Raw genomic sequence first — 57,017 nt, forward strand, 5'->3', positions numbered from 1 at the left:
CTGTTTTTTCAAAAAAATTTCTTTCATCATAGACACTCTTTGACACACCAGGGTTTATGCCACCAGCCCCCGCCTAAGGCCTGGAATAATGCAGCAGTATCGCTGTAACGCACCGCTTGAGCCTGAATACGACTAATTCGCGTCTGTTGATACTGCTGTTGTGCGTTTAATAAATTGATGTAACTCACTCCGCCTAAGCGATATTGCTTTAGCGTAAGATTTAAAGCATCTCGTGCCGCATTTTCGGCCTTTATTTGTGCTTGCAATGTACGTGCATCAACTTCTAATCCTCTTAAGACATCTGCCACATTTTGGAAAGCTTGTAATACAGTTTGTTTGTATTGTGCTGCCGTCTGTTGATAGGCTGCTATTGCAGCGCGCCGTTGTGCAAATAAAGCGCCCCCATGAAACAAAGGCTGAACCACTTGTCCAGTTAAAGCCCAAACCTCGTGTCTTTTGGTAAAAAGGTTTGCAAACGAGGTATTAAGCCATCCCTCATTGGCGGTAATAGTAAATTGCGGGAATAAATTGGCTGTTGCTACCCCAATTTGAGCACATGCTTCATGAAGTAATGCCTCAGAAGCGCGTACATCAGGACGTTGGCGAACAAGGTTTGAAGGCAAACTCACAGGCAGCTCTATGGGTAATTTCAAGTGATCCAATTTAATAATGGGTAAGGGAGCTTCCGGAAAAACACCTACAAGCGTGGATAAAGCGTGCTTGGCCTGAGATAAGTTTTTTTGAAGTGGCGGTAAAGTCGCTTTGGTCTGCTCAAACAAGGTTTGTTGAGTTAATACATTTTCTTGGGAAACGGCTCCTAACCGATATTGTTTGTTTAAAATATCAAGAAGTCCTTGTTCTGCCTTGATTAAATCAAAAGTCGCATCAATTTGTGCTTGATAGGATGCAATTGCTACTGATGTAGTAACAATATTAGAAGTCAACGTCAGGTAAGCAGCAATTACTTGAAATTGTTGGTAATCAACCTGGGCTTTTAATGCTTCAATTTGACGGCGTGCTCCCCCAAAAACATCCAAGGTATAGGATAAATTAAATGAAGTATAAACGAGATTAAACGTTACACTGTCAGCTGGAATACCTATTTGCAAACCTGAATAACGTTGTCTTTGCACCATCTGACTGGCATCGATTGACGGCCACATTGAATTACCTATTTGAACTTTGAGATTTTCCTGAGCTTGACGCAAGGCTGCAGAAGCGGCAGCTAAATTAGGACTATTGGCTAAGCCCATTCGAATGAGTTGATTCAATTCCTGTGAATGATAAAGCTCCCACCACAATAAAGGAATATCTTTATTGGTTATAAAAGCTTGGGCTTGGCCACCAGAGCCAGGGGTACTTACTGTTTTTGCGGGTAGCGGTTTTTCAGTATATTTTTTGACTTTAGGTGGATTGGGCGAATGAAAATTAGGCCCAACCATACACGAAGTTTGCAGCACCGTGCCCAGCGATATAAGGATAAAAACTTTTAGATGCTGTCTCAAATCAACCACTAAACACAATCCTTTGCAAATCATTGAATGAATAATTTATCATGGATTAAAATGGGTTGACAGTTTTAGTGAAATTGAGTGCATTTCAGTTCAATATAGCTGAACAACAAATGATCATAAGGTGCAATTAGTACCAACTTACGTGTCTATGCCCATCAATTGCCCCTGGAAAAATATTCGCTGTTGCTAAAGTTTTGGAAAACCCAAACGCTACCTGAAGTTCTCAAATAACAATTCGCAGCAGAAAATTTTAAAATCATGCTTTTTTCGAAGCATGGAACAATTTACCCCTTGGGATGGATCAATCAATCCATTTGGGGCAAATCATCTACAAATCCATTGCGTTTATTCGGCAGTAAAAATGAAACTCAAAAGAATAAAGTTTCTGAGTCTTCTTTTTGTATCCCGATGTAATAAAATAACCTGAAGATTAATGCTTCATTAGTAATACTCCCCACAACCTGTGTTGTAGGGAGTTAGTAGAAACTATCGTGATGCTCTTTGAATATCTTTACCCACGGTAGATACGTCTTTCCCAAAACCGTGAACTGTGCCACAAGAGCTTAGTAAACCCAGTGTTGTAAGACAAATACTTACCATTATTATTTTTTTCAGAATGTTCATGGTTTTTTCCCCTCTTTTTTTGTTTTTAAAATCGTTCTTCCTGTAGATTATTCTAGACCATTTTTTAATAAAGTTAGAAATTAATCAATGAGTTTAACCAATAGGATGCTTAATTATAGTAAGTATCAGGAGCTCCTATTAGTTATTGTCTTTACTCTAATTTATTAAAAAATAATCCCATACAAAGTACGAAATCACACTAAAATAAAAAACCCACCTTTTAAACTGTGGTGGATAATCTGCTGTTTTAACGAAGGATTCGCACTTCAAAACAGATAGTGTTTTGACTCAGAAAGCATCATTTGCCTAAATTAAACCTAGATTCATCATCTGAAGGGATTACAACAGAGTGATTGTTTTGTATTCAATACTTCCCTATAATCGCACCAGATTTTAATAATAAAAAAGGGGCTCAGTTATGAAAAAATGGATGGTACTGGCGACAACCAGCTTGATGATGATGAATGCACACGCCGATAAATCTTGGTGTGGATATAAAGATTATTTTCGTTTAAGTGATGCATCCCATCCTGGTATCTATGTGGTCAGTGGATTTAGCGATCAGGATGTTATTCTTCAATTAATTGGTCCTCGCAGTTTTGAAATCAGAGACTCATTCGCATGTCGCAGCGGCTATGCTCATGTTACTGTCGCCTATGATGCTGAAAATTGGTGTGTTCTTGATATTAAAGATGGTCCATTGATGAACCATCCAACTGTTAGCGCTTCGTGCAATGGAATTCGCTATATTGATACGGTATACGATGGTATTGGCAGCTACTCTTATACCATTAATCTTGATTAATACAGCAAATCTTTGATGAGGATAAAGGCTTAAGGGACTACCTTTATCCATAGCTTATTTCTACCGTACCCTTAGAATAAGATGTTGCTTTAGTTTTTTTACCCATATCTAAAGACCAACCACCCCCCAAAGCTTTAATTAACTGGATACTGGCAATTTGCCTGCGAGTATGGATGTTGACTAATGAAAGCTCTGATTGTAATGCAGTATTTTCAACAACCACAACCTGCAGAAAAGTAACAAGCCCTCCTTTATACCGATACAACTCTTGATCCCAAGCCCGTTTGGCCGCGCGAGCCGCTGCTTTTTGAGTCCGATATTCTTTATCAAGCTGATGAATCGCAATCAGATTATCCTCTACTTCCTGGAATGCAGTTAATACTGTTTGCCGATACGTAGCAACGGTTTCAAAATACTGGGCTTTAGCCTGATTTAATAAACCTCGCAATCGACCGCCATCAAAAAGGGTTACTTGTGCTACAGGTTGACTTAAACTCAATAAGCTCTGAGGACCAAGTGACCAAAAAAGGCTTGGTTTTGAGATGAGATTCGCGAGGCTCCTGCTTTGAAAACCAGCACTTCCCGTTAATTCAATCACAGGAAAAAAAGCAGCTCGTGCTACGCCAATATTTGCATTTGCAGCTTGAACCCTGGATTCCGCAGCAATGAGATCAGGTCTTCTATCCAGAATAGTTGACGGTATATTTGGCGCTATTTCCAGAAAAACTCTGGGCGACTTACCAGGAGATATGGAAAAATTACTGGGTATTTCTCCAACTAATACTGCGATTGCATGCTCCAGTTGAGCTCGTTGTAACCGCACGTCTTCTGCCTGGGTTTTTGCATTCTCAAGCTGAGTTTCTGCTTCATCTACCTCAGCTATAGGCGCTGCCCCTCCTTGATAACGATTTTTCGTTAAATAAAGAGCTTTTTGGTAGGCTACAACAGTCGTATCCAAGATACGTTGCGCCTCATCACTACCTCTTAACGCAAAATAAGTATTCGCAAGCTCTGCTTGCAAACTCAACCGAATTGAAGCCATATCCGCAGCACTTGCATTCGCACTACGTTCACTGGCAATAAACGAATTGCGGATACTTCCCCATGCGTCCAGCTCATAAGAGAGAAAACCACCCAGCAAAAATTGATTAAAAACTGGCGTACTTACAGGATTTGCAACGGTTCGTGAATTTTGCTGTCTATCCGCATTGAATATTCCTTGAATCGTGGGGAAAAAATAGGATCGAGCAACTTGTACTAAAGAAACCGCCTCCTGAAAATGAGCGTAAGCCAATTTCAAATCTTGGTTTGCACTATTCAGTTGGTTTTCCAAATCATTTAATACTGGATCATGAAAAGCGCGCCACCAACCATTTGGAGTAACAATTCGTGGCGTAGATTTAATTTCCAACCATTTACCCGGTTCCTTGAAGTGTGCGGGAATAGGCATGGCAGGACGATGGTATTGGGGAGCGAAAGAACAACCGGTCAATGCAAAAACGAGTATGCCAATAGCTAAAAACTCTGTTTCATGCGGCTTAATGTATACCGTTCTACGCTCCGTTTTTCCTTGTATTTTTCGCACTGCAGGGCGTTTAGAAAAAAATCGAATCATTTTTTTCATGAAACAACTCGCACAGTTTCCCCATTTCTAATTGCATCAGGAGGATTAAGTACCACGCGATCACCCGGTAATACCCCAGTAGCAATTTCAACTGTTGAGCCAAAATCACGCCGAAGAGTAACGGACTTTAAGACAATCTTATTGTCTTTATCTAATGTAGCTACCTGTAATCCTGGTGCCTGGAAGAGCAAAGTGTTGACAGGTAAAATGACCGTTTTAGGAGGAATAGGCAAACTCAACCAAACTTCAGTATAACTGCCCGGTAACAATTCTCCATTTTTGTTCGGCGTAACAAATTGAGCGAGTAAAGTACGCGTCTTAGGATCAATCGCTTGTGCTGTTTCAAATAATTTGGCCGGAAAAACTTGCTTGGGATGCTCCGCAAAATGGAGTTTGACGGTCATATCCGGTTTAATTCGAGAAGAATAATACTGGGGAATTTTGACATAAATTCGCAAAGGCTTTGTTTGGGCAATACGAAATAAGGGTGGTGCTGTTGAACTACTCCCAGCATCAATTAAGTCACCAATATCTGTAGCTCGAGCTGTGATAACTCCATCAAAAGGGGCTATAACACGTTGAAACCCAACTAGCTCTTGCAATCGCTGCAAATTAGCTTTTGCGGCAAACATCGCTGCGTCCAAAGCTGCAGCCGTACTTACTTTTTCGTCAGTTTCCTGCTGGGAAACAGATTTCGTTTTTACTAAATTAAGCCAACGTCTTGCAGTAATTTGTGCCAATTGATTATTTGCTATTGCAGTCTTCAAATCAGCTCTTGCTTGACGCTCTTGTGCATCAAGTTCAGGCGTTTCAATAACAGCAAGCAAATCACCTTTCTTCACATGACTACCAATATCTACATACCATTTTTTTATATAACCATTAGCTCGTGCAAAAATAGGTGATTCATGCCAGGCTTGAACATTGCCTGGTAAAATAATTTTGTCCACTCCTTTCTCTTGTTCTGCCGTCATCACGCGTACTACAGGAACAGCAGCCGCAAGAGTCTCGTTACGTAAGTTGATTGCTGCAGAAATACGAAAAATAATCATCACTAAAATAATAAATAAAAAAACAGAAATAGCGATAATAAGTCGCCTATGCTTGTGACCCTTTAAATGCGATTGAATTGTTTTAAGCATGTTCCTTCCCTTGCGTCTTTTCCAATTTGCGTTGATGAATGACGTAAAAAACAGCCGGGACAAAAAAGAGTGTTGCCATCGTTGCAAAAGATAGCCCTCCAATTACAGCCCTGCCTAATGGAGCATTCTGTTCGCCTCCATCCCCTAAGCCCAATGCCATAGGAAACATACCAATTATCATGGCTAATGCGGTCATCATTACGGGTCGTAAACGGGTCTTTCCTGCTTCAAGCGCCGCTTTCATTGGATCATTTTCAGTTGCAAGATGATCTCGAGCAAAACTGATAATGAGGATGCTATTCGCTGTGGCAACCCCCATACACATAATTGCTCCTGTTAGGGCTGGCACGCTAAGTGCGGTATGGGTAATAAATAACATCCACGCAATTCCCGCAATAGCTGCAGGTAAGGCAGTGATAATAATAAAAGGATCGGTCCAGGATTGAAAGTTAATAACAATCAGCAGATAAACTAACAAAATTGAGAATGCCAATCCCCAATACAACCCATTAAATGCATGTTCTTTAGTATCAATCTGTCCCCGGATAGCTACTGAAGATCCTTTAGGCAAATCTTTTTGGGTATCCTGAATAATTCTTTGGATGTCTTTAGTCACTGCTCCTAAATTTCTATCTTGTATTGAAGCAAAAATATCAATCACTGGCTGAACGTTATAATGTGACTCAACGACTGAAGTCACAGTACGCTTCAGTTTGGCAAAAGAACCTAAAATTTGCAGTTGGCTAGGTAGTGTTACACTTCCAAACGGAATATTAAGCAAATCATTTAATGAAGTCATCACATATTGCGGTGCTTGGGTAACAATCGGATAAGAAACTCCATTTCTAGGATCCAACCAGAATGTGGGTGTAGTTTGAAAACTACCCGATAGTGTAACTAATAAATCAGTAGCAACATTGAGCTGGGTAAATCCAAGTTCTTTTGCCATGCTACGATCAACATTCACAAAAAATTCAGGATAATTATTGGATTGTCTTATACGAACATCAGTAAGACCCGGGATCCGTTTTAACTGATTCATTAGGTTATTGGCATAATGAGCATTATCTTCCTTTTTTAAGCCAATAACCTGAATGTTAATGGGGGATGGCAAACCAAAATTGATAATTTGGTTTACGATATCCGCAGGTAAAAATGCGAAAGTAACTTGTGGAAAATGATCTCTCAGAACCGATCTTAATTGATGCACATAATCCGAACTGGGTCTATGCCCAGCTTTCAAGGAAATTAAAATGTCCGCATCTTCCGGGCCGTTCGTTGCCGAGTTACTGTAAGATAAATTAATTCCACTTACAGGCAAACCGATATTATCAACAATACTTTCCAAATCCATTGGAGGGATTACTTGGCGAATTACTGTATCGATATTATCCACTATGCGTGCTGTTTCCTCTACCCGAGTTCCTGTCGGGGCACTTATATGTAATTTAATTTGTCCTGCATCTACATCAGGAAAAAAATTTGAACCAAGCCACGGCCAGAGCAACACGATTGAAATACCCACAAAACCTAAAAAGCAGGAAATAAACACTTTAGTATTATTCAATACCCAAGATAATGATTCAGAATATCGCGTACGTAATAAGGTAAATTTTTCTTCGAATGCTTCATGTACGCGAGCAAGCCGACTTTTCTTTTCTTCCTCTGCCATCAGTTCATGTTTGTGTAACCAATACTTTGCGAGGGTAGCAACAAGCGTGCGTGATAAAATATAAGACATAAGCATGGCAAAAATTACTGCCTCAGCTAAAGGCACAAATAAATATTGAGCAACGCCCCCCAAATAAAACATAGGTACAAAAACAATACAAATACATAAAGTCGATACGAGAGCGGGTATTGCAATCTGTTTTGCACCATCAAGAATAGCCTGTTCTACTTCCTTGCCTTGCTCCAAATTCCAGTTAATGTTTTCAATAGCAACCGTAGCATCATCAACTAAAATACCCACAGCAAGAGCCAAACCACCCAAGGTCATAATATTGATTGTCTCTCCTAAAGCAGAAAGAATAGTAATCGATGCAATAATAGATAAGGGAATAGACAACGTGATAATCAAAGTGCTACGCATACTGCCTAGAAAGAGTAAAATCATAAGTCCCGTTAATGCTGCAGCAATTACACCTTCAGTAATTACACCCCGGATAGCGGCAGTCACAAAGATTGATTGATCCGCAAAATAGGATAAATTAAGTCCTTGAGGAAGCATGTCTTTTACTTTTGGCATTAAAGCTTTTACCCGATTAACGATCTCTAAAGTAGATGCACTCCCCGTTTTTTGAATTGACATCATTACTGCCCGTTGTCCGTCTACTCGCACTATATTAGTTTGCGGTGCGAACCCATCACGAACATGAGCAACATCACGGACATACAAAATTCGGCCTGGGGTAGATTTAACCGGGGCGTCATTTAAATCAACCGCTGAAAGCGGACTACCATTTAATTTGACGATGTATTCATACTGACCTATTTTTTGTGTCCCTGCAGGGATAATGAGGTTTTGGGCAAGAATGGCATTATTAATCTCTTGTGCAGAAACTCCATAAGTTTGCATTGCAGGAATATCCAAATCAACCTGAATTTGACGTACTTTTCCTCCATAAGGATAGGGTAATGCGGCTCCTTGTACTGTTGCTAGTTGCGTACGAAGAAAGTTATTCCCCAAATCATTTAACTTCTGTTCTGGAATCGTCGCACTCGACAATACAAGTTGTAAAACAGGAACCGTTGAGGCTTTATAGTTTAGTATCAATGGTGGTAAAGTCCCTGGTGGCAAATTACGCAGCATCGTTTGTGCAATTGCCGTGACCTGACTCAAAGCCATATCGACATTCACATTAGGGTGGAAGAACAATTTGACCACGCTGACGCCAATGAGTGATTCGGACTCAATATGTTCAATATCATTCACTGTAGTCGTTACCGCACGTTCAAACACACTCGTAATGCGGTTACCCATTTCATCAGGAGGTAAACCCGTAAAACTCCATACAACACTTACAACGGGAATATTGATGTCAGGAAAGATATCAGTAGGAGTTCGCATTATTGCTAAAGGCCCAATAATAAGAAGCATTAGAGCCATTACAATAAACGTGTAAGGTCGCGAAAGCGCAATCCATACAATCCACATAAATATCCATATCAACGATTCTAAAGTGAGACCCATTATATCAATGAAACACATAAAACTTTAAGCAGAAACTCGAGTTTTTCTTATTTGTAATAAGGATAGGCTGTGTTTAATTTTCAAAAGATAATTTTTTCAAAGTTTTTGTTTTTTGTATTGAATTTTTTAAATGAATAATTACGTTAAGTCAGATCAAATTCCTGGCCACAACGAATAAAACCAGCAAAACCATGCGATTGGGCATCGGGTAACTCTCCATCATTGTAATGATATAACCAAAGCTTTGCTTTAATTTTTGGATCCAACGTATCTAACTGATTGAAATGGGCATGTACGCCGCTGGGGGTTTCCATAGTTTCGCAATCGTGAAAAATAAGCGTTGCATCACGATAATATTTTTCAAAACGCTCTGGAGTAAACCGCGCATCGGTAGTAATGAAGAATGTTTTTCCTTTATAGCCAATGGCTAAACCATAGCTTGGCATCAGCTTCATATTGGAATAAATATGAATGGTTTGAACTAAATTCAGTTTCACCCCTTCCCAATTAAAAATGCGCTCGTCATTGATTAAATGAACCTCAAAATAATCACTCAAAATTGCCTCTCTATCATCAAGTGTTTTCAATCCTCCACTTAAGCTATGCTCCCATAATCGATGAACTAAATCTTTATGAATAATTAACTCAGGCGATCCCTTAGAAGAAGCAAACTTACGTTGAAAGGCAAACCATTCGATCCCACCTATGTGATCGGCATGTAAATGACTAATATAAACCGCATCAATATCTCGAGGAATATAACCCGCTTTAGTTAATGAAAAACGGATATCCGTACCACAATCTATCAATAGTTTCTTACCACTATCCGTTAGAAGTAGCATATTTGATTGAAAATTTCCGAAATCCGTTCCGATACCGCTGCCCGCCCCTAAAAATAACAATTTCATTAATAATCCCTGAACTAAGTTAAGGATCAAGTCCGAGCTTGTCCTAAAAATCCCTAATAAACAGATATCTTCTTCATTAAAGAATAGCATTTAAAATTAGTTATTAGAAATAGCTCAAGTATTATAAATGAGCTATTCTCAATGTAAGTTGATAAGCCAAAACGAGAGAAACGTGCTAGGAAAACTTCATCTTAAAAACACGCGTCTTCTATACCTTTTTTTCTTCTTTCTAGCAATCACTCTTGCAGGCCTTATCTTTTGTTTGTTTTTATTAAAACACATTGCTGTACAAGAAGTTATCGATGGAAATGAACGTTATCAACTATATTCGTTAGCGAACCAACTTCGCCAGACTTCTGATGATTTAACCGAGATGTCGCGTCTTTATGTAATCACAGGTGAAAAAAAGTACTATGATCACTATAATGAAACCTTAGGAATACGCAATGGTACCGCACCTCGCCCTTTAAATTATGACGAGTTGTATTTGGATTTTGTCCTTGGCGATAAGCGCCCCCAACCTTATGGCCCAGGAAAATCATTAGTGGCAATGATGCTGGAACATCGTTTTACTCTAAAAGAATTCTCCTTGCTGACTGAAGCGGAGCATCAAAGCAAAAAACTTGCAGAAACCGAAATTAAAGCGATGAATCTTGTTAATGGAAAATATCAGGATAAGTCAGGAAATTACACGATTATTGGAAAACCAAATCAGCAACTAGCCCAACAAATGGTCTTTGGAGATGACTATTTGCAAGCAAAATTAAAAGTAATGAAGCCCTTACAGGAGTTTTTTACTCTGGTAAATACTCGAACATTCTTAATCAATGAAAAGATTGATCGCGAAATGTCAAAAATTATCGCTTTAGCACTTGGGCTCTCACTTTTATCAACACTGCTTATGCTCTTTTTTATCATTCATGCATTAAAAACATTATCTAAAGTAAATGAAGAAAATGATCTTTTATTATTGAATATTTTGCCAGAGTCGATTGCCTCACGCTTAAAAATGGGAGAGGAAGATATTGCTGATGAATATTCCCAAGCCAGTGTTATGTTTGCAGATATTATTAATTTTACTCAGTTAACTGGACACTTGGGGGCAAAAAAAACAGTAAATATTTTAAATCGATTATTTGCTGAACTCGACAAACTCACCGAAAAATATCATATAGAAAAAGTCAAAACCATTGGTGATAACTATATGGCTGTATCAGGTGTTCCTGAACAAACAACACGGCATGCAATCAATATGGCGAATTATGCTTTAGCTGTTCTTGACAAAATGCAGGCTTTCAATCAAGAAAATCAGATGCAACTCCAATTTCGTATTGGCATCACCTATGGTACTGTCATTGCGGGGATAATTGGCCATAAAAAATTTGTTTATGACATATGGGGAAACGTGGTCAACTTAGCCAGTCGACTGGAAGAAACCTCTCTTCCCAATAAAATCCAAATCTCGGAAAAAATGGCTTTTATGCTCCAAGATGAATTCATTGTTGAACCACGGGGAGTTTTGGAAATGAAGGGAATTGGTGAAGTAAAGACCTATTTTCTTGTGAAGAAAAAAGAAAAATAAAACTACAGAGTTTTATTCGCCTTTATGGCACCGAGGACATATCCCATAAATATTCAATGCATGATCTGTCATCTGGAAATGTGCATGCTCAGCTATTGTTTTTTGTCTTTGTTCAATGATTTCATCAACAAACTCTTCAACACAACCACATTTGATGCAAACAAGGTGATCATGATGAGCTCCCTGGCTCAATTCAAATACTGAGTGTCCCCCTTCAAAATTATGCCGAGTCACTAATCCTGCTGCCTCAAATTGAGTTAATACGCGATAAACTGTTGCAAGGCCAACATCCTCTCCTGTTTCTAATAGTGCCTTGTAAACGCCTTCCGCACTTAAATGATGATTGGGAGATTGCTCTAATATTTGCAATACTTTTAAACGCGGTAAAGTAATTTTCAATCCAGCATTCTTAAGCTGCTTACTTTCTTCCATTAATGCTCCAGGTGTCTTTCAGTAAATGACGTGTTATTATGGCGAAATTTTTCACGATAGGCAAAAAAAATGAGAATAATAATTTTTCTACTTGGAATCGTATGTACCCTAACTCTTACCCAATGTTCTTCTTTTGATCTATCTCGGCGCGTAGTTCAGCAGGGGAATTTATTACCACAATCAAAAATTAATCGTCTCAAAATAGGAATGAGTAAAAATGATGTTGCTATATTAATGGGAACCAGTTTATTAAGTCCCACATTTAATAATGATCGCTGGGATTATGCCTACACCTGGCGCAGAGGCCGTGGCTATATGACTATGGCAACAGCGAGCTTGTATTTTCACAACGATCGATTGACACATATAGAGCGCAGCAAACTAAAGCCAGGCGTAGCATCGCTTAATCACCCAGATGTTAATCAAGAATAACCAAAAAATGATGGGTATTATTTGCATGTGTTGCAGCCTATAACCAGGGTGATGGCTTATGTCCTCTCACTCTGGTTATAGGCTATGCGCGCCGGCGAGTGCTTGTTGCCTTTTGACGTCGTTTTTCTTTTGGATCTAAAACCAAAGGCCTGTATATTTCTACTCGATCACCTTCTTGAAGCATGTGCTCCAAAGAAACTTGTTTTGCATAAATTCCAACGGCCATGTTTCGCGTTTCAGGATGAGTATCGTATATTCCTGATACATTAAGGGCATCGAAAACTGTTGCCCCTTGTTTTAGATCTAAAGTCATATGTACTGTACTTTTATCTACAGCCACATAAACCAACTCAACCTTCACCATAAATTACCTTGGCTCTTTCACAAAAGGAATCGACCATTTTATCCGTTATTTGTTCAAACACGGGGCCAAGCAGCATGGAAAACATGCGCCCTGCAAATTCAAATTCCAAGTCAAACGAAACGTTGCATCCCTCTTCCACTTCATCAAAACGCCAAAAGCCCTCTAAATGACTGAATGGACCATCAACAAGACGAATTTCGATCATTTTATTAATTTGTAATCGATTCCGTGTAGTAAAGGATTTACTCATTCCTGCAGCACCAATAACTAAAGTGGCCTGCACTTCATCTTCATCGCGATGATGCACTAAGCTTTCTGTACAATACGGTAGAAATTCCGCATAACGCTCTACTTCATTCACCAACGAAAACATTTGCTCACAGGTATAATTGACCGTACGAGACTTTTTCACTATGGGCATTATGCTTCTCCCCGAATTTTATGTCTAAACCAAAGACTCAAATCTTTAATTTCCTCAAAACAAATTGAATGTTCCATAGGATATTTATAATAAGAAGTATGTTCATATCCCTTTTTCAGTAACCAATCTTTACTAGATTCAGTCCATTGAGGTAAAACCAGGGGATCGAATTGTCCTGCCCCCATAAAAAAAGGTGTGCTTTTATCCAGATTTGACCTGGTCTGCGCAGCTAAAGGTAAATAAGCAGACAAAGCAACAACGCCTCCCAAGCGAGCCGGTGTATGAAGAGCTGTATGCAAAGCCATAGCTCCTCCTTGTGAAAATCCTGCCAGGAAAATTTGATTGTATCTAAAACCATCATTTAATTGTTCATCTATGACTTTACGAATCAGTGATTCCGATTGTTCAATCCCTTCTTTATCTTCCCTATCAATTAATTTGACACCGATAATATCGTACCACGCAGGCATGACCATCCCACCATTTAATGTAACTGGGCGTTGGGGGGCATTAATAAATACATGGCGTATCGCTACATCTGCAATCGTTAACTGATCGACCAAACCCATCATATCGGATGCATCAGCCCCTAACCCATGCATCCAAATAACACATGCTTGTGTTTGAGCCTGTGACTCATTTATAAATACATTCAAAACAAATCCCCTCACAGACAAAAAAAGAGAAATTATCGCTAATGCATCAACACAGTGCAAGTTATATACTCTCGATATTTTATAGAAGCCTTATTTGATTAAATAAATAACAATTTGTTTCACTTAAGCCCATGAATATTTTATTTTTATTCAATATGCATTATAGTTCGCTAGTGTGAATTAATAAGCGGCATGAGATGTTTAATAAAGTAGAATCATTTACCCTTACGATGCTGGGGACCGATACAGTATATACCCCCACTCTAAAAAGCAAGAAGAAAACCAAGTCCTTAAAAAAGGGGGATACAGTACAGGAATATTACCCTAAGGGAGAAACTCTAAGTATTGTTTCTACATTAATTAAAACAGAAGAGCGCCCTCTAATTAATCACAAACAACTTGCTCCGTATCAATCTTCGGAAGTCGCTGTTGTTAATGGGCCCAAAACAGATGGAAGCGATGTTGGCGAAAAAATTGGAATTGGCCTGGGTATCGCTTTAAACGCTCTTGTCCGTGGACAAACTGAACTTAATGATATCGCACACAGCAGAGGCGGGGTTGAATCTGTTCTCATCGCGCATGAACTCGATGCGATAAAAAAAGCCATTAATTCTTGTGAAAATCTCGAACAACTAATCAAAGAGCTAACACAACAACAAACAGCCAGGAAAAGTGGCAAACCTTTTAATAACACTCCTGATATTATTAAATCTTTATTAACCCAACTACCTAAAGAAAATCAAGACCAAGGGCGATGGTTTAATGCACTAAAAACTAATATTGCCAATGCATCAATGAATCTTTTTATCATTGATCCGGTTCCTGGAGACTGTTGGCCAGTGACATGGTATGACGAACGTTTTTTTACTCTTCCATCTTTTGTGAAACATGCTGAATTCGTCTATTACGAAAATGAACGCTCTGATTGGGGCTTTACCCCAATCTACGTTGAGGCTTCAAATCCTGAACAAACAATAGTTCGACATACCCTGCCTGGACATCATGGTACAGGTTCTGCCGGAAGTAATGCATCACAACAAAATGTTGTCGTTTCCCCTGATAAAACCAAAGCGACACACGTGCAAAAATTAATGATTTTTAAATTACTTAATTTTTTAACATCACATGGAGTTGCATTTAAAGACGCACGAGAAATTTTTCATGAGCCTACCGGCTTAGGGAAAAAATATCTCGCTTTTCTTAAAGAAATGGACATTAGCGAGGGCATTGATGTAGCAGATCTTGATTTCCCAACTATTTTTCGCAAGCTCTATGACAAAATTTATGAAAACAGATCTGCATATGAAGCGTTTAATGCAACTCATTACACATTTATGGGCGTGGCTCCTCAAAGAAAAATGCTGCGCACCAGCCATAAATACGGTCTTTTAACAGAGGTTTTTCCTAAAAATATCGGGTATGTTAATGAAGAGCACAGTACCTTAATGAAAGAGTATTTTTTCAAAATACTTCAAGTTGATTCACATGAAGATCATAGCTTGCCTGCTTTGATAAAATCAGCAAAAAATGTATTATCTAAAAACATTAGAAAAATATCTAATCTTTCAGCCTCCCTTACTGAGCACTCAATTGCAGCAACAGCAATACTTGACAGTGAAAGTGCACGCCAAGATGTTTTAAGTTCTTTTGGTGCATTAATACAAAGAGTAAACCAACAATATCTTACCGATGATTGGAGTGAGGAGAAAAAGCAAAAAGAGAAAGAAGAGCTGTTTGCAGCAGTCATTGACATATTTGCCGAGTTTACTGAATTAGCAAAAATAGAAAATGAAACGATAAAAAAATTTGTATCAGACCTCACTGATTTGAGTTTAAAAGGAATAATTCAGACTGTTGGACAACAGCATGCAAATTTAGAAGAAGAATTTACGCGTTTACAAACACCAACAGATGCAAATTTAAAATACTTTTTTAATGCCTTATTAACTCAGATCAATAAAGATGAAAGGTATTCAGGCGCAGAAGTTAATCCCGAAATTATCAGGATCTTTGACAGCGAGGAGTTTGCTCGATTAGCAGATTATCCAGTCAGTATAAAAATAGCTTACATCTGCCGACAATTAGGGGAACAACTACCTAAAGATAACAGTACGGAAGAAAGTTTAGTTGAACAACTTACTGAACGATTTAAGGAGCATCATGGCAGCTCTTTTGATGAATTTGAAAAATTGTATCATCAAATAGGGGTCTTTATTAATGATACTGCGGCACTAGGCCGGTTATTTGTAACTGAGGAAGCCATTTTCAATAAACATGAACTGTCTCTTCGAAAAAAAGCCGAGGCCTTAATCGACATCGCAGCACAAAAATTTTATCGAGACCGACCCAATGCACTGCCTGCGCCTGCAGAAAAAGGAACATTCCAAGAATTAGTTGAACGCCATGCCATCAATAAATACGGTGTAGTTGATAGACTCAAACAAGAAAAAACTGTTTTAGAACATGAAAACGAAGAACTTGCTAATCGCATTAAAAAGTTGCAAGAGCAAATTACGGAAAAAGTGGAGCAAGAAAGAAGAACGAATGCTTCATTAATTGCCGAAAAAAGCAAAAAAATCAAATATCATGCAGCACTGAATGATAATAAAGAAGCTGAGTATTTACTGCTTATAAATAAAAAGCTCATTCCATTAACGGAAGAATATTTAGCGTTACTCAAGTCTCAATTATCCAATAGACCTAATGAATTGGAACAAGATGATGAAATAAAAAAAGAGGATGATAAGATTAATGTTAAGATTCAAAAGGTAACCGGACTGCTTAGAATTTTGCAAAATAAAGAACATATTCCCCACCCCCAAATGCGCTTGCGCTTATTTTACAAAAAAATGGACCTTGCTGAAGCAGAACTCAAAAAGCATCGTGATGGGGAATGGGACCGCTATTGTCAAAATGCCTTAATCGCCGCAGGAATTCTTTTAAGTTTTATCGTCCCAGGATTAATTGCACTTGCAATTTATACCCATGTGGGCTATTCATCAACCAAATCATTGCTCTTCTGGAAATCCGCTGGAGAGAATGTCATCTCTACAATGAATAAGCATAGACAAGGGCTTGATTTAGCAACTGAAGATGTGGATGAAGAAGAAATACTCATCGATGACTTATCAATATAGTTGAAACTTGGAGACCTGAGGAAATGCAAGCATGACTCGGGTTTCTTCCAGACCTACTTGAATTTTTACTTAAATAAATGGATAGTTACCCTCTAACTGTCAATTAACCTGGTGCAAATGAAACAAATTTACTTTTTATTTATGCTTTGTATCCCCATATTCTTATTAGGTTGTGGGCAAAAAGGACCTCTTTATTTGCCAGAATCAGCAAAAAATGCCACAAGTAATAAATAACTAGTGACGCAATGGGCAAAAATTATGAAAATTAAATTTACCAAAATGCATGGCTTAGGCAATGATTTCATGGTGATTGATGGGATCCATCAGAAAATCAACCTAAATCCCCAACAAATCGCCAGTATGGCTCAACGCAACACCGGTGTTGGTTTTGATCAATGCTTGCTTATTGAATCCAGTCAACAGGATGGTATCGATTTTAACTATCGAATTTTCAATGCAGATGGCCAGGAAGTTGGTCAATGTGGTAATGGAGCACGTTGCCTTGCTTTATTTGCAAAATACTACGGTTTAATTGATAAAAATCATTTAACTGTGGCGACCTCGACTACAAAGATGAATTTATATATCAATTCAGATTCAAGTGTCAGTGTCGATATGGGTATTCCACAATTAACCCCATCAGTCATCCCGCTCAGAACGAAACACCAAGCCCCCGAATATTCTTTGAAGCTTCCGCATAATCAAAAAATAAGCTTACATGCACTCAGTGTGGGTAACCCGCATGCGGTATTATTGGTAGAGGATACAGAAACAGCCCCAGTCCATACTCTGGGGAAACAAATCAGCCTGCATCCAGATTTTCCTAAGCAGGTAAATGTTGGATTCATGCAAATTGTCAATTCAAAGCAGATCAAATTACGAGTCTATGAACGGGGCTGTGGAGAAACACAAGCATGCGGAAGTGGCGCTGTGGCAGCAGCCGCTGTGGGACGTTTATACCACCAATTGGACAAACAAATCAAAGTCACGTTACCTGGGGGTGATTTATTTATTGACTGGCCAACATTGAATGAACCAATAACCTTGACTGGTCCAGCCGTCTTTGTTTATGAAGGCACGCTATTCTAAAAAAACAGATATTATCCCAAGAGCTCTATTGACTTATCTATCATAGGGACATCGCTTTCTATGCAAAATTAACACAAGTATTGAATTTTATTTACAAAGAGTTATTCTGAAAGAACGCCTCACACTTGCACCGTTCCAAAAATTTACATAAAACTTCTCTCGAAACTCGCCACGGTAAACAAATGCGAGAAGAAGCGGAGTGCAGAACCTGAGTGTACATGGAGTACATGAGATTCGAGCGCCGGCTGATACAGCAATGTGTCAGAGTAGAGTTTTGGGGGAAGTCTATTTTGGAAACTGGTGCTTGACTAAAAGGAGAGTGCCATGACAGGAAGCAAAATACAAAGTTTTGATTTATTCAAAGCCGCTATGGGAAACACAGGGTATTTAACGGAAATTAATAAGGATGTGGAAAGCCAAGCCCAATTTTTAACAACTCTTGAAGAAGGAAATTTAACACTCCCAAATATTCTTGAATCCATTCAAATAGTTAAAAATACAAAAGTAAAATCCCTTTTGATTATTTACTTATTAAGTCAAAAAGAGTTCTTGTCTTCTTTAAAAGGGGATTCATTATTAAACAGATTGACTCTTCAAGATGTCCACATTCCTTCACGTCTTAACTCCCTGATTCATCAATTAGATTTGACAACGCTCTCAACTCAATTTATTGGTAAATTGGAACTTGAAGCAGCAGTCAGTGTCCTTTGCTCAGTTCCTCATTTTCATCAGTTAACCAAGACGCAAATAGAGGCTTTAATTGAGCGATATCCACTCTATGAAAGACATAAGGTTCTCACTTATTGGATCAATCACTTTATCTCCATGCCTAATGCCCATTACATCTTGGCTCATTTAATGAACATCGCCGGACACAATATTATTGATGAATTGAGTAAAATGGATCCCAATCAGAAAGAAATCGTCATTCTCAATATTATTGAACATTTAAGACTATTTAATAACATACCTATTAAATTCCTGGATCATGCGAACAAAGAATCACATTTGATTTTGGCGATACGTTTTTATCTTAATGGACATTATAATAAAGCCTATGCGAGCTATATTAATCAATTATCTAAAAGATTATTAGATAAAAACCATTCTTTTTCACTCGAAGCAATTGAGTTACTTTTTTTCCTAAACGATAAGCTTGCATTTAAAGAGTTAGCAAAAAGAACAGCCCATTTAACAAATCGCTACTTAAGAAATAATGCACTAAAAGGAAATGTGGCATTATTTTATCAAAATAATCGAATTTACATTCAAAGAATGCTGCAAAATGTTCATTTGAATCCACTCCTTGCAGGGGGAGGAGCAAAAGAACACAAACTATCGGCTGATCCCGATGAAAATCCCTTCATAGAAGGATTAATTAAACATGACAAGTTGATTAATTGTTTTGAATATTTCTTAATACACTATAAAGGCAATTCTGAGTCAATTGGGAAACTAATTAATGACTACATGGATTTTTATGAGCAAGCTGAAAATCTCGCAACTCGAGCCAAAGCAATACACCATATTGGTTTCATGCTAGGACGATCTGAGTTAGACGGAATGATTAAGGAAGCAATCTTTACCGCCTTTTTAAATCATCCTGATTTTTTTGATGAACAAGTCAGTTACCAATTATTTTTATTTGACGCAAAGAGAATCATTCGTTATTTTGGCCTACGTGGAGGAAAAGAAAATTATCAAAGAGTTATTGAGTTGTGTACTTTGGCACTAAAAAATCTGAACTCTGAAAAAAATCAAGAAATTATTCTCATTGCTCAAAAAGCGCTTTCTGAAGCCCAGCATGAGTTACGTTTTTCTAAAGTACAAGGATTTTTTTCTGGATTGATCAAATGGATCAAACGATGTTGGACTTACGGATGGACTGGTTTTTTTAAACCTAACTCACCCGATTATGTTGTTCCAGAATCATTGGGTCTTAGGGAAAAAAATAAAAGTCCATCCAAAAATTGGGAAAAAAAATCCATATCGCACCAGGAGTCAGAAAAAGATCTTCCGGATTTATTAAACGAAATCCGTCTTCCCTTAGCACAAGAACAATTTGAAGACATCATTAAGGCATTAGATAGTTACTCTTTACAAATAATGCCTAAAGAAGAGTTAAGTACAAGACAAAAACTTCATCGTCTATATCATTATGTAATGAATCGTAAAGAAGATAATGAAGGACTTTATCGATGGTTAAAAGACAATCAAAATCCATTCATTATGAACCAATTTCGTTTATTGGAATTGATGTTAAAAGAAAGGCCTCGTAATGATGTAGATTCATTACTTGCGCAAGTCAAGGAAGATTCAGACCATCTGCACTATGTTTCCAACGAATTAGATTGTCTGTTGCCTGAACTGGTAATCAAACCCAGCACTAAGCCTTTAAAAGGTTCGGAAAGCTCTGACTTTGTAGCAAGCGCAACTAAGGTTCTTTCTGAATATACTTGCGAAGCTGCCATATATGCACAAAGTGCATTTCATTGGGCTGAGGGCTTTTTTGCGAAAATGAAGAGTCCTGCAAAAGAGGAAGAGACCTTTGAAGTAGAACATATTGATTCTTTTGAAAAAACAATCAATAGCAAAGGAGTTACGACAACTTAAGTTTCCAACGCTTATGCATCCAGTTCCATTGCTCGGGATGAGCTAAAATAATACGTTCTAAAGCTTGATTATAAGCTAATGTGTTATAATACAGTGATTCTTGAGCACTTCCATAGTCTTTCCAAGGGATTGGATCATAAAACTCTAAGACATGTTTTCCATTAGGCAATCTATAGCCCGCTGCAGGAATTACTGGGACTCCAGTATAACGAGATAAAGTCGCTAAGCTACGATAAGTTCCTGCCTTTACTCCAAAAAACTCTACAGCAATACCGTCTCGATTAACCAAAGAAGCATGTTGATCAAGAACAAAAATAACTGCATGATTTTGTTCCAAAGCAGCACAAACCTTATCTAGAGAGTTCTTTTTCGGGATAACATTTAGACCTACTTGATAGTACTGTTTAAATAAACTACGTTCAATAAATTTGATTGATAAAGTACGACGGATAAAGTGAAACTGTCCTTGAAATTCTTTAAAATTTAAAACACCACCTATTGGCGCAACTTCCCAATTACCAAAATGCCCCGTAAGAACTAACACCCCTTTTTGTTGCGCTACAACTGCCAACATGTTTTCATGACCACGAACCTCGACGTGATTACGTAAATCATCTTCAGACATAAAACGCAATTGAATTGCTTCTTTAAAGGATTTAAGTAAATGCGAGTAATATGATACAGCAAGTCGCTTTTTTTGTGCGTCATTTAATTGATTACCATAAACGCGATCAATATTTGCCATAATGACTTGCCGCTTATAGGGTAAAAATTTATATACGAATCGACCCAGCAAGCTTACTGGCAATTCATTAATTTTTCGATCTAATTCAGTCACAAGCTTTGATCACCAAACAGGCATTCATACTGGCAAACCCACGATTAATCGTCAATGCATAAGGCCCTCTTTTTAGAGCCTGATGTTCTGCACTTACAGATAAACCGTGACAACTGGATGCAATATTTTGCAAATTAGCAATACCGGGCACACACTTAGATGAAAGCGCATAGGTTGTCATTACTGCATCGATCAGCCCAGAAGCACATATAGTATGTCCCATAGACCATTTGAATGCGGTTACTGGAATTTCCTGCTGGACAAAAACATTTTGTATCGCCTGAGATTCGCTATAATCCGATTTGCTATTACCATTCCCGTGGGCAACAATAAAACCTAAATCATCCGCATTGAGTTTAACATGGTCCAGAGTACGTTGCATCAATTCGGCCAGTTGCTGTCCGCTTGTATCCAGAGAAAATAAACCTTCCGCTTCTGTGGTTGATAATCCTCCAATAATCTCTCCATAACACGCTGCTGAGCGCGCTCGCATGCTTGCTTCACTTTCCAATATCAAAGCAGCAGCACCTTCAGCTAAAATTGTACCATCATGCGCCGCATCAAAAGGTTTTAAATGTTGCCTACTTAATACACCTAATTGCTCATAGTAAAACACAGCCTGGGGTTCAGCTATATCATAGGCAACAACCACGGCTCGCTCTGCCTGGCCGCTGCTAATAGCATGATATGCCTCCAATAAAGCTTGTGTTCCACCTACTGCATGATTCGTTACATTATGATTGGGACCTTTAAATTCATAGGTGATTCCGGTGTATGCAAGAACATTATTAGGTAATATTCGCAATAACCACATCGGATGAACTGTTTCGAACAGGTGCTCTGCAAATTGCTGCATATTACCTTGAGTTTTTGCCAGCAAGGGCAAGAAGTCATACTGTTGAAAATATTTATTTCCAGGAGAACCCACAAAAACAGCAGTTTGTTCATTAAATGAATTAGGATCCTCAAGAGTATCGCGATAAGCAATCATTTGACTGTGTTCGATTGCTTGTACTGCAGCATTAATTCCCATCACATCCTGGCGTGAAATAACTTTCAGCAACTTACGGTCAGGTAACATTTTTGCAGGATTAAAATCTTTTAACTCTCCAGCCAATCCATGCGGCCAACTTGATAAATCCCAGTGGGTCATTTTAGCAATTCCGTTTTTACCAGAAAGAATCGCATCCCAAGTAGCATCAGCGGTAGTGCCTGACGCAGTTAGGGCGCTTCGCCCAGTAATGAATACTCTATTGCCCTGACTCATACACCTGCTCCTTCAAACTCAGGATGCTTAAATAACAAGCAACTATTTGAGCCGCCAAATCCAAAAGAATTAGATAAAACCACGCCTACAGATCGTTCACGCGGCCCATCAACTACATAATCTAAATCACATTCTGGATCTGGAGTCGTTAAATTGGCCGTCTTGGGTACCTGTGCATGTTCTATGGATTTAACGGATAATACCGCCTCCAGCGCCCCTGCCGCAGCAATCAAATGTCCGGTCTGACTTTTAGTCGAACTTACAGGCAAGTTCGCGATATGTTCCCCAAAAACTGCTTTAATCGCATTCGTTTCACTTAAGTCATTCATCTTGGTCGAAGTACCATGTGCATTAATATAATCCACATCGGAGGCCTGCACTCCTGCATCCTGGAGAGCGCGTTCGATTGCTTGAATGGCTCCATCACCATTGGGATGTGAATCAGTAATTCGATAAGAACTTAAGGAATTCCCTTCGCCGGCCAACTCTGCATAAATACGAGCACCACGGGCTTTTGCTTTACTCCATTCTTCCAAAATTAAAAAAGCGGCACCTTCTCCCAAGACAAAACCATTCCGCGTTGCATCAAAAGGGCGACTCGCTGTTTCAGGTGTACTGTTATAAGTAGATAAAGCGCCTAATAAGCAGAAACTGGATAATCCCAAAGGATTAATCATCGAATCAAATCCGCCAGCCAACATAAAATCAGCTTCGCCCCGACGAATGACTTGCATCGCCAACCCTAAAGCTTGTCCCCCTGAAGCACATGCTGTATGTACTGAGGAAGCATAACCTCTGATTCCGAATTGTTGTATCAATAAAGACAATCCTGAGTTTGGGGTTGTTTTACCAAAATCAGATAATTTGTAAAATTCGTGTGTATTAGCAAGCAATCGTTCCCAATCCGCTTCACCATCTTGTGCACAAATTTGTTGAAATCGAGACAGATAGTCAAATTCAGCAGTCATCATACCGCTACCCGTAACTACGCCCCAGTGTGCTGCCGTTTGTTCTGTAGGCAAAATCCCTGCATCATCAAATGCTTGTTGCGCTGCCTCAAGCGCATATCGCGTAAACGACACAGAAAAACGACTACGTTTTGTGTTTAATTTGGGATCGAGTGTAAAATTTTTTACCTCAGCTGCAATATAAGCTGGAAAAGCACTGGCATCAAATTGCTTGATTTCAGCAATTCCTGAACGGCCCTCCAATAAATTGGACCATGTGGACTGCACATCAAGTCCTAAAGGAGAAACTGCTCCTAAACCTGTAATAGCCACTCGTCTTTTTTTCACTTTATTTACCTCTGGGAATTAGTACTACATCCACGACACAAACCCGTTTGCCTGTAACCTCACTGCGAAAAGACAGGATCAACTCATCTTCTGTTTGCTTTTTGACTGTTACAGAACACTCAAGAATATCACCTGGATAAACGAAATCATTCATTTTTATTTTGCGCAATTCACTTATCTTATAGTGCACAGGATACCCTGCACGTCGAATAAATTCATTTGCCAAATTTAACTTGCACTCCAATAATACTGTCAGAGGTAATACGGGTTTCCGAGGAAAATGATCCGCAAAATAAGGAGCCGCTCGTGATATTCTTTTTTCAGCGATTAAACTAACCCCTGACTGACTGGAGCGAACTCTATCAAAAGTCATAGGCACTACAGGCAAATCCAAGCCCATAATCAGATCATCGTCCAATACTGGTGCGCTTTCCTTGCTAATAGCGGACCAATCTCCAGGGCGATTAATTTCAGCAAATTGCTGCTTTATTTCATCCAAATCAATAAAATCAGCCATAGGTAATAAAGGGCCCAGAGCGCCGTCAATGCTAAATACAAGTTCATTACCCACCTTGGCTTCGCTACGATATTGCATTACCGAATCATCTAAGCGCTCAATAAATGACTCAAGCAATAAAGTCTCACCTACATAAGCCTGTCGATGCATGGAAGCCCTGGCAACGATACCCGCAACGGGTCTACGGGTAAATCCCTGAAGTTCCATCACATTCCATGCGGCCAATTGTCCTAGTGTTTCTCCGATTAAAGAAGAGATAAAACAGGGCCGTCCCTGCTCATCAACTGTGAGAAAAGCATCATTTGAAGTAACATGTTTGACTCCCCGGATCAACTGTCCGGGAGACGACTCTACTATACGATCAACAAATAAGAATCTCATCAGTATTTATTATGCCCTATTCACTTGATTTTAAAGTAACACCAGAATTAAGCCTCAGCTCCAGTGGTTTGTTGTTCCTTAGCTGCAGCAACAACTAATTTACAAAACGTTTCAATGGTAAATAACATGGGTATTTCATTGACTTTCATATTGGGCTTGAATTGCTCTGCAGGAACTTCACTTAAATAATTTTTCAATGCCTGCAAACCTTGTTCCGTTATGAAGCCCCCTTTCTCGAATTCATCCTCTGCCAAATCACCACGCGCATTTTTTTCCAATTGACCACGAGGAATTTTAATTTTGAATTCTTTTTCCAATTGAAAAACCAAATCAAGAAAATCAATAGATTCAGCGCCCAGATCTGCTATCAATCGACTGTTAAGAGATATTTCTTCTACATCAATCACTAGCACATCAGCAACAATTTCTCTAACTTTAGGATAAACGTCTGCTACATTCATATTTTGTCCTCAGAGATCAGCTAATTTGAAAAGGCCGAAATTATACCATAGATTTTTTTAAAGACACAAAATTAAGCGTGGCGAGGTATTAACCAACCTGACTATACCCTGCATCAACAAATAAAGTATGTCCATTAATCATAGATGCTTCTGGCAAGCACAAGAGATAAACAGCATTGGCTACATCTTGTGTTGTCAGTGGCCTGTCAGCCAAACAGTGAGCTTGATATTCATCAAGTAATTGCTCTCTATTAGGAAAATGCTTTAATGCATCAGTATCAACCACTCCTGCAGAAACTGTATTTACTGTGATCCCATCAACAGCCAACTCTAGACTCAAAGACCGAACTAAAGCTTCAAGAGCTGCCTTAGATGCACCAATAAATGCATAATTTGGAATTGCCCGAGATGCACCAAGACTAGATAAGGCGATAATGCGGCTCCCTTTAGGCATTAATGAACGAGCTTCTGTAGTTAAATGATTTAATGCCAAAGCATTGGTTTCCATACACCAGCGCCAATGTTTGGTTGACATCTTAAGTGCTGGTTTTAAAACTCCACTCGCAGCATTACTAATTAAAAAATCCAGGCGCTTAAAATGTTCATGGAATTGTGTAAACATTTCTTTTACAGACTGATGATCTGCTACATTAGCCTGCAAAGCAATTGCTTTACGGCCCATGGTTTGGAGTTGTTCAACTAAAGCCTGGGCTTCATCAGAGCTGTTGTAATAAACTATGGCAATATCACTTCCTGCCTGAGCTAACTTTAATGCAGTCGCCTTACCGATGCCTCGTGCACCGCCAGTAATTAATCCAACTTTACCTGCAAAAACCAAACTCATGGAATAATCCTCATTAACTTCAACTGATTTAAGAATAAAAAGCAACTGTTGATAAAAATGGGGTCAACTTAAAAATCATAGTCCCTATTGCATGTGCCCGGGTGAATGCAAAGCAGAACCCGTAGAATTTATCCCAATAAATCCAGGTCCGCCTCATATCGCCCAGGCTGCGATTTTTGCGATTTTAAGATACCACGTGCTCGCTCGTATATCGACACCCTTGAACGAACAGTTACAAAAACTACATTTTCATTTTTATTCATCGATAAAGCAATGATTAGATCATTAAATTTTCAAATATCTTGTTTCTAGAGAGCTAACTTTGTACTATCGGCACACGATTAAGATAAATATATATTAATGAATGAAGCATTCTTGGTTTAAAACTGTATTTCCTATAGCTGCTATTTTTTCATTTCGCATGCTTGGTTTGTTTTTACTCATACCTGTATTTAGCATTTATGCAGAAAATTTGCAGGGCGCCTCACCCGCTTTAGTGGGTCTTGCTCTAGGAATTTATGGCCTTGCGCAAGGCCTTCTGCAAATGCCCTTTGGCATGCTTTCCGATAAAATAGGAAGAAAACCCATGATTACTGTGGGCTTAATTCTTTTTGCTTTTGGTAGTTTACTGGGTGCCATAACTGATTCTATTTATGGAATGATCCTTGCCAGAACCTTACAAGGCACAGGTGCAATTGGTAGCGTTTTAATCGCTTTACTTGCTGATTTGACGGCGGATGAACAACGCACTAAAGCAATGGCAGTCATTGGCATGACTATAGGCACAACATTTAGCCTGGCCATGGTAATTAGCCCGGCCATAACCCATCATTTTGGTTTGTCTGGTATTTTTTGCCTAACTACTTTATTAGCGATTATAGGGATAGGATTGCTTCATTTAGTGATTCCTAAACCTGTGAGGGAACCCTTTCATATTGATAGTGAAACAAATCCCGCTCTATTGAAACACGTTATATCTAATCTACAGTTACAACGCCTCAATATGGGTATTTTTTGTCAGCACTTTATTCTCACAGCAACATTTTTTGCTATCCCCTACATCTTAAGAAAGCAAGTGGAGCAAGGTCATTTGTCACAGCAATGGCACTTTTATCTGCCCCTTATGCTCATTTCATTTATACTTATGATCCCGTTTATTGTGATCGCTGAAAAGAAAAAGCGCATGAAAAGTGTTTTTATTTTATCCGTGCTCACAATGGTAATAGCCCAATTATTATTAGCCTATACGTTTCAAAATTGGCTTAGTCTGTGTTTTCTCATGTTAATTTATTTTATTGCTTTTAACATTCTCGAAGCCGCCTTACCCTCTTTGGTATCCAGACAGGCAAACCCTAACAGTAAAGGAACTGCCATGGGAGTTTATTCAACCAGTCAATTTTTAGGACTTTTTATTGGGGGAGCAATATCGGGTGTTTTGTATCAATGGAGTGGCAGTAAGGGAGTTTTTATTACCAATACAATCTTAAGTGTTTTATGGCTTCTTGTTTCTTTTTCAATGAAAACAAATGTTTCTATCGCAACGCTTGTTTTGCCCTGTTCCTGGACTGGAAAAAAAATAAATCTCATCAATGAATTGTTACATGTTAGAGGAGTGATTGAAGTGGCATTCGCAGAAGATGAGAAGATAATTTATTTACGTGTAAACAGAGATCACTATCTTGCAGGGAGTGCTGAAAAAATAATTCATAACGCAAATCACTAAACGATGGAATGTTTAAATGAAAATTTCTTTGAAGCATCAAACCACAGAACACAGTAATGCTGCATCCTGTAAAGTGAGGGAGTATCCTCTTAATGATCCAATGATTGATTGCGCCATAGCAAACATATCAGGCCGATATCCGGAGACACGACGATTAGTAAATTTAGAATGCAATGAATTAGATTATGTATTCCTAGGTGAAGGTAAGTAGTTGTCAATCATACATAATATAAATTATCTGCTGGTGATGCAGTATTAATTGAAGCAGGAGAAAAATATTACTGGGAAGGGAATATGCAATTGTTTATTTCGTGCCGTCCAGCATGGAACAAAGAACAATATCAATTGGTTGATTAACTTCGACATACTCCTCATAGCCTGGGGAAGCGAAGTGGAACCCGGGTTTCGGTCCTTCACCCAGGCTACTCAAGATAATCTATCTGCAATACACAATGAAACTACTGACGGACCAAGCGCAAATTTTTACCTGCAAATGAAGTCTTTTCGGTAGAGCGATATGGATTGATATCTAAGCCGCCTCGTCTTGTATAACGGCCGTATACAGTCAGTTTTTCAGGCGTGCAATAGTTCATGATATCAACAAAAATGCGCTCAATACATTGCTCATGAAACTCATTATGATTTCGATATGAAACAAGATACTTCAATAAACCTTCCCGATTTATTTTTTTCCCTCTGTAGGTGATTTGTACGCTTCCCCAATCAGGCTGGTTTGTAACCAGGCAATTTGATTTCAACAGATTGGAAAATAACGCTTCCTCCACAATCTCATCGCTTACAGAGAGAAATGAGGGCTCAACAAGATAAATAGAGCACTCTATATCAAGATCATCAAGTGACTCCCCTATTAAAGGCTGTTGTTCAGCAAACGGACCAGTTGCTTCCAAAAGGTGAACATGGACCCAGACCTCTGCACCAACGCGTTCTTGTAAGTCCTTTTTAATTGTATTTTCTAATTCACTAACGCTTTGAATTCGAGTATTGTTGAATGAATTAAAATAAAGTTTTAATGATTTCGACTCAATTAAGTTAGGCGAACTGCAGTCATAAAACAATTCAGCAATCGCAACCATAGGCTTGCCTTTGGCATTAAGCCAGGACACTTCATAGTGATTCCAGCAATCAAAGCCATAAAAAGGTAATTGAACTGGATCAACCCCAATTTCCTGTCGCTTTCCTGCTCTCGGAATAGGGTATAATCGATCAGGATTATACGTTTCATCATAGGCAGATTTTTTACCTAATTCGGATTGTTCCGCTTCGGATTGATATTTTTTCAATACATGATCGTTCATTGTATTTAACTCCAATATTTCTATAATTTTTGCAGTACTTTTCCAATTCACAGGTTGATTCATTCCCACTTGGCTGGAAATATAAGTGAGTAATGATGCCGCTTCATTAATTCGCGCCGCTTTCTCGGTTAACTCACGTGCTTGTATACCCATGGATGCCATCACATCAAAATGTGGATTTTCCATAATTTTTTTAATCGTTGATAAAGAAAAACCCAAAAACTTTAACGTGGTAATTTGTTGTAAACGTATTAAATCCGTTTCAGAATAAAGACGATAGCCGCTCATTGAGCGCTTGGTTGGTTTTAATAAGCCAATTTCATCGTAATATTGTAATGACCTAATTGTTAATGAAGTCATTTGGCTAATATCTTTAATTTGATAATATTTCATTCAACTCTCTCTTGAATGTTGATTTTAAACTATCACGTAACGTGAGAGTCAATAGGGAATGCAAAAAAAATGCACTATAGGACGACGAAACCATGTCTAAAAATGATCTCAGTTGGTTAAAATATATTACTGAAATTCAAGCAATCGCTCAAAATGGACTGAACTACTCAAATAATGAGTTTGATAAAGAACGTTATTTAAGACTTCGCGAGATTGCTTCCGAATTTATGGCGATCTACTCAGAGACTTCACTTGCTGAGATAAAACAAATCTTTTCATTGGAAAAGGGATATGCTACTCCTAAAGTAGATGTCCGTGCTTTTATCCTAAAAGATAATAAAATTTTATTGGTTAAAGAACGCTCCGATGAATTGTGGACCTTGCCTGGAGGTTGGGCAGAAACAAATGAATCAGCATCAGAATCAGTGATTAGAGAAGCAAAGGAGGAAACTGGATTTGATGTTTCAGTACTCAGATTACTTGCATTATGGGATAAACACAAACATGAGCATCCTCTGCAGTGGCCCCACACCTATAAATGCTTTTTTCATTGTGAAATTATGTCGGGAACCGCAAAAGAAAATTTAGAAATTTCTGACATTCAATTTTTTGAATTAGCTCATTTACCGCCATTATCAACCCCCAGAGTAACACAAAAACAAATTATGCGTCTGTATGAACTTGTTTCAAGTTCCGATAGAACACTTTTTGATTGACATGTGCTTGACTCTAACCTTACGTCATACATTAGCCTTGTCACCAAGGAGGAAAAACGATGAAACAATGGTATGCAAAAGAGTTTAGTCGACTGACGCAAGTTTCTGTAAGAACACTGCATCACTACGACAAAATTGGTTTACTTAAACCCAGTTTACGTCTAAGCAATCGTTATCGTCTGTACTCTGAACAAGACTTATCAAAGCTGCAACAGATTATTGCCTTAAAGTTTTTTGGTTTTGAATTAGCCCAAATCAAACAATTACTTGCTCATAATGCAAACATGTTGGAAAACCTAGGCATGCAAGCAAAATTTCTGCAAGAAAAAGCAGAAGCACTCCTGCAAGCGAGTAAGATTTTAAAGCAAGTCACTACGAATTGCGGCAAAGAAAAGTCTATTCCATGGGAACAAATAATACAGTTAATCGAGGTATATCGTATGACACAACAACTTGAGAACTCTTGGATTAAAGAAGTATTTAATCCCGAAGAATTAGAACAATATGCACAATTTGAAGCTAATTTAAAATTCCGCTTTAATGAAAAGGAAAAGCAACAATTCGAATCGAGCTGGTCTAATCTTGTCAATGAGGTTAACGATAATTTACATCATGATCCCAAATCTGCAATCGGTATTTCCCTGGCGAAACAGTGCATGGATTTAATCAATAACCTGTATGGAAAAGAAAATGCGCATCTTCGCACTACAAAATGGGAGAAAGGCTTTAAAGAAGGAAAAGGGCTGGAAGATTATGGATTGACTTTCGAAATTGTTCACTGGATCGATCAAGCGATTGATGCATATTGGTATCAACGTCTCTATGAAGTGCTTGCAAAAGTAAATGAGCTCCCATCTACTGAATTATCAGCCTCGTGGAATCAGATATTGGAGGAAATGTATGGAAATGTAAGCGAAGATAAAATTACTATTTATGAGGTGCTACTTCAAGATGAGCAGGTGAGTAAAGAAGCCAAAGAATGGCTTAAAAAAATCTCGCGTTAATCATTCTAATCAACAACAAGTATGTCAAGCCAGATATGCTTGTTGTTTTTTTCTCTTCAGCAAAATTCACTCATCAGTGCAAGGGATATATAAATTAGGATATACTCTTTCCCTAACTTTCGCATACAGGAGATCGAAAATGGCACGTGGTATAAATAAAGTCATCCTAATTGGCAATGTGGGTGTTGACCCTGATGTCCGTTATTTACCTAATGGAAATGCGGTCACTACATTGTCTATTGCTACGAGTGAAACGTGGAAAGATAAAGTAACAAGTGAAAAGCAAGAACGGACTGAATGGCATCGCGTTGTATGTTTTAACCGTTTAGGTGAAATAGCTGGTGAATATGTACGCAAAGGATCCAAGCTCTATATCGAAGGTAGTTTAAGAACCAGAAAGTGGCAGGATCAACAAGGTCAGGATAGATACACTACTGAGATTGTAGCTAATGACATTCAAATGCTAGATAGTAAAGGGGCTGCATCATCCAGCTTCGATGAGATCCCACAAGCCCAATTTACACCAAGTAACCAAAATGCTGGAAAACAACAACCCACACAAGTACCGCAAGATGCTTTTGACCAATTGGATGATGATGTTCCATTTTAATTCCATCTGGATCTAAGCTGTCATATTGTCCATTGCTGCCCTTATCGATAAGGGCATTATATCTCTCGAGTTTATCTCCTTTTAAATAACTGGAGCATGTGTGCATGCGAAGCTGAAGTCAGGAATGCTATTATTGGCTAACAACCTCAATCTTTTTTTATAAAGGATATATGACCTGTTCTTTCCAGATATGCAAAAAGCACTTTATCTAAAGAAGAAGTATGTATTTGTTGACGCATTTGTTCCTCTATATCTTTTTGAGTAATATTTAAGCTTTGCAATACTTTCTTCTGCAGAATACCATTTTTTACAAGGAGATAACGTTTTCCCTTAAATATGCGCTCAAAAGTTAGAGATTTTCTAGTACATATAGCTAATATTTTATGCGTCGCGACTAAAGCAATTAGACCAATAATTGTAGAAATCAAAGTAGCCGGTCCATTTATTCCTCTGCTAATTAATCCACCAGAAATAACAATAATTAGCAGATCAAATGAGTTGTTTAATCTAAATCGTCGATTGCCAAATCGAATTAAAAGTGTTCCAATCACTAGTAACAATACAGCCCTTATAAATACATAAACTAAATTTTGGTCCTCATTTATTAAATAAATATAGGAAAGCATCCGTTATCTCCATGTTCAGTTATTAACTATTTTACATAACAAGATTACGATTCCAATATTGGCTGTATCAAGTTACCTTATTAAATCTCATAAACCGCGACCTTCTAAATCCTTACCTCTTACGTCGTTTGAAACACTACTGTAGAAGAAAGTTCCTTCGTAAATACCGTGTCTGAATCCTCATATGTCTTCGTGACACTCCGGTTTTGGTTCCTGCTTCCCCGCATTTCTCTCGTTGCAGAAGTTGCTAAGAGTTCTATTGTGATTGCAAAACCAAAATACAATTGACATATTACCTGTTAAGAAGTAGAAATTCTCTAACCTGTCATACTAAACATCTAAGTGAAACATAGTGAAATCCACTTTTCAAACTAATAAAGATGTATCAAAGTATGTTTTTTTGATTAATGATTTAGAATTGAGGTAACTATGGAAAAAGTTAATTTAGTTGAAAAATTTAAACTCTTTAATGAGTATTGGGCCCCACGTATTGTTGGAGAACTAAATGGTCAATATGTCAAGCTTGCAAAATTCAAAGGAGAGTTTATGTGGCATAGTCATGCAAACGAAGATGAACTTTTTATGGTGGTGAAAGGAACACTCAAAATTGAATTTAGAGATAAAACAGTTACCTTAAAAGAAGGTGAGTTGTATATAGTCCCTAAAGGCATAGAGCATAAACCTGTAGCAGATGAGGAAGTACATGTCCTCTTGTTAGAACCAAAATCAACAGAGCAAACAGGCGGTATTGAAAGTGATTTACTTGTGGATAAACAACCCTGGATTTAATTTGGTAACAATAAATAAATTTATCTATATTGCCTGGATGAAGCACCCAGTGAAATCCAGACATTCCGTCAAAGTAAAGCCCTGAGTTTAGTTATACTCGATCGCCATACTAATTTTTATCAAAAAAAAACCCGCAAATGCGGGCTTTTAAATTAATAACAGTTAACATTATTCTTCAGAATCATCACTGGCAACAGGTCGATCAAGTAATTCAACAATGGCCATAGGAGCGTTATCACCGTCTCTAAAACCACACTTGATAATACGTATATAGCCACCGGGACGCTCTACAAAACGTGGACCTAAATCTTTAAACAATTTACCAACCGCAGATTTAGATCTTAGAATATCAAACGCATGACGACGTGTAGCAACGGAATCAACCTTTGACACAGTTATTAAAGGTTCAATGTAACGACGCAGATCTTTAGCTTTGGGCAAAGTTGTTTTAATCAACTCATGCTCAATTAAAGAACAACACATGTTTGCAAACATAGCCTTTCTGTGGCTACTTGTACGGCCAAAACTTCTGCCTGAATTACGGTGACGCATAACCAAAACTCCTAAACTTTATTCGCCAAGATTTGCTGGCGGCCAATTCTCAAGTTTCATACCGAGCGATAATGAACGTGAAGCTAAAACATCCTTAATCTCAGTTAAAGATTTCTTACCAAGATTAGGTGTTTTTAAGAGCTCATTTTCAGTTCTTTGTACTAAATCGCCGATATAATGAATATTTTCTGCTTTCAAGCAATTTGCAGATCGAACAGTTAACTCTAAATCATCAACAGAGCGTAATAGAATAGGATCAAAATCATTGCGTTCTTTATTATCAGACCGAGATTCTTCAAATTTCATGTCGACAAACGCATGAAGCTGTCTTTGAAGAATACTAGCAGAGATCCGTATTGATTCTTCAGCATCTATAGTTCCGTTAGTTTCTAACTCAATAGTTAATTTATCGAGGTCAGTACGGTTTTCTACACGAGCACTATCAACATAGTAAGCCACTTTCTTTACTGGCGAGAAACTATTATCAATTTTAAGTTTCCCGACAGTTTTTCTTTCTACTTCATCATCGAAATGTCTAATGAATGAATCAGTGCTGTGGAAACCAATTCCTCGCTCAACTTTCAAAGTCATATTCAATTTGCCTTTTTCATTCAAATTAGCAATGACCAGCTCTGGATTGATTAATTCTAATCCATGAGTCAGTTGAATGTCTCCAGCAGTAACTTGACAAGGACCTTGCTTGTTCAATGTTACAGTGGCTTCTTCACCAACTGTCATTTTAATCGCAACCAACTTCAGGTTCAGAAGTATATCAACAACATCTTCCTGTACGCCTTCAATTGTACTGTATTCATGTAGAACACCGTCAATTGAAGCTTCAGTAATTGCACTTCCAGGCATTGATGATAACAAAATACGTCTCAAAGCATTGCCGAGAGTATGACCAAAGCCACGCTCCAAAGGCTCTAAAACTATTCTAGCTTTATAGGGCGATTCTGCCTGGACCTTAAGAACATTAGGTGTCAACATTTCATTGATTTCAGTATACATTCAGCTATTTCTCCGAGCTTACTTAGAGTAAAGTTCTACAACTAAGTTTACGTTGTAGTCTGAAGATAAGTCAGTTAACGTTGGCGCTGTAGAGAAGGTTCCTTTGCAAGAAGAACTATCTACAGTAATCCAATCACATGGAGCTCGTTGTTCAGACAAAGCTAAAGCTGCTTGGATACGCCCTTGGCTTCGTGCTCTTTGACGAACAGATACTACATCTCCCGGTTTTACTAAGAAAGATGGAACGTTAACTATTTTATCATTAACAAGTATGGCTTTGTGTGTAACAAGTTGTCGTGCTTCAGCACGTGTACTTGCAAAACCCATCCGGTACACAACATTATCCAAACGTCTTTCTAGCAAAGACATCAGATTTTCGCCTGTTGCACCTTTCATACGAGCAGCCATTTTGTAATAGCCACGGAATTGCTTTTCAAGAATGCCATACAATCTTCTAATTTTTTGCTTCTCTCTAAGCTGAATTCCATAACCATTCAGGCGTGGTTTTTTATCGCCATGTTGTCCAGGTAATTTTTCAGATTTACATTTGGACTTGTGATCACGGACACCACTTTTAAGTAATAAATCACAACCTTCACGACGTGATAGCTTACATTTTGGACCAAGATATCTAGCCATTAATTACTCCTGAGTCTTATACACGACGTTTTTTAGGTGGTTTACACCCATTATGAGGTATACCAGTAACATCGGTAATTTCAACAATTTTAAAATCCTGTGATATTAATTCACGAATAGTGGACTCTCTTCCGGGTCCGGGACCATGAACAAATACAGCCACAGATTTCATACCGTATTCTTTCGCAACAGCAGCAGCACGCTCAGTAGCAACCTGTGCAGCATAGGGGGTACTTTTTCTTGAACCTCTGAATCCTGAACCACCAGATGTTGCCCAGCATAGCGCATTACCTTGTCTGTCAGTAAAGGTAACTATTGTATTATTAAAAGATGCATGAACGTGCACAATACCATCTGATACGACACGTTTTGCCTTTTTGCGTACTTTTTGTTGTTTCGACTTTGTTATTGCCATCTTACTTTCCTACATGAAATATCAAACGGTAGTGCCTTTTCTGCGACCTTTTCGTGTACGAGCATTAGTTTTCGTACGTTGTCCTCGCAGTGGCAATCCTCTTCTGTGTCTTAGTCCACGATAACATCCCAGATCCATAAGGCGCTTAATGTTCATTGTCACAACACGACGCAAATCACCTTCCACAGTTATTTTTGCAATTTCTGTTCTCAAAGACTCAAGTTGAGCATCGGTTAGTTCTGATACCTTCTTTGAAGGTTCAATACCAACTGAGGAACATAATTTCAAGGATGTAGGTTTACCAATACCATATATTGCTGTTAAAGCAATCACAACATGTTTGTGATCAGGTATATTTACTCCCGCAATACGAGCCATTAACTTCTCCGAACGTTATTTGTTCTGTCGAAAGGGACAGAAGAATACTATTTTTATAAAATTAAATCAAGCAGATATTAACCCTGCTTTTGCTTATGTCTGGCATCTTTACAAATAACCCGTATAGTGCCACTTCGTTTAATAATCTTGCAATTGCGACAAATTCGCTTTACAGATGCTCTTACTTTCATTCCTAACTCCGATAAAGATCATAAAAGACCAGGTAATTTGGTACCTTTAAAATTAGCCTTTTTCATTAAAGAATCATATTGCTGAGTCATTAAATGAGCTTGTACCTGAGCTACAAAATCCATAATAACAACTACAATAATCAGCAATGACGTTCCTCCGAAATAAAAAGGGACATGCCATGTATACATCAAAATCTGAGGCAAAAGACATACCAGAACCAAATAGATTGCGCCCACTAATGTCAAGCGAGTCATAACACCATCAATATATTTAGTTGTTTGCTCACCCGGTCTAATTCCAGGGATATATGCACCAGATTTTTTTAAATTATCAGCAGTATCTTTGGGGTTAAAGACCAAAGCTGCATAAAAGAACGCAAAAAATATAATAGATACAGCATAAACGATTAAATACAAAGGTTGTCCGGGAGATAGAGCCATTCCAACATCAGCTAACCATCCCAAACCCTTAGTATGTGAGAAGAATTGAGCCAAAGTTGCAGGCAATAATATGATGCTGGATGCAAAAATTGGAGGTATTACCCCAGACATATTGATCTTTAAAGGTAAATGACTCGTTTGTGCAGCATATACCTTTCTACCTTGCGTCCTTTGCGCATAATTCACTCTTATACGTCGCTGTGCACGCTCCATAAACACTACAAATCCAGTTACAACCACTACAACAGCGGCAATAATAATTAGGGTTAATGCCTGCATCTGTCCTTCTTTAACCTGTTGAAGAACCGACGCAATAGCAGAAGGCATACTTGATACAATTCCTGAAAAGATAATTAAAGATATTCCGTTACCAACGCCTTTTTCAGTAATTTGTTCACCTAACCACATTAAAAACATAGTACCCGTAACCAAGGTAACTACCGCAGTAAAGTAGAATGAAAAGTCGGCTTGTAGTGCAATTTGTTGTCCAGCTAACCAACGTGCCATTCCTAAAGACTGAAACACCGAAAGCACTAAAGTTAGATATCGAGTGTATTGGTTTATTTTTCTACGCCCAGATTCACCTTCTTTTTTCAGTTGTTCAAGCTTAGGAGAGACAACAGTAAAAAGTTGGAGAATAATAGATGCAGAAATATAAGGCATAATACCAATTGCAAAAACCGTCACACGCGATAAAGCACCACCAGAAAACATATTGAATAAGCCAAAAATTGTATTCTGCTGTTCATTAAAAAAATTAGCTAAGCGTGCGGGATCCAAGCCAGGAACTGGTATATGAGCTCCCAAACGATAAACTAAAATTCCAAGGACAACAAACAATAATCTTGATTTCAGTTCAGCCAATCCACCACGTGATTGGCTTGCATTATGTTTTTGGTTTTTCATAGTCACTCTTCTATGCTGCCGCCTAAACCTTCAATGGCTAAACGAGCTCCTTTAGTGACCCTTAAACCTTTAAGTTTGATGGCAGTAGTTAATTCACCAGATAAAATAACTTTTACATCCTTAATAGAACTGCTGATTAAACCTGCTTCACGCAATGTATTGAGATCAATTACGTCAGCAGACAACTTTGCAAGCTCACTGAGGCATATCTGATCTACAGTTTTACCAACGCGAGACTTAAATCCCATTTTTGGTAGACGTCTTTGAATAGGCATTTGACCGCCTTCAAAATTAATTTTGTGAAAGCCACCAGCACGAGCTTTTTGCCCTTTATGACCTTTACCACTTGTTTTACCTAGCCCGGATCCTATACCACGCCCTAACCGTCTTTTGGGTCGTTTTGAACCAGGATCTGGTGATAGTGAATTTAAATTCATTATACACTCTCCTCAACCAGCAATAGATAATCAACTTTATTAATAAGGCCACGAATTGCTGGGGTATCATTATGTGATACGCTCGAATTAGTTTTACCTAGACCTAATTGCTTTACGATAGAAACGTGCTTTGGCTTTCTGCCTATTATGCTTTTAACCAAAGTTATTTTAATTTTCTTTTCCATAATTAGCCCGCCATAACTTCTTCAACAGTTTTACCACGCTTGGCCGCAACATAATCTGGGGTACCGATATTAGTTAAAGCACCGATAGTAGCTCTTACAATATTGCTTGGATTGGTTGAACCAATACTTTTAGCTAATATATTTTGCACGCCTAAAACTTCTAAGACGGCTCTCATCGCGCCACCAGCAATAATCCCAGTACCTTCACTTGCAGGCTTCATAAATACCCTAGAAGCACCGTAGTTCCAAGTAATTTCGTGAAATATAGTTGATCCAGAAAGTGGAATATAAACCATATTTTTCTTAGCTTGCTCCATTGCTTTTTGAATAGCAATTGGAACCTCTCTTGCTTTACCTCTACCAAATCCAACTTTGCCCTTGCCGTCACCAACAACAACAAGAACTGCAAAGCCGAAAACACGGCCGCCCTTAACAACTTTAGCCGTACGATTAACCGATACTAGCTTTTCTTGGTAGCCATCTGATTTAGGTGATGATTCATCGAATGCCATAATCGTTCCTTAAAAATCTAATCCAGCTTCGCGCGCACCTTCTGCAAGGGCTTTCACTCGGCCATGATATTTATAACCAGCACGATCAAATGCAACTTGAGTAATGCCACGCTCGCTTGCACGCTCACCAAGCAACTTGCCAACTAAGGTAGCTTGTTCTACTTTACATTTACCGGTTAGGTTTGTACGCAATTCTTTATCGTTAGTTGAACATGACACTAATACTTTATCACCAAGATTATCTGCTTCGATGATTTGTGAGTAAATGTGCAAACCACTTCTATAAACGACTAGTCTTGCTCTGCCTGATTTACGAATCAGTGCCTTTGCTTTTAATCCACGTCGAGCACGTGAGTTGTGTTTATTCATGACTTAAACCTTATTTCTTTTTCGCTTCTTTACGAGCAATATACTCGCCAGCAAGTTTAACACCTTTGCCTTTATAGGGCTCTGGTGGTCTAAATGCTCTTATTTCAGAAGCTACTTGACCCAAAATTTGTTTATCAACTCCTTTCAGCAATATAACAGTATTGCTTGGGGTTTCAACTAACACACCTTTAGGTAAGTGGTACTCAATAGGATGAGAAAAGCCTAATGATAATGTAATTGATTTATCTTTAGACTGTGCTCTATAACCTACACCAACGAGTTCCAAGGTGACAACAAAACCTTCAGTTACACCCTTAACCATATTATTTACTAATGCACGAGCTGTTCCAGCCTGAGCCCAAGCTCTAGGATCATTTGCAGCAGGAGCAAACTCAACATGATTAGAATCTTTATTTTTCGTTACTTTAACTAACCTATTAATTTTTTGGGTTAGTGTACCTTTAGGCCCTTTAACAGTAACTTCACCATCACCTATTGTTATTTCAACGTTTGCTGGTTGAACTACTGGGGCTTTTGCTACTCTAGACATATTATTCCTCGCAAGTATTAAGCCACTTCACAAATGACTTCGCCACCAACGCCTTTCATCTTTGCAGATATATGGGTCATTATACCTTGTGATGTAGACAAAATAGCAACACCAAAGCCAGGAACTGATGTCAAATCTTTATAAGATTTATAGACTCGCAATCCAGGCCTGCTAATTCTCTTAATCAATTCAATAACGGGTCGGCCATGATAATATTTCAGCTTAATCGTCATTAATTTAAGATTATTATCTAGTGATTCTACAAAGAAGTTTTCAATATATCCTTCTTCCTTTAAAACACGAGCAATTTCTTCCTTCAATTTAGAAGAAGTTAACGTTATTTGCTGATGCTTTGCTTGTTGACCATTTCTAATTCGGGTCAGCATATCAGCAACTGGATCATGCATACTCACAATCGTTCTCCAATTAAAAAATTACCAGCTGGATTTTCTTCCGCCAGGTATATTACCAACCATTAGTTGTTGTCTTAAGCAAATTCTACAAAGAGCAAACTTACGATAAACTCCATGTGGACGACCACATTGCTGACATCGTGTTTTAAAACGAACAGGATTTGAATTAACAGGCAATTTAGCTAACTTTAACTGACTATCCATAATTACCTGAAAATCATCAGATGATTTAATCAATTTTTTCAATTCGTTTCTGCGTTTACTGTACTTATTTACTAGTTTGCTACGCTTTAACTCTCTCATAAGCATTGATCTTTTAGCCACAATTTCACCCTTATTTTTTATCTCTATCTTTCAATGGAAGGTTAAAAGCTTCTAATAAAGCTTTAGCTTCTTCATTTGTTTTAGCAGTTGTAGTGATACAAATATCTAAACCACGAATGCCATCTGTTTTATCGTAATCAATTTCTGGAAATACGATTTGTTCATGTATTCCCATACTGTAATTACCAGTTCCATCAAAAGACTTAGGATTTAAACCACGAAAATCTCTTACACGCGGTAAAGTTACGGAAATCAGTCTGTCTAAAAACTCATACATCCGTTGACGTCTTAGTGTTACTTTACAGCCAATTGGCCAACCTTCCCTAATTTTAAAACCAGCAATAGATTTTCTTGCTTTAGTAACAACAGGCTTTTGTCCAGCAATCAAAGTCATGTCCTCAACTGCATGATTCATCACCTTTTTATCACCAACAGCTTCGCCAACACCCATGTTTAAGGTGATTTTAAGCAGCTTTGGAACTTCCATAACGCTGGAATACTTGAACCGTTTCATCATCATAGGGATGATTTCTTTTTTATAAAATTCATTAAGTCTTGCCATTTCAATCACCTAATTAAACACGGTCAATTATTTCATTGTCAGATTTAAAATATCTAACTTTCTTACTTATCCCGTTACTCTCAATAAATTTGAATCCTACTTTATCTGCTTTCTTTGTGTTGGAATTATAATGAGCAACGTTAGAAATGTGTACTGGCGCTTCAAGGGTAATAATACCTCCCTTGTTTTCTGGCTTTTGCGGATTAGGCTTAACATGTTTTTTGATTAAGTTTCCACCTTCAACAACCACACCATTTTCAGTCACACGTAAGACCTTACCTCTATGACCTTTACTTTTTCCGGCGATTATAATTACATCATCGCCTTTTTGAATACGTTTCATATCTAAATCCTTCTCACAAAACTTCTGCAGCCAGAGATATTATTTTCATAAATCTCTCTCGTAGCTCGCGAGTAACAGGGCCAAATATACGAGTACCAATTGGCTCGTTTTGGTTATTTAACAGTACTGCAGCGTTACCATCAAAACGAATCAAAGAACCATCGTCTCTACGAACGCCCTGTGCTGTACGAACAACTACCGCTTTCATCACAGCACCCTTCTTTACTTTACTTCTGGGTATTGCATCTTTAATACTTACTTTGATTACATCACCTACACGTGCATACCTACGGTGAGAACCACCAAGCACTTTAATACACATAACCTTACGTGCTCCGCTATTATCAGCCACTTCGAGCACTGTCTGCATTTGGATCATTTTTTTCTCCAGCTCTGATTTCGACCAGAAAAAGGTTGCTGATTATATCAGGCCTTTTAGGGTTTTAAAAGTAAATCAACAGGGTTGATTAAGAAATTACTTCGACTAATACCCAGCTTTTTGTTTTAGAGAGTGGTCTTGACTCACGGATTTTTACTATGTTACCAATTTTACATACTTGATTTTCATCATGAGCATGTAATTTAGATCTACGTTTCATAATTTTTCCATACTTTGGATGCTTAACAGAACGTTCAATCATCACAACTATGGTTTTATCCATTTTGTCACTAACTACTTTTCCAACCATTGTTCTGGCATTTGATTCACTATTAGACATGTCACTTACCTGCCTTTTCAGTCAACATTGTTTTTACTCTTGCCACTGACTTACGCACCATGGTGATGAGATGTGTTTTATCTAGTGAGCCACTTGCTTTCTTCATTCGCAAATTTAATTGTTCTTTACGCAATGAAAGCAATTCATTTTGCAGTTCTTCAACCGATAGACCGCGTAATTCATCAATTTTTTTCATTACATCACCTTCCTTTCTTCAAATATTACTTTGAAAGGAAGTTTTGCCTTGGCCAGATCAAAAGCTTCCATCGCAAGCTCTCTGGATACACCTTCCATTTCAAATAAAACCTTACCTGGTTGTATTTGAGCAACCCAATATTCAACGCTACCTTTACCTTTACCTTGTCTTACCTCTAAAGGTTTTTGTGTAATAGGTTTATCTGGGAATACTCTAATCCAAATTTTACCACCACGCTTAATATGACGTGTCATTGCTCTTCGCGCTGCTTCAATTTGTCTTGCAGTTAAACGACCGCGTTCAAGAGCTTTCAAACCAAATTCACCAAAGCTGATGTTGCTACCGCGTAAGGCTAAGCCTCTGTTACGGCCTTTCATCTGTTTTCGGTATTTTGTACGTTTAGGTTGTAACATGATTCTTAATCCTCACTCACTGGGCAACGTCGGAAGATCTTTTCTTTTGAGGGAGAATTTCACCCTTGAAGATCCAGACTTTTACACCAATAATACCGTAGGTAGTTTTAGACTCTGCTGTACCATAGTCAATATCAGCTCTGAAAGTATGTAAAGGCACACGACCTTCTCTATACCATTCACTACGAGCAATTTCAGCACCACCTAGTCTACCACTAACACAAATTTTAATTCCTTTAGCGCCTGCTTTAAGAGCGGATGTTACTGCTCGTTTCATAGCACGTCGAAACATAACACGCTGCTCCAACTGCTGAGCAATTCCTTCAGCAACAAGTGTTGAATCAAGTTCAGGCTTTTTAATTTCTTCAATATTAAGATGAACAGGTACACCTAATTTATTAGAAATTTCATTGCGCAGAGTTTCAATACCACCACCCTTTTTACCAATGATCACACCAGGTCGTGCAGTTTGTATTGTTACAACGGCATTATTGGCAGGACGTTCAATAAGAATCTTACTTACTGCGGCTGCCATAAGTTTCTTTTTCAGCTCGGTACGTAGTTTAATATCTTGAATTAAAAATTCAGCATATTTCTTACCTGCGAACCATTTAGAGTTCCAGTCTTTAATAATACCTAGGCGTATACCTATAGGGTTAACTTTTTGTCCCATTGCTATTCCTCGTCAGACACTTTTATCGTGATATGGCAGGTACGTTTACAAATTCGATTTGCACGTCCTTTAGCTCTGGGACTAATACGTTTTAAAGTCATTGCCTCATCAACGCAGACCATACCTACTTTTAAATCATCAATATCTGCACCATTATTATTTTCAGCATTAGCAATTGCTGATTCTAACAATTTAAGCATTAATTGAGCACCTTTTTTTGGTGTAAACTTGAGGACATCAAGCGCACCAGATACGTTCATATTTCGTATCATATCTGCTACCAATCTGCCCTTCTGAGCGGATAAGGGAGCACCTTTTAACTTTGCTGTAACTTCCATCATATCCTCTTATTTGCCTTTAGCCTTTCTGTCACCAGAGTGGCCTTTAAATGTACGAGTCATGGCAAACTCACCTAATTTATGACCGACCATATTATCTGTTATATAAACAGGGATATGATCCTTGCCGTTGTGAACAGCAATTGTTAAGTCAATCATTTCAGGAACGATTGTTGATCGTCTTGACCAAGTTTTGATTGGTTTTTTAGATTTTGATTCAATTGCTGCTTCTACTTTGGCAATCAAATGATGGTCAACAAAAGGACCTTTTCTTATAGAACGAGACACTTGATATCCTCTCAATAATTATTTCTTCTTACGTCTTCTGACAATAAAATTATCAGTACGCTTATTACTTCTGGTTTTGTAACCCTTAGTAGGTACGCCCCATGGTGATACTGGATGACGTCCACCAGAAGTTCGGCCCTCACCACCACCGTGTGGGTGATCAACTGGGTTCATAGCAACACCACGAACTGTTGGGCGAATACCTCTCCAGCGTTTTGCTCCAGCTTTTCCTAATGCACGTAAACTATGTTCGCTATTACTGACTTCACCAATTACTGCTCTACAAAGAACATGAATTTTACGCATTTCACCAGAACGGAGTCTTAATGTTGCATAAATACCTTCTTTAGCAACAATTTGTCCGCTTGCTCCAGCACTTCTTAATACCTGGGCACCCTTTCCTGGCTTCATTTCAACGCAATGAATTGTAGTACCAACAGGAATATTTTTTAACGGAAGGCAGTTACCGACATTGATAGGTGAATCAGCGCCGCTAATAACTGTATCACCAACATTCAAATTAGCTGGTGCAATAATATACCTTCTTTCACCATCTTTATAAACAATTAGTGCAATCAATGCAGTACGATTTGGATCGTATTCAATACGTTCAACGCGAGCTTCAATTCCATCTTTATTACGTTTGAAATCAATGATGCGATATTGATTACGCTGACCACCACCGATATGTCTTACAGTAATTCTACCTTGGTTATTACGTCCGCCAGTTTTTTTAAGTTTTTCAACTAAAGACGCATGTGGTTTCCCTTTATGAATATGGTGATGAACCACGCGTAATTCGCCACGCTTACCTGGCGATGTAGGTTTAGATTTTAATAGTGCCATCTTAATCTGCCTTATTCGGTAGCTGTAAAGTCAATATCTTGATCAGCATGAAGAGTTACAAATGCCTTTTTCCAATCACTACGCTTTCCGCTTGTTTGTTTGAAACGCTTTGTTTTTCCCTTCACATTGATAACAGATACATTTTTAACTTTAACGTTAAATATATTCTCTACCGCCATTTTAATTTCATTTTTAGTTGCAGTTTTCAATACTTTGAAAGTGAACTGTTTCAGCTTATCAGCTAGGACAGTAGCCTTTTCAGAAGTATGTGGTTCACGTAAAACCATCAACAATCTTTCAGCGTTCATTGTAACTGTTCCTCAATTTTTTTAATTGCAGCTTCTGTAACAACAACTTTTTCAAATCTGAGTAAAGAAACAGGATCTATAGTTGTAACGTCGCAGATATCATAATCAATTAAGTTTCTTGAACCAAAATATTCATTTTCGCCAACTTCGCTCATTACAATAAGAGCATTATTAATATTAAGTTGGTTCATTTTACTTACAAAATCTTTAGTTTTTTTGCTTTCGCATTGGAAATCACTTACGACTATCAGGTTACCAGTGCGACAAAGTTCGGAGATTATACTACGTAATGCACGTTTGTACATTTTTTTATTAATTTTTTGTGAATAATCTCTCTTTTTAGAGGCAAAAGTTACCCCGCCGCTTCTCCATAAAGGGCTTCTAATTGTACCAGCACGAGCACGACCTGTACCTTTTTGATTCCATGGCTTTTTGCCGCCACCACGTACTTCAGATCGGGTTTTTTGAGCACTGTTACCGCTACGTGCATTGTTCATGTAAGTTACTACAGCTTGATGAATCAAACCTTCGTTATAGCCATAAGCAAATACTTCTTGATTTAGTATTAACTTTGAATTTGTATCTATAGTAGTAATTTCCATCACTCACCTCGTACTTGCTTTTTAACTGCAGGCTTAATCTCAACACGTGAGCCAGGAGCACCAGGTATAGCACCTTTGATGAGAAGTAAGTTTCTTTCAGCATCTACGCGCACGAGCTCAAGGCTTTGAACAGTACAACGAACATTACCCATGTGACCAGCCATTTTTTTACCTTTGAACACGCGTCCTGGAGTTTGGTTTTGACCAATAGAACCAGGTACACGATGCGATCTGGAGTTACCATGAGTAGCATCTTGTGTTCTAAAATTATATCTTTTAACTGTACCAGCAAAACCTTTACCTTTTGTGATTCCTGCAACATCAACAAACTGGCCAGCAGTAAATACATCAGAAACTGTAATTACTTGGCCAGCTTTGAATGCATCTTCAGAATCAACTAAGAACTCGACTAACGTGTCACCAGCTTCAATTTCAGCTTTTGCGAAGTGACCTGTTAAAGCTTTGTTGACTTTACTTGCTTTTTTGGTTCCGCCTGTTAATTGCACAGCAGAGTAACCATCAGTTTCTTTAGTTTTAACCTGTGAAACTCTATTAGGGTGAACTTCAACAACAGAAACTGGAACAGAAACTCCATCTGCCATGAAGACCCGCGTCATACCGATTTTACGGCCTAATAAACCGATCATCATTCTAACACCTCTTTAATATCCTTCACCCTAATATTAGTCATCAAGGCTTATCTGAACATCAACCCCAGCAGCCAGATCTAATTTCATCAACGCATCTACTGTTTTTTCAGTTGGATGAACGATAACGACCAGGCGTTTATGAGTACGTAATTCATATTGATCACGAGCATCTTTATTAACATGCGGTGAAGTCAATACAGTAAATTTCTCCTTACGGACAGGTAAGGGTATTGGCCCACGAACTTGTGCGCCAGTACGTTTTGCTGTCTCTACAATTTCTCGAGTTGACAAATCAATCAACCGATGATCAAAGGATTTTAATCTTATTTTAATGTTTTGATTGTTACTCATTCTAATTACTCAATAATTTTAGCGACAACACCGGCGCCTACAGTACGGCCACCTTCCCGAATTGCGAAACGTAAACCTTCGTCCATCGCAATAGGTGCATGAAGATTAATGGTCAATTGTACGTTATCACCAGGCATTACCATTTCAACTCCAGATGGAAGATCACATGTTCCAGTTACGTCTGTCGTTCTGAAATAAAATTGTGGTCTGTATCCATTGAAAAATGGTGTATGTCGCCCACCTTCTTCTTTTGATAACACGTATACTTCTGCTTCAAATTTGGTATGAGGCTTAATTGTGCCTGGCTTGGCTAATACCTGGCCACGCTCAACTTCGTCACGCTTGGTTCCACGTAATAACACACCTACGTTATCACCAGCTCGACCCTCATCCAACAACTTACGGAACATCTCAACACCTGTACAAGTGGTTTTTTGAGTGTCGCGAATTCCAACAATCTCAATTTCTTCACCCACTTTTACAATCCCGCTTTCTACACGTCCAGTTACTACTGTTCCACGTCCAGAAATAGAGAATACGTCTTCGATTGGTAATAAAAATGCTTTATCAATGTTGCGTACCGGCTCAGGAATGTATGAGTCCATAGTCTCAACCAATTTCTCAATCGCCTTAACACCAATCTCACTGTCATCACCTTCCAACGCTTTCAACGCTGAACCAACAACAATTGGAATATCATCCCCAGGAAAATCGTAGCTGCTTAACAAGTCACGAACTTCCATCTCAACTAATTCTAATAACTCAGGATCGTCTACCATATCTGCTTTGTTCATGAACACCACAATATATGGAACACCTACTTGGCGTGATAATAATATGTGTTCACGGGTTTGTGGCATTGGACCATCAGCAGCAGATACTACGAGTATCGCTCCGTCCATTTGTGCCGCACCTGTAATCATGTTCTTAACATAGTCAGCATGTCCTGGGCAATCTACGTGTGCATAGTGTCTGTTCGCTGATTCGTATTCTACGTGTGCTGTAGAAATAGTAATACCACGCTCCCGCTCTTCTGGAGCAGCATCAATCTGGTCATATGCTTTTGCTGTACCACCAAACTTCTTTGCCATAATCGTGGTAATCGCTGCTGTTAATGTAGTCTTACCATGGTCTACGTGACCAATCGTGCCCACGTTTACGTGTGGCTTCTTACGTTCAAATTTTTCCTTCGCCATTTCAATAACCTCGTTTTAACTTTTTATTGTTTCTTAATAATTGCTTCAGCAATGTTATTTGGAGCCTCAGCATACTTAGAAAATTCCATAGTATATGTTGCTCTTCCTTGAGTAGCAGAACGTAAATCGGTCGAATAACCAAACATCTCTGCAAGTGGTACTTCAGCCCTAACAATTTTTCCTGCTGGTGAATCTTCCATCCCCTGTACAAGGCCACGGCGTCTATTAAGGTCACCCATAACATCGCCCATATAGTCTTCAGGAGTAACTACTTCAACACTCATGATTGGTTCAAGTAAAACTGGTTTGGCTTTTAATGCGCCTTGTTTGAAACCCATTGAGCCAGCAATTTTGAATGCCATTTCACTAGAGTCTACCTCATGGAATGAACCATCAAATAAGGTTACTTTAACGTCCACTACAGGATATCCAGCAATAACACCATTTTGCATTTGCTCTTGAACCCCTTTATCAACAGCTGGAATGTATTCTTTCGGAATAACGCCACCAACTATTTCGTTGATAAATTCATAACCTTTTCCAGGTTCTTGTGGTTCAATTTTCAGCCACACATGTCCAAATTGACCGCGTCCACCAGATTGTCTAACAAATTTACCTTCTTGTTCCACTGTTTGTTTCAGTGTTTCACGATAAGCAACTTGAGGCTTACCTACATTGGCTTCCACATTAAACTCACGTTTCATGCGGTCAACAATAATTTCCAGATGAAGCTCACCCATACCTTCAATAATCGTCTGGCCTGATTCCTCATCTGTATGAACTCGGAATGATGGATCTTCTTGTGCTAATTTACCTAGAGCAATACCCATTTTTTCTTGGTCTGCTTTGGTTCTAGGTTCAACAGCAACTGCGATTACAGGATCTGGAAAGTCCATTCTTTCTAGTATAACAACGCTATCCGTATCGCATAACGTATCCCCTGTCGTTACTGTTTTTAGTCCAACAGCGGCAGCAATATCTCCTGCCTTTACTTCTTTAATTTCTTCGCGTGAGTTGGCGTGCATCTGCAACAAACGACCTATACGTTCTCTTTTTGCTTTCACTGAGTTGTAAACTGTATCACCGCTTTTTAAAACACCTGAGTATGCTCTAAAGTAGGTTAAAGTTCCAACAAATGGGTCAGTAGCAATTTTAAATGCTAAGGCGGAAAATGGTGCATCATAGCTTGTCTTACGAGTGGCTGGTTCACCATCTTCATTTACACCTTGAACGTCAGGAATATCCGAGGGAGAAGGCAGATACTCAATTACGCCATCTAAAACTGCCTGAACACCTTTATTTTTAAAGGCTGAACCACAAAAGACCGGTACAATTTGGTTACTTATTGTTAATTGTCGCAGTGCTTTCTTGATCTCTTCTTCAGTAAGTTCCACACCTTCAAGATATTTTTCCATAAGCTCTTCAGTTGCTTCTGCAGCAGCCTCAACAAGTAGAGCACGATATTCTTCACAATGTTCTTTGAGATCTTCAGGCACGTCTTTATATTGGAACGTCATGCCCTTATTTTCTTCATCCCAATGAATTGCCTTCATTTTAATAAGATCAACAACACCTTTAAACTCTTCTTCTGAACCAATAGGTAATTGGACAACGACAGGATTTGAACCCAATCTTTGCTTAATTTGGCTCACTACACGAAGGAAGTTTGCACCCATTCTATCCATCTTATTAACAAATACAATGCGTGGTACGCCATACTTATTTGCTTGACGCCAAACAGTTTCTGATTGTGGTTCCACACCAGATACTGAGTCGAACACAACAACAGCACCGTCGAGTACACGTAATGAGCGCTCAACTTCAATCATGAAGTCTACGTGTCCTGGGGTATCAATAATATTGATACGATGAGGTTCGAATTGCTTGTCCATACCAGGCCAGTAACAAGTTGTTGCAGCTGAGGTAATGGTAATCCCGCGCTCCTGCTCCTGAACCATCCAGTCCATTGTTGCAGCACCGTCATGAACTTCACCAATTTTATGAGACATACCAGTATAATACAGTACACGCTCTGTTGTGGTAGTTTTTCCAGCATCAACGTGCGCTGCAATCCCTATATTTCTATATAGCTTTAATGGAGTAGACACGGATTACCCTCTCTCTCTTAGTTCCATCTAAAATGTGCAAACGCCTGGTTGGCTTTTGCCATTTTATGTGTATCTTCACGCTTTTTCACTGCGGAACCTTTACTTTCGTAGGCATCCATCAGTTCACCAGCCAAGCGTAACATCATACCTTTTTCACCACGAGTACGTGCAGCCTGAACAATCCAGCGCATACCCAAAGCAATGCTGCGATCTGTTCTTACTTCAACGGGAACTTGATAGGTAGCACCACCAACTCGACGAGAACGGACTTCTACGCTTGGGCGAACATTATCTAAAGCATTTTCAAAGTAGCGAAGAACAGTTGATGAACCACTTGTAGAACCTGATTCACCTTCTTCATCTGCTTTCTTAAGCTTCTTTACGCGCTCTTCTAAAACTGATAAAGCACCATATATTATTTTTTCAGCAGTAGATTTTTTACCACTGACCATTAACACGTTAATAAATTTTGCTAGCAATTCACTATGATGTTTAGGATCTGGCAAAATTTCTCTTTTAGGGACTTCTCTTCTTCTAGGCATTTCAATTTCCTACAATCAGTTATTTTTTATCTTTTGGTTTTTTAGTACCGTATTTCGAACGACCTTGTTTACGATCATTAACACCTGATGTATCCAAGCTACCCCGTACAGTGTGATAACGCACACCAGGTAAATCTTTAACACGACCACCTCTAATAAGAACAACCGAGTGTTCCTGAAGGTTATGGCCTTCTCCACCAATATATGATGAAACCTCAAATCCATTGGTTAAACGTACACGAGCAACCTTACGCATAGCTGAGTTAGGTTTCTTAGGTGTAGTAGTGTAAACACGTGTGCACACACCGCGTCTTTGTGGACATGCTTCCAGCGCTGGTACGTTACTTTTCTTCTTTACGTCCACACGAGGCTTTCTTACTAACTGATTAATAGTAGCCATTTATACTTAACTCCGATCTGTCTCTTTTGATTATTTCGAATGCATAAGGAGGCCGGATTCTATATAGCCACGGCAGATTTGTCAAGTTTAATCTGCCGTTTTTCGAATCCGAACTAGTGTTCTTGATTGTCTGCGTTTAATGCTTCACTTAACGCATGCTCAACATCACTTGCAGTAACGGTATGCACTGGGTGCTCACCGGCTGCAGCCTTAGCTCTTTTTGCCTTACGGCCTTGATGATATGCATAACCTGTTCCTGCAGGAATCAAGCGTCCAACCATCACGTTTTCTTTTAATCCACGTAAATCATCAATTTTACCACTTACAGCAGCTTCTGTTAGTACTCTTGTTGTTTCTTGGAACGAAGCAGCAGAAATAAATGACTCAGTTGCCAAGGAAGCTTTTGTAATACCTAACAATATAGGTGTACCTCTGGCTGTTTGTTTCTCTTCAGCAATAAGTTTGTCATTTTCTTGCAATAAGACGCTTTCTTCTACTTGCTCACCCACCAAGAATTTTGAATCCCCGGCAAAAGTAATAACTCGTTTACGTAGCATTTGTCGTACGATTACTTCGATATGCTTGTCATTAATTTTTACGCCTTGTAAACGATATACATCTTGTACTTCATTTACGATGTAATTCGCTAATGCACCTACACCCAGCAGACGTAATATATCATGTGGATTGAGTGCACCTTCAGCGATAATCTCACCACGCTCAACATGTTCGCCTTCGAAGACAGAAATATGTCTCCATTTCGGTATCAATTCTTCATGACATTGATCTTCGGAAACATTTATAAGTAACCTTCTCTTACCTTTCGTCTCCTTACCAAAACTAACCATTCCCGAAACTTCAGCCATAACTGCTGAGTCTTTAGGTTTACGCGCCTCAAATAAATCAGCTACTCTTGGCAGACCCCCTGTAATATCGCGAGTTTTAGAACGCTCTTGAGGGATACGCGCAATAACATCTCCGATTCCCACATGGCTACCATCTTCAAAATTAACAATCGCGTCAACAGGCAGATAGTATTGTGCGGGGACATTAGTTCCAGCAAGATAAATATCTTCGCCATTTTCAGTAACTAGTTTTACCATCGGACGTAAATCACGGCCTGCGGCACTGCGTTGTTTTGCATCGATAACTACAATATTGCTCAAACCGGTTAATTCATCAGTTTGTCGGTTCATGGTAATACCATCGATTAAGTCGACAAATTTCAAATAACCACTTACCTCAGAAATAACTGGGTGAGTATGCGGATCCCAAGTTGCAATAACTTGTCCAGCCTCAACAGAGGAATTATCATGTACTGAAATTACGGCACCATAAGGTAACTTATAACGCTCACGCTCACGTCCGAATTCATCAACAATTGTTACCTCACCGGAACGTGATACAGCAACCAGATTTTTATTTTCATGCGTTACTGTTTTAATGTTATGTAAACGAATAACCCCTTTGGTTTTAATCTGAATATTATTTGCTGCAGTTGCTCTCGATGCAGCACCTCCAATATGGAAGGTACGCATGGTCAACTGCGTTCCAGGCTCACCAATTGATTGAGCTGCAATAATACCTACAGCTTCGCCGGTATTAACAAGGTGACCTCTGGCCAAGTCACGGCCATAGCACTTAGCACATAACCCAAATCGAGTTTGGCAAGTAATCGGTGAGCGAACCATAATTTGATCCACACCTTGTTTTTCGAGCTTTTCAACCCACTCCTCATCCAATAATGTTCCTGCAGTGACCACAGGCTCACTTTGGTTAGGAATGTAAACATCTGAAGCAACTACCCGTCCTAACACACGCTCATGTAGCGGCTCAACAATATCTCCGCCTTCAATCAGAGGTTGCATTAGAACACCGGTATCAACACCACAATCGTCTTCAGTAATCACCACGTCTTGCGCAACATCAACTAAACGCCGTGTCAAATAACCGGAGTTAGCTGTTTTTAACGCAGTATCTGCCAGACCTTTTCTTGCACCGTGAGTTGAAATAAAGTACTGGAATACGTTCAAACCTTCACGGAAGTTAGCAGTAATTGGCGTTTCGATAATCGAGCCATCTGGAGCAGCCATCAATCCACGCATACCAGCAAGCTGCCTGATTTGCGCCGCAGAACCCCTAGCGCCTGAATCAGCCATCATGAAGATTGGGTTGAATGATTCCTGTCTGACGAGATCACCTTTTGCGTCACGAGTTTCTTCAGTTGCTATTTTGCTCATCATCGATTTAGCAACCAATTCATTGGTTCTAGACCAAATATCAATTACTTTGTTGTAACGCTCACCATTGGTTACCAAGCCTGAACGGAATTGGGATTCAATTTCACGAACTTCATTATCGGCATGGTCAATAATGCTGGCTTTATCATCAGGTATTTCCATGTCTTCAATACCAATTGATATGCCAGAACGTGTCGCATACTTAAAGCCTGTATACATTAGCTTATCAGCAAAAATTACAGTCTCTTTCAAACCAAAATTTCTATAGCAACTATCAATAACCTTCGAAATTACTTTCTTGGTCATGGTACGATTTATCGTTGCAAATGTCATGCCTTTAGGAAGAACCTCGGCAAGAATAGCGCGACCAACTGTAGTTTCTACCAGATGATGTCCCTCTCCGTCGTCCTTAGACATGCGAATTTTAATTTTAGCGTGGATATCAAGATGTCCTGACTCGTAAAAATTCTGAGCTTCCTGGGCACTGACAAAAATCTTCCCTTCACCTAAAGCATTAACTTTTTCTCGAGTTAAATAATATAACCCGAGTACAACGTCTTGGCTGGGGACGATAATTGGCTCACCACTCGCAGGCGATAGAATATTGTTGGTAGACATCATTAACGAGCGAGCTTCTAATTGTGCTTCCAAAGTCAATGGCACGTGCACCGCCATTTGGTCACCGTCGAAGTCTGCGTTATATGCAGTACAAACTAAAGGATGCAGTTGAATCGCCTTGCCTTCAATCAACACAGGTTCGAATGCCTGAATACCTAGCCTATGTAATGTAGGCGCACGGTTTAACAGGATAGGATGCTCACGAATAACATCATCTAAAATATCCCAAACAACAGACTCTTCACGCTCTACCATTTTTTTGGCAGCTTTAATTGTTGTAGCTAAACCTCTAAACTCAAGTTTGCTGAATATGAATGGTTTAAATAATTCAAGCGCCATTTTCTTTGGAAGACCGCACTGATGCAGCTTCAAAGTCGGACCGACCACAATTACTGAACGTCCGGAATAGTCTACACGCTTACCAAGCAGGTTTTGGCGAAAACGACCTTGCTTTCCTTTAATCATGTCTGCTAAGGATTTGAGTGGTCTCTTGTTTGTACCCGTAATCGCACGACCTCGACGCCCGTTATCCAACAGCGCATCGACTGATTCCTGTAACATTCTCTTTTCATTACGCACAATAATATCAGGTGCATTCAGATCAAGAAGACGCTTCAAACGATTGTTTCGGTTAATCACGCGACGATACAAGTCATTCAAATCAGATGTCGCAAAACGACCGCCATCTAAAGGCACTAAAGGTCTTAAATCAGGTGGCAGAACAGGTAATACATCCATGATCATCCACTCTGGCTTATTACCAGAATCATAGAATGCTTCGAGAAGTTTTAAACGCTTCGTAATTTTCTTAATTTTTGTTTCAGAACTTGTAGTGGGTAATTCCTCACGCAAATTCTTGATTTCTTCTTCCAAATCAACTTGACGAAGTAAATCACGAATTGCTTCAGCACCCATTCGTGCGTCAAATTCATCACCATACTGTTCCATTGCATCAAGATATACTTCATCGTTGAGCAACTGACCGCGTTCAAGTTCTGTCATTCCTGGATCGACAACAACAAACGCTTCAAAATAAAGAACACGTTCAATATCTCGTAACGTCATGTCAAGTAATAAACCAATACGGGAAGGTAATGATTTCAAGAACCAAATGTGTGCAACTGGACTTGCAAGTTCAATATGTCCCATGCGCTCACGGCGTACTTTAGCCAATGCAAGCTCAACCCCGCATTTTTCGCAGATAACGCCTCGATGTTTAAGTCGCTTATATTTGCCGCATAAGCACTCATAATCTTTTACTGGACCAAAAGTTTTGGCACAAAATAAACCGTCTCGCTCAGGTTTAAAGGTACGATAGTTAATTGTTTCGGGTTTTTTTACTTCACCATATGACCATGAACGAATTAGTTCAGGAGAAGCTAATGCAATCTTAATTGCATCAAACTCTTCGCTTTGTCCCTGCTGCTTAAGGATGCCGAGCAAATCGCTCATTACAGGTGCTTTTCTCATTGGTTCATTCATTGGATCGTCGTTTAGAGTACTCAAGTCTATGCCTCCAAAAATTTGTTAATCAGTATGTATCGCTGAAAAAAGTTAATCGTGTTCGAGTTCGATATCTATTCCAAGTGCACGGATTTCTTTCAATAATACGTTGAAAGATTCAGGCATTCCTGGATCCATACGATGATCGCCATCGACAATATTTTTGTAGATTTTTGTTCTACCTCCAACGTCATCTGATTTCACAGTCAACATTTCCTGTAATGTATAAGCTGCACCATAAGCTTCAAGAGCCCATACCTCCATCTCTCCAAAGCGCTGACCACCAAACTGTGCTTTACCGCCCAGTGGTTGTTGCGTTACCAGGCTGTATGAACCAGTTGAGCGTGCATGCATCTTATCATCAACTAAATGGTTTAGTTTCAACATATACATGTAACCTACAGTTACAGGGTTATCAAATTTGCTTCCAGTCCTGCCATCAACCAAGAAGGTTTTACCATCAGAAGACAAATCTGCCAGTTGCAGCATGCGTTTTATTTCTGCTTCAGAAGCCCCATCAAAAACAGGTGTTGCCATCGGTACACCAGCTCGTAGATTATCTGCCAATCTAAGTATCTCTTCATCATTCAGACAATCTAGATGCACTCGTTGTACATCATCATGGTTGTATATCTTATGCAAAAACGATTTAATTTCAGTCGCATTTTGTTTTGAATCAAGCATCTGAGCAATTTTATTTCCCAAGCCTTTTGCAGCTAAACCAAGATGGGTTTCCAATACTTGTCCAATATTCATACGTGAAGGTACGCCCAATGGATTAAGAACGATGTCTACAGCTGTTCCATCTTCCATATGCGGCATGTCTTCAACCGGAACCACAATAGAGATAACCCCTTTGTTTCCATGTCGACCTGCCATTTTATCACCTGGCTGAATACGTCTCTTCACAGCAAGATATACTTTAACAATTTTTAATACACCAGGAGCTAAATCATCCCCCTGAATTATTTTCTTTCGGCTATCATTGAAACGCTTTTCCATTTCTTTAGACAACAGTTCAAGCTGCTTTGAAAGTTGTTCCAATTGCTGGCTGATTACATCGTTTTCGAGTCGAATATCAAACCATTTCTCTCTACCTATTTTGTCCAGGTATTCTTGATTTATTTTGGAACCAGGTTTCAGATTTCCTGGACCGCCTGTTGCGACCTTATCGAGTATAATGTTGGCTACACGGTGGTAAATATCTTCTTCACGAATGCGTCGCTCATCAACCAAGTCCTTACGAACTCGTGCTAAATGTTCTTCTTCAATGCTTTTCGCACGCGCATCTTTTTCTAAACCATCGCGTGTAAATACTTGAACATCAATAACAGTACCATTCATTCCAGATGGAACGCGTAATGAAGAGTCTTTAACATCAGAAGCTTTTTCACCAAAAATTGCTCGCAACAACTTCTCTTCAGGTGTAAGTTGTGTCTCACCTTTTGGAGTAACTTTTCCAACCAAAATATCGCCAGCCTT

Annotated in this window: 65 protein-coding genes and 2 pseudogenes (2 of these 67 cut by a window edge); 13 read left to right on the top strand and 54 right to left on the bottom strand. The window is 38.8% G+C overall.

The genetic code is table 11. The features are described 5' to 3' along the window. The 3 genes from FOLKNPGA_RS14980 to FOLKNPGA_RS14990 form a co-directional block, all read right to left on the bottom strand. Window positions 1-27: the 5' portion of an efflux RND transporter periplasmic adaptor subunit gene (locus FOLKNPGA_RS14980; RefSeq protein WP_220471068.1), read on the bottom strand. It extends 1,122 nt beyond the left edge of the window; 27 of the gene's 1,149 nt are visible here — the first part of the coding sequence; it begins with the start codon at window positions 25-27; its stop codon lies off the left edge, out of view. Next, on the bottom strand, window positions 27-1,514 hold the full coding sequence (locus FOLKNPGA_RS14985; protein WP_182350651.1) for an efflux transporter outer membrane subunit: 1,488 nt from the start codon (window positions 1,512-1,514) through the stop codon (window positions 27-29). Before FOLKNPGA_RS14985 ends, FOLKNPGA_RS14980 begins: the two co-directional genes overlap by 1 nt. 486 nt (window positions 1,515-2,000) lie before the next feature. After that, on the bottom strand, window positions 2,001-2,138 hold the full coding sequence (locus tag FOLKNPGA_RS14990) for an entericidin A/B family lipoprotein (protein ID WP_182350652.1): 138 nt from the start codon (window positions 2,136-2,138) through the stop codon (window positions 2,001-2,003). Between the two features lie 418 nt (window positions 2,139-2,556). Here FOLKNPGA_RS14990 and FOLKNPGA_RS14995 point away from each other — a divergent pair, with 418 nt between their 5' ends. Further along, complete coding sequence (locus FOLKNPGA_RS14995) at window positions 2,557-2,943, top strand: hypothetical protein (RefSeq protein ID WP_182350653.1); 387 nt, start codon at window positions 2,557-2,559, stop codon at window positions 2,941-2,943. Between the two features lie 43 nt (window positions 2,944-2,986). Here FOLKNPGA_RS14995 and FOLKNPGA_RS15000 read toward each other — a convergent pair whose 3' ends face one another. The 4 genes from FOLKNPGA_RS15000 to FOLKNPGA_RS15015 all read right to left on the bottom strand — a co-directional run bounded on the left by FOLKNPGA_RS15000 (window position 2,987) and on the right by FOLKNPGA_RS15015 (window position 9,810). Further along, entirely contained in the window at window positions 2,987-4,567 is a 1,581-nt protein-coding gene (locus FOLKNPGA_RS15000) for an efflux transporter outer membrane subunit (protein WP_255465998.1), read from the bottom strand. After that, window positions 4,564-5,709 (bottom strand): efflux RND transporter periplasmic adaptor subunit, encoded by a 1,146-nt coding sequence (locus FOLKNPGA_RS15005; RefSeq protein WP_182350654.1) that lies wholly within the window; start codon window positions 5,707-5,709, stop codon window positions 4,564-4,566. Before FOLKNPGA_RS15005 ends, FOLKNPGA_RS15000 begins: the two co-directional genes overlap by 4 nt. Beyond that, complete coding sequence (locus FOLKNPGA_RS15010) at window positions 5,702-8,866, bottom strand: efflux RND transporter permease subunit (RefSeq protein WP_182350655.1); 3,165 nt, start codon at window positions 8,864-8,866, stop codon at window positions 5,702-5,704. The genes FOLKNPGA_RS15005 and FOLKNPGA_RS15010 overlap by 8 nt, the downstream gene beginning before the upstream one ends. A gap of 179 nt (window positions 8,867-9,045) precedes the next feature. Then, window positions 9,046-9,810 carry an MBL fold metallo-hydrolase gene (locus FOLKNPGA_RS15015; RefSeq protein WP_182350656.1) on the bottom strand — a complete coding sequence of 255 codons (765 nt, stop codon included), beginning with the start codon at window positions 9,808-9,810 and terminating at the stop codon, window positions 9,046-9,048. Window positions 9,811-9,982: 172 nt separating this feature from the next. On the opposite strand from FOLKNPGA_RS15015, the gene FOLKNPGA_RS15020 reads away from it, so the two are divergent. Continuing rightward, window positions 9,983-11,392, top strand: coding sequence for an adenylate/guanylate cyclase domain-containing protein (locus tag FOLKNPGA_RS15020; RefSeq protein ID WP_182350657.1), 1,410 nt, complete (start codon window positions 9,983-9,985; stop codon window positions 11,390-11,392). Window positions 11,393-11,404: 12 nt separating this feature from the next. On the opposite strand, the gene fur is transcribed toward FOLKNPGA_RS15020, so the two are convergent. Further along, window positions 11,405-11,824 carry a ferric iron uptake transcriptional regulator gene (gene fur / locus FOLKNPGA_RS15025; RefSeq protein ID WP_182350658.1) on the bottom strand — a complete coding sequence of 140 codons (420 nt, stop codon included), beginning with the start codon at window positions 11,822-11,824 and terminating at the stop codon, window positions 11,405-11,407. Window positions 11,825-11,862: 38 nt separating this feature from the next. Between fur and FOLKNPGA_RS15030 the strand changes: the two are divergent. After that, window positions 11,863-12,256 (top strand): annotated as a pseudogene (locus FOLKNPGA_RS15030) (outer membrane protein assembly factor BamE). 82 nt (window positions 12,257-12,338) lie between these two features. Here FOLKNPGA_RS15030 and FOLKNPGA_RS15035 read toward each other — a convergent pair. Genes FOLKNPGA_RS15035 through FOLKNPGA_RS15045 form a run of 3 tightly spaced genes read right to left on the bottom strand, consistent with a single transcriptional unit; the run spans window position 12,339 to window position 13,643 of the window. Further along, window positions 12,339-12,620 (bottom strand): RnfH family protein, encoded by a 282-nt coding sequence (locus FOLKNPGA_RS15035; protein WP_182350660.1) that lies wholly within the window; start codon window positions 12,618-12,620, stop codon window positions 12,339-12,341. Then, window positions 12,607-13,041, bottom strand: coding sequence for a type II toxin-antitoxin system RatA family toxin (locus FOLKNPGA_RS15040; protein WP_182350661.1), 435 nt, complete (start codon window positions 13,039-13,041; stop codon window positions 12,607-12,609). Before FOLKNPGA_RS15040 ends, FOLKNPGA_RS15035 begins: the two co-directional genes overlap by 14 nt. Next, a complete protein-coding gene (locus FOLKNPGA_RS15045) occupies window positions 13,041-13,643 on the bottom strand; it encodes an alpha/beta hydrolase-fold protein (RefSeq protein WP_232891339.1) in 603 nt (200 codons plus the stop codon). The genes FOLKNPGA_RS15040 and FOLKNPGA_RS15045 overlap by 1 nt, the downstream gene beginning before the upstream one ends. A gap of 251 nt (window positions 13,644-13,894) precedes the next feature. On the opposite strand from FOLKNPGA_RS15045, the gene FOLKNPGA_RS15050 reads away from it, so the two are divergent. From FOLKNPGA_RS15050 to FOLKNPGA_RS15065, 4 genes are all read left to right on the top strand, one after another. Then, the gene (locus FOLKNPGA_RS15050) at window positions 13,895-16,834 is read left to right on the top strand and encodes a hypothetical protein (protein ID WP_182350663.1); all 2,940 of its coding nucleotides are present in this window, start codon (window positions 13,895-13,897) and stop codon (window positions 16,832-16,834) included. 141 nt (window positions 16,835-16,975) lie between these two features. Next, the gene (locus FOLKNPGA_RS15055; RefSeq protein WP_232891340.1) at window positions 16,976-17,068 is read left to right on the top strand and encodes a lipoprotein; all 93 of its coding nucleotides are present in this window, start codon (window positions 16,976-16,978) and stop codon (window positions 17,066-17,068) included. Between the two features lie 24 nt (window positions 17,069-17,092). Beyond that, complete coding sequence (gene dapF, locus FOLKNPGA_RS15060; RefSeq protein WP_182350665.1) at window positions 17,093-17,923, top strand: diaminopimelate epimerase; 831 nt, start codon at window positions 17,093-17,095, stop codon at window positions 17,921-17,923. Window positions 17,924-18,247: 324 nt separating this feature from the next. Continuing rightward, entirely contained in the window at window positions 18,248-20,536 is a 2,289-nt protein-coding gene (locus FOLKNPGA_RS15065) for a hypothetical protein (protein ID WP_182350666.1), read from the top strand. On the opposite strand, the gene FOLKNPGA_RS15070 is transcribed toward FOLKNPGA_RS15065, so the two are convergent. From FOLKNPGA_RS15070 to fabL, 6 genes are all read right to left on the bottom strand, one after another. Beyond that, window positions 20,523-21,374, bottom strand: coding sequence for a lysophospholipid acyltransferase family protein (locus tag FOLKNPGA_RS15070; RefSeq protein ID WP_182350667.1), 852 nt, complete (start codon window positions 21,372-21,374; stop codon window positions 20,523-20,525). The genes FOLKNPGA_RS15065 and FOLKNPGA_RS15070 overlap by 14 nt on opposite strands. Continuing rightward, complete coding sequence (locus FOLKNPGA_RS15075; protein WP_182350668.1) at window positions 21,367-22,641, bottom strand: beta-ketoacyl synthase; 1,275 nt, start codon at window positions 22,639-22,641, stop codon at window positions 21,367-21,369. The genes FOLKNPGA_RS15070 and FOLKNPGA_RS15075 overlap by 8 nt, the downstream gene beginning before the upstream one ends. After that, window positions 22,638-23,936, bottom strand: coding sequence for a beta-ketoacyl synthase (locus tag FOLKNPGA_RS15080; RefSeq protein WP_182350669.1), 1,299 nt, complete (start codon window positions 23,934-23,936; stop codon window positions 22,638-22,640). Before FOLKNPGA_RS15080 ends, FOLKNPGA_RS15075 begins: the two co-directional genes overlap by 4 nt. A gap of 1 nt (window position 23,937) precedes the next feature. After that, window positions 23,938-24,834, bottom strand: a complete 897-nt coding sequence (locus tag FOLKNPGA_RS15085) for a hydroxymyristoyl-ACP dehydratase (protein WP_182350670.1) — start codon at window positions 24,832-24,834, stop codon at window positions 23,938-23,940. Between the two features lie 47 nt (window positions 24,835-24,881). Next, window positions 24,882-25,295 carry an acyl carrier protein gene (locus FOLKNPGA_RS15090; RefSeq protein ID WP_182350671.1) on the bottom strand — a complete coding sequence of 138 codons (414 nt, stop codon included), beginning with the start codon at window positions 25,293-25,295 and terminating at the stop codon, window positions 24,882-24,884. Between the two features lie 88 nt (window positions 25,296-25,383). Beyond that, a complete protein-coding gene (gene fabL, locus FOLKNPGA_RS15095; RefSeq protein WP_182350672.1) occupies window positions 25,384-26,139 on the bottom strand; it encodes an enoyl-[acyl-carrier-protein] reductase FabL in 756 nt (251 codons plus the stop codon). A gap of 364 nt (window positions 26,140-26,503) precedes the next feature. On the opposite strand from fabL, the gene FOLKNPGA_RS15100 reads away from it, so the two are divergent. Together FOLKNPGA_RS15100 and FOLKNPGA_RS19045 are read left to right on the top strand one after the other, a co-directional pair. Beyond that, entirely contained in the window at window positions 26,504-27,862 is a 1,359-nt protein-coding gene (locus tag FOLKNPGA_RS15100) for an MFS transporter (RefSeq protein ID WP_182350673.1), read from the top strand. Between the two features lie 16 nt (window positions 27,863-27,878). Next, window positions 27,879-28,073: a hypothetical protein gene (locus FOLKNPGA_RS19045; RefSeq protein WP_232891334.1), complete on the top strand. Its 195-nt coding sequence runs from the start codon at window positions 27,879-27,881 to the stop codon at window positions 28,071-28,073. 247 nt (window positions 28,074-28,320) lie between these two features. On the opposite strand, the gene queF is transcribed toward FOLKNPGA_RS19045, so the two are convergent. Further along, a complete protein-coding gene (gene queF / locus FOLKNPGA_RS15110; protein WP_340163020.1) occupies window positions 28,321-29,178 on the bottom strand; it encodes an NADPH-dependent 7-cyano-7-deazaguanine reductase QueF in 858 nt (285 codons plus the stop codon). A 240-nt stretch (window positions 29,179-29,418) separates the two neighbouring features. Further along, window positions 29,419-29,571: pseudogene (locus tag FOLKNPGA_RS19235) on the bottom strand (MerR family DNA-binding transcriptional regulator); the annotation flags it as partial. 92 nt (window positions 29,572-29,663) lie between these two features. On the opposite strand from FOLKNPGA_RS19235, the gene FOLKNPGA_RS15115 reads away from it, so the two are divergent. The 3 genes from FOLKNPGA_RS15115 to ssb all read left to right on the top strand — a co-directional run bounded on the left by FOLKNPGA_RS15115 (window position 29,664) and on the right by ssb (window position 31,901). Beyond that, window positions 29,664-30,287, top strand: a complete 624-nt coding sequence (locus FOLKNPGA_RS15115; RefSeq protein WP_182350675.1) for an NUDIX hydrolase — start codon at window positions 29,664-29,666, stop codon at window positions 30,285-30,287. Window positions 30,288-30,346: 59 nt separating this feature from the next. Then, window positions 30,347-31,291: a MerR family transcriptional regulator gene (locus tag FOLKNPGA_RS15120; RefSeq protein WP_182350676.1), complete on the top strand. Its 945-nt coding sequence runs from the start codon at window positions 30,347-30,349 to the stop codon at window positions 31,289-31,291. A gap of 139 nt (window positions 31,292-31,430) precedes the next feature. After that, window positions 31,431-31,901, top strand: coding sequence for a single-stranded DNA-binding protein (ssb, locus tag FOLKNPGA_RS15125; protein WP_182350677.1), 471 nt, complete (start codon window positions 31,431-31,433; stop codon window positions 31,899-31,901). A 146-nt stretch (window positions 31,902-32,047) separates the two neighbouring features. On the opposite strand, the gene FOLKNPGA_RS15130 is transcribed toward ssb, so the two are convergent. Further along, complete coding sequence (locus FOLKNPGA_RS15130; RefSeq protein ID WP_182350678.1) at window positions 32,048-32,527, bottom strand: DUF421 domain-containing protein; 480 nt, start codon at window positions 32,525-32,527, stop codon at window positions 32,048-32,050. A gap of 429 nt (window positions 32,528-32,956) precedes the next feature. On the opposite strand from FOLKNPGA_RS15130, the gene FOLKNPGA_RS15135 reads away from it, so the two are divergent. Then, on the top strand, window positions 32,957-33,316 hold the full coding sequence (locus FOLKNPGA_RS15135; protein ID WP_182350679.1) for a cupin domain-containing protein: 360 nt from the start codon (window positions 32,957-32,959) through the stop codon (window positions 33,314-33,316). A gap of 168 nt (window positions 33,317-33,484) precedes the next feature. Here FOLKNPGA_RS15135 and rplQ read toward each other — a convergent pair whose 3' ends face one another. The 34 genes from rplQ to rpoB form a co-directional block, all read right to left on the bottom strand. Beyond that, entirely contained in the window at window positions 33,485-33,868 is a 384-nt protein-coding gene (rplQ, locus tag FOLKNPGA_RS15140; protein WP_182350680.1) for a 50S ribosomal protein L17, read from the bottom strand. 18 nt (window positions 33,869-33,886) lie between these two features. Continuing rightward, window positions 33,887-34,879 (bottom strand): DNA-directed RNA polymerase subunit alpha, encoded by a 993-nt coding sequence (gene rpoA, locus FOLKNPGA_RS15145; protein ID WP_182350681.1) that lies wholly within the window; start codon window positions 34,877-34,879, stop codon window positions 33,887-33,889. A gap of 18 nt (window positions 34,880-34,897) precedes the next feature. Beyond that, window positions 34,898-35,518, bottom strand: a complete 621-nt coding sequence (rpsD, locus tag FOLKNPGA_RS15150; RefSeq protein ID WP_182350682.1) for a 30S ribosomal protein S4 — start codon at window positions 35,516-35,518, stop codon at window positions 34,898-34,900. 16 nt (window positions 35,519-35,534) lie between these two features. Continuing rightward, window positions 35,535-35,933 carry a 30S ribosomal protein S11 gene (gene rpsK, locus FOLKNPGA_RS15155; protein WP_003633055.1) on the bottom strand — a complete coding sequence of 133 codons (399 nt, stop codon included), beginning with the start codon at window positions 35,931-35,933 and terminating at the stop codon, window positions 35,535-35,537. Window positions 35,934-35,954: 21 nt separating this feature from the next. Then, the gene (gene rpsM, locus FOLKNPGA_RS15160; RefSeq protein ID WP_182350683.1) at window positions 35,955-36,311 is read right to left on the bottom strand and encodes a 30S ribosomal protein S13; all 357 of its coding nucleotides are present in this window, start codon (window positions 36,309-36,311) and stop codon (window positions 35,955-35,957) included. 77 nt (window positions 36,312-36,388) lie between these two features. Beyond that, complete coding sequence (rpmJ, locus tag FOLKNPGA_RS15165) at window positions 36,389-36,502, bottom strand: 50S ribosomal protein L36 (RefSeq protein WP_010946099.1); 114 nt, start codon at window positions 36,500-36,502, stop codon at window positions 36,389-36,391. 18 nt (window positions 36,503-36,520) lie between these two features. Next, window positions 36,521-37,849, bottom strand: coding sequence for a preprotein translocase subunit SecY (gene secY / locus FOLKNPGA_RS15170; RefSeq protein ID WP_182350684.1), 1,329 nt, complete (start codon window positions 37,847-37,849; stop codon window positions 36,521-36,523). 2 nt (window positions 37,850-37,851) lie between these two features. Next, window positions 37,852-38,286: a 50S ribosomal protein L15 gene (rplO, locus tag FOLKNPGA_RS15175; protein ID WP_182350685.1), complete on the bottom strand. Its 435-nt coding sequence runs from the start codon at window positions 38,284-38,286 to the stop codon at window positions 37,852-37,854. After that, window positions 38,286-38,471 (bottom strand): 50S ribosomal protein L30, encoded by a 186-nt coding sequence (rpmD, locus tag FOLKNPGA_RS15180; protein WP_182350686.1) that lies wholly within the window; start codon window positions 38,469-38,471, stop codon window positions 38,286-38,288. The genes rplO and rpmD overlap by 1 nt, the downstream gene beginning before the upstream one ends. Before the next feature lie 2 nt (window positions 38,472-38,473). Further along, a complete protein-coding gene (gene rpsE, locus FOLKNPGA_RS15185) occupies window positions 38,474-38,983 on the bottom strand; it encodes a 30S ribosomal protein S5 (protein WP_182350687.1) in 510 nt (169 codons plus the stop codon). Between the two features lie 9 nt (window positions 38,984-38,992). Continuing rightward, on the bottom strand, window positions 38,993-39,352 hold the full coding sequence (gene rplR / locus FOLKNPGA_RS15190; RefSeq protein ID WP_182350688.1) for a 50S ribosomal protein L18: 360 nt from the start codon (window positions 39,350-39,352) through the stop codon (window positions 38,993-38,995). Between the two features lie 10 nt (window positions 39,353-39,362). Continuing rightward, window positions 39,363-39,902, bottom strand: coding sequence for a 50S ribosomal protein L6 (rplF, locus tag FOLKNPGA_RS15195; protein WP_182350689.1), 540 nt, complete (start codon window positions 39,900-39,902; stop codon window positions 39,363-39,365). A gap of 17 nt (window positions 39,903-39,919) precedes the next feature. Continuing rightward, window positions 39,920-40,315: a 30S ribosomal protein S8 gene (rpsH, locus tag FOLKNPGA_RS15200; protein WP_058458795.1), complete on the bottom strand. Its 396-nt coding sequence runs from the start codon at window positions 40,313-40,315 to the stop codon at window positions 39,920-39,922. A 21-nt stretch (window positions 40,316-40,336) separates the two neighbouring features. Next, the gene (gene rpsN / locus FOLKNPGA_RS15205) at window positions 40,337-40,639 is read right to left on the bottom strand and encodes a 30S ribosomal protein S14 (RefSeq protein ID WP_182350690.1); all 303 of its coding nucleotides are present in this window, start codon (window positions 40,637-40,639) and stop codon (window positions 40,337-40,339) included. A gap of 10 nt (window positions 40,640-40,649) precedes the next feature. Beyond that, window positions 40,650-41,201, bottom strand: a complete 552-nt coding sequence (gene rplE / locus FOLKNPGA_RS15210) for a 50S ribosomal protein L5 (protein WP_182350691.1) — start codon at window positions 41,199-41,201, stop codon at window positions 40,650-40,652. A 13-nt stretch (window positions 41,202-41,214) separates the two neighbouring features. Then, the gene (gene rplX, locus FOLKNPGA_RS15215) at window positions 41,215-41,544 is read right to left on the bottom strand and encodes a 50S ribosomal protein L24 (protein WP_182350692.1); all 330 of its coding nucleotides are present in this window, start codon (window positions 41,542-41,544) and stop codon (window positions 41,215-41,217) included. A 13-nt stretch (window positions 41,545-41,557) separates the two neighbouring features. Then, the gene (gene rplN, locus FOLKNPGA_RS15220) at window positions 41,558-41,923 is read right to left on the bottom strand and encodes a 50S ribosomal protein L14 (RefSeq protein ID WP_006872243.1); all 366 of its coding nucleotides are present in this window, start codon (window positions 41,921-41,923) and stop codon (window positions 41,558-41,560) included. Window positions 41,924-42,011: 88 nt separating this feature from the next. After that, window positions 42,012-42,263, bottom strand: a complete 252-nt coding sequence (rpsQ, locus tag FOLKNPGA_RS15225; protein ID WP_019233369.1) for a 30S ribosomal protein S17 — start codon at window positions 42,261-42,263, stop codon at window positions 42,012-42,014. A gap of 1 nt (window position 42,264) precedes the next feature. Next, window positions 42,265-42,459, bottom strand: coding sequence for a 50S ribosomal protein L29 (gene rpmC / locus FOLKNPGA_RS15230; RefSeq protein WP_019233368.1), 195 nt, complete (start codon window positions 42,457-42,459; stop codon window positions 42,265-42,267). Beyond that, window positions 42,459-42,872: a 50S ribosomal protein L16 gene (gene rplP / locus FOLKNPGA_RS15235; RefSeq protein WP_003633085.1), complete on the bottom strand. Its 414-nt coding sequence runs from the start codon at window positions 42,870-42,872 to the stop codon at window positions 42,459-42,461. The genes rpmC and rplP overlap by 1 nt, the downstream gene beginning before the upstream one ends. 16 nt (window positions 42,873-42,888) lie before the next feature. Next, entirely contained in the window at window positions 42,889-43,545 is a 657-nt protein-coding gene (rpsC, locus tag FOLKNPGA_RS15240; protein WP_058458799.1) for a 30S ribosomal protein S3, read from the bottom strand. 2 nt (window positions 43,546-43,547) lie between these two features. Further along, a complete protein-coding gene (rplV, locus tag FOLKNPGA_RS15245; RefSeq protein WP_010654827.1) occupies window positions 43,548-43,883 on the bottom strand; it encodes a 50S ribosomal protein L22 in 336 nt (111 codons plus the stop codon). Between the two features lie 9 nt (window positions 43,884-43,892). Next, on the bottom strand, window positions 43,893-44,171 hold the full coding sequence (rpsS, locus tag FOLKNPGA_RS15250) for a 30S ribosomal protein S19 (protein WP_019233366.1): 279 nt from the start codon (window positions 44,169-44,171) through the stop codon (window positions 43,893-43,895). A gap of 18 nt (window positions 44,172-44,189) precedes the next feature. Beyond that, window positions 44,190-45,017: a 50S ribosomal protein L2 gene (rplB, locus tag FOLKNPGA_RS15255; RefSeq protein ID WP_182350693.1), complete on the bottom strand. Its 828-nt coding sequence runs from the start codon at window positions 45,015-45,017 to the stop codon at window positions 44,190-44,192. 11 nt (window positions 45,018-45,028) lie between these two features. Further along, window positions 45,029-45,325: a 50S ribosomal protein L23 gene (gene rplW / locus FOLKNPGA_RS15260; RefSeq protein WP_182350694.1), complete on the bottom strand. Its 297-nt coding sequence runs from the start codon at window positions 45,323-45,325 to the stop codon at window positions 45,029-45,031. Next, on the bottom strand, window positions 45,322-45,927 hold the full coding sequence (gene rplD, locus FOLKNPGA_RS15265; RefSeq protein WP_182350695.1) for a 50S ribosomal protein L4: 606 nt from the start codon (window positions 45,925-45,927) through the stop codon (window positions 45,322-45,324). Before rplD ends, rplW begins: the two co-directional genes overlap by 4 nt. Then, window positions 45,927-46,574, bottom strand: a complete 648-nt coding sequence (rplC, locus tag FOLKNPGA_RS15270; RefSeq protein ID WP_232891341.1) for a 50S ribosomal protein L3 — start codon at window positions 46,572-46,574, stop codon at window positions 45,927-45,929. Before rplC ends, rplD begins: the two co-directional genes overlap by 1 nt. A gap of 36 nt (window positions 46,575-46,610) precedes the next feature. Beyond that, the gene (rpsJ, locus tag FOLKNPGA_RS15275) at window positions 46,611-46,928 is read right to left on the bottom strand and encodes a 30S ribosomal protein S10 (RefSeq protein WP_019233361.1); all 318 of its coding nucleotides are present in this window, start codon (window positions 46,926-46,928) and stop codon (window positions 46,611-46,613) included. A 5-nt stretch (window positions 46,929-46,933) separates the two neighbouring features. Further along, window positions 46,934-48,124, bottom strand: coding sequence for an elongation factor Tu (tuf, locus tag FOLKNPGA_RS15280; protein WP_019233360.1), 1,191 nt, complete (start codon window positions 48,122-48,124; stop codon window positions 46,934-46,936). A gap of 23 nt (window positions 48,125-48,147) precedes the next feature. Next, on the bottom strand, window positions 48,148-50,232 hold the full coding sequence (fusA, locus tag FOLKNPGA_RS15285; protein ID WP_182350697.1) for an elongation factor G: 2,085 nt from the start codon (window positions 50,230-50,232) through the stop codon (window positions 48,148-48,150). Between the two features lie 17 nt (window positions 50,233-50,249). Beyond that, entirely contained in the window at window positions 50,250-50,774 is a 525-nt protein-coding gene (gene rpsG, locus FOLKNPGA_RS15290; RefSeq protein ID WP_182350698.1) for a 30S ribosomal protein S7, read from the bottom strand. Between the two features lie 19 nt (window positions 50,775-50,793). Beyond that, window positions 50,794-51,174: a 30S ribosomal protein S12 gene (gene rpsL / locus FOLKNPGA_RS15295; protein WP_182350699.1), complete on the bottom strand. Its 381-nt coding sequence runs from the start codon at window positions 51,172-51,174 to the stop codon at window positions 50,794-50,796. 113 nt (window positions 51,175-51,287) lie between these two features. Beyond that, on the bottom strand, window positions 51,288-55,484 hold the full coding sequence (gene rpoC, locus FOLKNPGA_RS15300) for a DNA-directed RNA polymerase subunit beta' (protein WP_182352885.1): 4,197 nt from the start codon (window positions 55,482-55,484) through the stop codon (window positions 51,288-51,290). Between the two features lie 102 nt (window positions 55,485-55,586). Further along, window positions 55,587-57,017: the 3' portion of a DNA-directed RNA polymerase subunit beta gene (rpoB, locus tag FOLKNPGA_RS15305; RefSeq protein WP_182350700.1), read on the bottom strand. Its footprint extends 2,676 nt past the window's final position; the window shows 1,431 of its 4,107 coding nt (coding positions 2,677-4,107); its start codon lies off the right edge, out of view; its stop codon occupies window positions 55,587-55,589.

The organism is Legionella sp. PC1000 (genome assembly GCF_014109805.1).
Taxonomy (GTDB): domain Bacteria; phylum Pseudomonadota; class Gammaproteobacteria; order Legionellales; family Legionellaceae; genus Legionella; species Legionella resiliens.

Coding starts and splice junctions, on each gene's coding strand:
- FOLKNPGA_RS14990 (WP_182350652.1), bottom strand. CDS start 2,138: ATGAACATTCTGAAAAAAATAATAATGGTAAGTATTTGTCTTACAACA.
- FOLKNPGA_RS14995 (WP_182350653.1), top strand. CDS start 2,557: ATGAAAAAATGGATGGTACTGGCGACAACCAGCTTGATGATGATGAAT.
- FOLKNPGA_RS15000 (WP_255465998.1), bottom strand. CDS start 4,567: ATGAAAAAAATGATTCGATTTTTTTCTAAACGCCCTGCAGTGCGAAAA.
- FOLKNPGA_RS15005 (WP_182350654.1), bottom strand. CDS start 5,709: ATGCTTAAAACAATTCAATCGCATTTAAAGGGTCACAAGCATAGGCGA.
- FOLKNPGA_RS15010 (WP_182350655.1), bottom strand. CDS start 8,866: ATGTGGATTGTATGGATTGCGCTTTCGCGACCTTACACGTTTATTGTA.
- FOLKNPGA_RS15015 (WP_182350656.1), bottom strand. CDS start 9,810: ATGAAATTGTTATTTTTAGGGGCGGGCAGCGGTATCGGAACGGATTTC.
- fur (WP_182350658.1), bottom strand. CDS start 11,824: ATGGAAGAAAGTAAGCAGCTTAAGAATGCTGGATTGAAAATTACTTTA.
- FOLKNPGA_RS15035 (WP_182350660.1), bottom strand. CDS start 12,620: ATGGTGAAGGTTGAGTTGGTTTATGTGGCTGTAGATAAAAGTACAGTA.
- FOLKNPGA_RS15040 (WP_182350661.1), bottom strand. CDS start 13,041: ATGCCCATAGTGAAAAAGTCTCGTACGGTCAATTATACCTGTGAGCAA.
- FOLKNPGA_RS15045 (WP_232891339.1), bottom strand. CDS start 13,643: ATGCATGGGTTAGGGGCTGATGCATCCGATATGATGGGTTTGGTCGAT.
- FOLKNPGA_RS15050 (WP_182350663.1), top strand. CDS start 13,895: ATGTTTAATAAAGTAGAATCATTTACCCTTACGATGCTGGGGACCGAT.
- FOLKNPGA_RS15055 (WP_232891340.1), top strand. CDS start 16,976: ATGCTTTGTATCCCCATATTCTTATTAGGTTGTGGGCAAAAAGGACCT.
- dapF (WP_182350665.1), top strand. CDS start 17,093: ATGAAAATTAAATTTACCAAAATGCATGGCTTAGGCAATGATTTCATG.
- FOLKNPGA_RS15065 (WP_182350666.1), top strand. CDS start 18,248: ATGACAGGAAGCAAAATACAAAGTTTTGATTTATTCAAAGCCGCTATG.
- FOLKNPGA_RS15075 (WP_182350668.1), bottom strand. CDS start 22,641: ATGAGTCAGGGCAATAGAGTATTCATTACTGGGCGAAGCGCCCTAACT.
- FOLKNPGA_RS15085 (WP_182350670.1), bottom strand. CDS start 24,834: ATGAGATTCTTATTTGTTGATCGTATAGTAGAGTCGTCTCCCGGACAG.
- FOLKNPGA_RS15090 (WP_182350671.1), bottom strand. CDS start 25,295: ATGAATGTAGCAGACGTTTATCCTAAAGTTAGAGAAATTGTTGCTGAT.
- fabL (WP_182350672.1), bottom strand. CDS start 26,139: ATGAGTTTGGTTTTTGCAGGTAAAGTTGGATTAATTACTGGCGGTGCA.
- FOLKNPGA_RS15100 (WP_182350673.1), top strand. CDS start 26,504: ATGAAGCATTCTTGGTTTAAAACTGTATTTCCTATAGCTGCTATTTTT.
- FOLKNPGA_RS19045 (WP_232891334.1), top strand. CDS start 27,879: ATGAAAATTTCTTTGAAGCATCAAACCACAGAACACAGTAATGCTGCA.
- queF (WP_340163020.1), bottom strand. CDS start 29,178: ATGAACGATCATGTATTGAAAAAATATCAATCCGAAGCGGAACAATCC.
- FOLKNPGA_RS15115 (WP_182350675.1), top strand. CDS start 29,664: ATGTCTAAAAATGATCTCAGTTGGTTAAAATATATTACTGAAATTCAA.
- FOLKNPGA_RS15120 (WP_182350676.1), top strand. CDS start 30,347: ATGAAACAATGGTATGCAAAAGAGTTTAGTCGACTGACGCAAGTTTCT.
- ssb (WP_182350677.1), top strand. CDS start 31,431: ATGGCACGTGGTATAAATAAAGTCATCCTAATTGGCAATGTGGGTGTT.
- FOLKNPGA_RS15130 (WP_182350678.1), bottom strand. CDS start 32,527: ATGCTTTCCTATATTTATTTAATAAATGAGGACCAAAATTTAGTTTAT.
- FOLKNPGA_RS15135 (WP_182350679.1), top strand. CDS start 32,957: ATGGAAAAAGTTAATTTAGTTGAAAAATTTAAACTCTTTAATGAGTAT.
- rplQ (WP_182350680.1), bottom strand. CDS start 33,868: ATGCGTCACCGTAATTCAGGCAGAAGTTTTGGCCGTACAAGTAGCCAC.
- rpoA (WP_182350681.1), bottom strand. CDS start 34,879: ATGTATACTGAAATCAATGAAATGTTGACACCTAATGTTCTTAAGGTC.
- rpsD (WP_182350682.1), bottom strand. CDS start 35,518: ATGGCTAGATATCTTGGTCCAAAATGTAAGCTATCACGTCGTGAAGGT.
- rpsK (WP_003633055.1), bottom strand. CDS start 35,933: ATGGCAATAACAAAGTCGAAACAACAAAAAGTACGCAAAAAGGCAAAA.
- rpsM (WP_182350683.1), bottom strand. CDS start 36,311: ATGGCTCGTATTGCGGGAGTAAATATACCTGATCACAAACATGTTGTG.
- rpmJ (WP_010946099.1), bottom strand. CDS start 36,502: ATGAAAGTAAGAGCATCTGTAAAGCGAATTTGTCGCAATTGCAAGATT.
- secY (WP_182350684.1), bottom strand. CDS start 37,849: ATGAAAAACCAAAAACATAATGCAAGCCAATCACGTGGTGGATTGGCT.
- rplO (WP_182350685.1), bottom strand. CDS start 38,286: ATGAATTTAAATTCACTATCACCAGATCCTGGTTCAAAACGACCCAAA.
- rpmD (WP_182350686.1), bottom strand. CDS start 38,471: ATGGAAAAGAAAATTAAAATAACTTTGGTTAAAAGCATAATAGGCAGA.
- rpsE (WP_182350687.1), bottom strand. CDS start 38,983: ATGGCATTCGATGAATCATCACCTAAATCAGATGGCTACCAAGAAAAG.
- rplR (WP_182350688.1), bottom strand. CDS start 39,352: ATGAATAAACACAACTCACGTGCTCGACGTGGATTAAAAGCAAAGGCA.
- rplF (WP_182350689.1), bottom strand. CDS start 39,902: ATGTCTAGAGTAGCAAAAGCCCCAGTAGTTCAACCAGCAAACGTTGAA.
- rplE (WP_182350691.1), bottom strand. CDS start 41,201: ATGGCAAGACTTAATGAATTTTATAAAAAAGAAATCATCCCTATGATG.
- rplX (WP_182350692.1), bottom strand. CDS start 41,544: ATGAAACGTATTCAAAAAGGCGATGATGTAATTATAATCGCCGGAAAA.
- rplN (WP_006872243.1), bottom strand. CDS start 41,923: ATGATCCAAATGCAGACAGTGCTCGAAGTGGCTGATAATAGCGGAGCA.
- rpsQ (WP_019233369.1), bottom strand. CDS start 42,263: ATGTCTAATAGTGAATCAAATGCCAGAACAATGGTTGGAAAAGTAGTT.
- rpmC (WP_019233368.1), bottom strand. CDS start 42,459: ATGAAAAAAATTGATGAATTACGCGGTCTATCGGTTGAAGAACTGCAA.
- rplP (WP_003633085.1), bottom strand. CDS start 42,872: ATGTTACAACCTAAACGTACAAAATACCGAAAACAGATGAAAGGCCGT.
- rpsC (WP_058458799.1), bottom strand. CDS start 43,545: ATGGGACAAAAAGTTAACCCTATAGGTATACGCCTAGGTATTATTAAA.
- rplV (WP_010654827.1), bottom strand. CDS start 43,883: ATGGAAGTTACAGCAAAGTTAAAAGGTGCTCCCTTATCCGCTCAGAAG.
- rplB (WP_182350693.1), bottom strand. CDS start 45,017: ATGGCACTATTAAAATCTAAACCTACATCGCCAGGTAAGCGTGGCGAA.
- rplW (WP_182350694.1), bottom strand. CDS start 45,325: ATGAACGCTGAAAGATTGTTGATGGTTTTACGTGAACCACATACTTCT.
- rplD (WP_182350695.1), bottom strand. CDS start 45,927: ATGGAAATTACTACTATAGATACAAATTCAAAGTTAATACTAAATCAA.
- rplC (WP_232891341.1), bottom strand. CDS start 46,574: ATGATCGGTTTATTAGGCCGTAAAATCGGTATGACGCGGGTCTTCATG.
- rpsJ (WP_019233361.1), bottom strand. CDS start 46,928: ATGAGTAACAATCAAAACATTAAAATAAGATTAAAATCCTTTGATCAT.
- tuf (WP_019233360.1), bottom strand. CDS start 48,124: ATGGCGAAGGAAAAATTTGAACGTAAGAAGCCACACGTAAACGTGGGC.
- rpsG (WP_182350698.1), bottom strand. CDS start 50,774: ATGCCTAGAAGAAGAGAAGTCCCTAAAAGAGAAATTTTGCCAGATCCT.
- rpsL (WP_182350699.1), bottom strand. CDS start 51,174: ATGGCTACTATTAATCAGTTAGTAAGAAAGCCTCGTGTGGACGTAAAG.
- rpoC (WP_182352885.1), bottom strand. CDS start 55,484: ATGAGCGATTTGCTCGGCATCCTTAAGCAGCAGGGACAAAGCGAAGAG.